Annotated in this window: 55 protein-coding genes (2 of these 55 running past the window's edge); 29 read left to right on the top strand and 26 right to left on the bottom strand. The window is 62.2% G+C overall.

The features are described from left to right. The 3 genes from otnK to P3T24_RS01300 form a co-directional block, all read right to left on the bottom strand. Positions 1–1,146, bottom strand: partial view of a 3-oxo-tetronate kinase gene (gene otnK / locus P3T24_RS01310; RefSeq protein ID WP_429431717.1) — the 5' portion only. Its footprint begins 180 nt before the window's first position; the window shows 1,146 of its 1,326 coding nt (coding positions 1–1,146); its start codon is at positions 1,144–1,146; the stop codon falls past the left edge of the window. Between the two features lie 13 nt (positions 1,147–1,159). Then, positions 1,160–2,053 carry an L-threonate dehydrogenase gene (ltnD, locus tag P3T24_RS01305; RefSeq protein WP_429431714.1) on the bottom strand — a complete coding sequence of 298 codons (894 nt, stop codon included), beginning with the start codon at positions 2,051–2,053 and terminating at the stop codon, positions 1,160–1,162. 94 nt (positions 2,054–2,147) lie between these two features. Next, positions 2,148–2,852: a FadR/GntR family transcriptional regulator gene (locus P3T24_RS01300; RefSeq protein ID WP_429408162.1), complete on the bottom strand. Its 705-nt coding sequence runs from the start codon at positions 2,850–2,852 to the stop codon at positions 2,148–2,150. A 309-nt stretch (positions 2,853–3,161) separates the two neighbouring features. Between P3T24_RS01300 and P3T24_RS01295 the strand changes: the two genes are divergently transcribed. After that, positions 3,162–3,995 carry an IclR family transcriptional regulator gene (locus tag P3T24_RS01295; protein WP_429408165.1) on the top strand — a complete coding sequence of 278 codons (834 nt, stop codon included), beginning with the start codon at positions 3,162–3,164 and terminating at the stop codon, positions 3,993–3,995. A gap of 110 nt (positions 3,996–4,105) precedes the next feature. Here P3T24_RS01295 and P3T24_RS01290 read toward each other — a convergent pair whose 3' ends face one another. The 4 genes from P3T24_RS01290 to phnF form a co-directional block, all read right to left on the bottom strand. Beyond that, positions 4,106–5,308, bottom strand: coding sequence for a M20 aminoacylase family protein (locus P3T24_RS01290; protein ID WP_429431712.1), 1,203 nt, complete (start codon positions 5,306–5,308; stop codon positions 4,106–4,108). Between the two features lie 77 nt (positions 5,309–5,385). Continuing rightward, positions 5,386–5,943 carry a phosphonate metabolism protein/1,5-bisphosphokinase (PRPP-forming) PhnN gene (gene phnN / locus P3T24_RS01285; protein ID WP_429285956.1) on the bottom strand — a complete coding sequence of 186 codons (558 nt, stop codon included), beginning with the start codon at positions 5,941–5,943 and terminating at the stop codon, positions 5,386–5,388. Further along, positions 5,940–6,692 (bottom strand): DUF1045 domain-containing protein, encoded by a 753-nt coding sequence (locus P3T24_RS01280; RefSeq protein ID WP_429431709.1) that lies wholly within the window; start codon positions 6,690–6,692, stop codon positions 5,940–5,942. Before P3T24_RS01280 ends, phnN begins: the two co-directional genes overlap by 4 nt. Beyond that, positions 6,689–7,447, bottom strand: coding sequence for a phosphonate metabolism transcriptional regulator PhnF (gene phnF / locus P3T24_RS01275; protein WP_074269076.1), 759 nt, complete (start codon positions 7,445–7,447; stop codon positions 6,689–6,691). The genes P3T24_RS01280 and phnF overlap by 4 nt, the downstream gene beginning before the upstream one ends. Positions 7,448–7,625: 178 nt before the next feature. Between phnF and phnG the strand changes: the two genes are divergently transcribed. The 7 genes from phnG to P3T24_RS01240 are packed head-to-tail and all read left to right on the top strand — an operon-like array spanning position 7,626 to position 13,668. Further along, complete coding sequence (gene phnG, locus P3T24_RS01270) at positions 7,626–8,108, top strand: phosphonate C-P lyase system protein PhnG (protein WP_429408171.1); 483 nt, start codon at positions 7,626–7,628, stop codon at positions 8,106–8,108. A gap of 23 nt (positions 8,109–8,131) precedes the next feature. Continuing rightward, on the top strand, positions 8,132–8,758 hold the full coding sequence (gene phnH, locus P3T24_RS01265) for a phosphonate C-P lyase system protein PhnH (RefSeq protein WP_074269515.1): 627 nt from the start codon (positions 8,132–8,134) through the stop codon (positions 8,756–8,758). Continuing rightward, complete coding sequence (locus P3T24_RS01260; RefSeq protein WP_429431706.1) at positions 8,758–9,999, top strand: carbon-phosphorus lyase complex subunit PhnI; 1,242 nt, start codon at positions 8,758–8,760, stop codon at positions 9,997–9,999. Before phnH ends, P3T24_RS01260 begins: the two co-directional genes overlap by 1 nt. Further along, positions 9,996–10,943 (top strand): alpha-D-ribose 1-methylphosphonate 5-phosphate C-P-lyase PhnJ, encoded by a 948-nt coding sequence (locus P3T24_RS01255; RefSeq protein WP_429431704.1) that lies wholly within the window; start codon positions 9,996–9,998, stop codon positions 10,941–10,943. Before P3T24_RS01260 ends, P3T24_RS01255 begins: the two co-directional genes overlap by 4 nt. Then, positions 10,940–11,722, top strand: coding sequence for a phosphonate C-P lyase system protein PhnK (gene phnK, locus P3T24_RS01250; RefSeq protein ID WP_074269079.1), 783 nt, complete (start codon positions 10,940–10,942; stop codon positions 11,720–11,722). Before P3T24_RS01255 ends, phnK begins: the two co-directional genes overlap by 4 nt. Positions 11,723–11,730: 8 nt before the next feature. Beyond that, positions 11,731–12,498: a phosphonate C-P lyase system protein PhnL gene (gene phnL, locus P3T24_RS01245; protein ID WP_429408175.1), complete on the top strand. Its 768-nt coding sequence runs from the start codon at positions 11,731–11,733 to the stop codon at positions 12,496–12,498. A gap of 36 nt (positions 12,499–12,534) precedes the next feature. Next, positions 12,535–13,668 carry an alpha-D-ribose 1-methylphosphonate 5-triphosphate diphosphatase gene (locus P3T24_RS01240; RefSeq protein WP_429431701.1) on the top strand — a complete coding sequence of 378 codons (1,134 nt, stop codon included), beginning with the start codon at positions 12,535–12,537 and terminating at the stop codon, positions 13,666–13,668. Between the two features lie 62 nt (positions 13,669–13,730). Here the strand turns inward: P3T24_RS01240 and P3T24_RS01235 are convergent, their stop codons facing one another. The 4 genes from P3T24_RS01235 to manD form a co-directional block, all read right to left on the bottom strand. Beyond that, positions 13,731–14,597, bottom strand: a complete 867-nt coding sequence (locus P3T24_RS01235; RefSeq protein ID WP_429431698.1) for a GntR family transcriptional regulator — start codon at positions 14,595–14,597, stop codon at positions 13,731–13,733. 75 nt (positions 14,598–14,672) lie between these two features. Then, a complete protein-coding gene (locus P3T24_RS01230) occupies positions 14,673–15,962 on the bottom strand; it encodes an MFS transporter (protein WP_429431695.1) in 1,290 nt (429 codons plus the stop codon). A 90-nt stretch (positions 15,963–16,052) separates the two neighbouring features. Next, positions 16,053–17,090: an L-idonate 5-dehydrogenase gene (locus P3T24_RS01225; RefSeq protein WP_429431692.1), complete on the bottom strand. Its 1,038-nt coding sequence runs from the start codon at positions 17,088–17,090 to the stop codon at positions 16,053–16,055. A 102-nt stretch (positions 17,091–17,192) separates the two neighbouring features. Then, the gene (manD, locus tag P3T24_RS01220; RefSeq protein ID WP_429431689.1) at positions 17,193–18,401 is read right to left on the bottom strand and encodes a D-mannonate dehydratase ManD; all 1,209 of its coding nucleotides are present in this window, start codon (positions 18,399–18,401) and stop codon (positions 17,193–17,195) included. A gap of 163 nt (positions 18,402–18,564) precedes the next feature. Between manD and P3T24_RS01215 the strand changes: the two genes are divergently transcribed. The 9 genes from P3T24_RS01215 to P3T24_RS01175 all read left to right on the top strand — a co-directional run bounded on the left by P3T24_RS01215 (position 18,565) and on the right by P3T24_RS01175 (position 27,809). Further along, positions 18,565–20,061 (top strand): mannitol dehydrogenase family protein, encoded by a 1,497-nt coding sequence (locus tag P3T24_RS01215; protein ID WP_429431687.1) that lies wholly within the window; start codon positions 18,565–18,567, stop codon positions 20,059–20,061. 535 nt (positions 20,062–20,596) lie between these two features. Continuing rightward, the gene (locus P3T24_RS01210) at positions 20,597–21,379 is read left to right on the top strand and encodes an ABC transporter substrate-binding protein (protein WP_074269082.1); all 783 of its coding nucleotides are present in this window, start codon (positions 20,597–20,599) and stop codon (positions 21,377–21,379) included. Positions 21,380–21,649: 270 nt separating this feature from the next. Beyond that, on the top strand, positions 21,650–22,765 hold the full coding sequence (locus tag P3T24_RS01205) for a succinylglutamate desuccinylase/aspartoacylase family protein (protein ID WP_429431684.1): 1,116 nt from the start codon (positions 21,650–21,652) through the stop codon (positions 22,763–22,765). A gap of 387 nt (positions 22,766–23,152) precedes the next feature. After that, positions 23,153–24,304, top strand: coding sequence for a porin (locus tag P3T24_RS01200; protein ID WP_074269084.1), 1,152 nt, complete (start codon positions 23,153–23,155; stop codon positions 24,302–24,304). 199 nt (positions 24,305–24,503) lie between these two features. Then, positions 24,504–24,899 (top strand): DUF6232 family protein, encoded by a 396-nt coding sequence (locus P3T24_RS01195; RefSeq protein WP_074269085.1) that lies wholly within the window; start codon positions 24,504–24,506, stop codon positions 24,897–24,899. A 197-nt stretch (positions 24,900–25,096) separates the two neighbouring features. Beyond that, a complete protein-coding gene (locus P3T24_RS01190) occupies positions 25,097–25,453 on the top strand; it encodes a hypothetical protein (protein WP_429408193.1) in 357 nt (118 codons plus the stop codon). Positions 25,454–25,673: 220 nt separating this feature from the next. Continuing rightward, on the top strand, positions 25,674–26,759 hold the full coding sequence (locus P3T24_RS01185) for a hypothetical protein (RefSeq protein ID WP_429431681.1): 1,086 nt from the start codon (positions 25,674–25,676) through the stop codon (positions 26,757–26,759). Positions 26,760–26,874: 115 nt separating this feature from the next. Further along, a complete protein-coding gene (locus P3T24_RS01180) occupies positions 26,875–27,366 on the top strand; it encodes a helix-turn-helix domain-containing protein (RefSeq protein ID WP_429408198.1) in 492 nt (163 codons plus the stop codon). Further along, on the top strand, positions 27,366–27,809 hold the full coding sequence (locus P3T24_RS01175; protein ID WP_429285967.1) for a hypothetical protein: 444 nt from the start codon (positions 27,366–27,368) through the stop codon (positions 27,807–27,809). The genes P3T24_RS01180 and P3T24_RS01175 overlap by 1 nt, the downstream gene beginning before the upstream one ends. A gap of 88 nt (positions 27,810–27,897) precedes the next feature. On the opposite strand, the gene P3T24_RS01170 is transcribed toward P3T24_RS01175, so the two are convergent. After that, complete coding sequence (locus tag P3T24_RS01170; RefSeq protein ID WP_429285968.1) at positions 27,898–30,351, bottom strand: glycogen/starch/alpha-glucan phosphorylase; 2,454 nt, start codon at positions 30,349–30,351, stop codon at positions 27,898–27,900. 335 nt (positions 30,352–30,686) lie between these two features. On the opposite strand from P3T24_RS01170, the gene P3T24_RS01165 reads away from it, so the two are divergent. Then, on the top strand, positions 30,687–30,914 hold the full coding sequence (locus P3T24_RS01165; protein ID WP_074269091.1) for a hypothetical protein: 228 nt from the start codon (positions 30,687–30,689) through the stop codon (positions 30,912–30,914). Between the two features lie 65 nt (positions 30,915–30,979). Here P3T24_RS01165 and P3T24_RS01160 read toward each other — a convergent pair whose 3' ends face one another. Next, positions 30,980–31,156 carry a hypothetical protein gene (locus P3T24_RS01160; RefSeq protein WP_429431678.1) on the bottom strand — a complete coding sequence of 59 codons (177 nt, stop codon included), beginning with the start codon at positions 31,154–31,156 and terminating at the stop codon, positions 30,980–30,982. A 95-nt stretch (positions 31,157–31,251) separates the two neighbouring features. Between P3T24_RS01160 and P3T24_RS01155 the strand changes: the two genes are divergently transcribed. Beyond that, a complete protein-coding gene (locus P3T24_RS01155) occupies positions 31,252–32,619 on the top strand; it encodes an MFS transporter (protein WP_429431675.1) in 1,368 nt (455 codons plus the stop codon). 72 nt (positions 32,620–32,691) lie between these two features. Here P3T24_RS01155 and ltaE read toward each other — a convergent pair whose 3' ends face one another. From ltaE to P3T24_RS01140, 3 genes are all read right to left on the bottom strand, one after another. Continuing rightward, positions 32,692–33,699: a low-specificity L-threonine aldolase gene (ltaE, locus tag P3T24_RS01150; RefSeq protein ID WP_429431672.1), complete on the bottom strand. Its 1,008-nt coding sequence runs from the start codon at positions 33,697–33,699 to the stop codon at positions 32,692–32,694. A gap of 233 nt (positions 33,700–33,932) precedes the next feature. Next, positions 33,933–34,658, bottom strand: coding sequence for a peptidoglycan DD-metalloendopeptidase family protein (locus P3T24_RS01145; protein WP_074269094.1), 726 nt, complete (start codon positions 34,656–34,658; stop codon positions 33,933–33,935). Positions 34,659–34,728: 70 nt separating this feature from the next. After that, positions 34,729–35,040 carry a cupin domain-containing protein gene (locus P3T24_RS01140; RefSeq protein ID WP_429431669.1) on the bottom strand — a complete coding sequence of 104 codons (312 nt, stop codon included), beginning with the start codon at positions 35,038–35,040 and terminating at the stop codon, positions 34,729–34,731. Between the two features lie 266 nt (positions 35,041–35,306). Between P3T24_RS01140 and P3T24_RS01135 the strand changes: the two genes are divergently transcribed. Then, positions 35,307–35,627: a hypothetical protein gene (locus P3T24_RS01135; protein WP_074269095.1), complete on the top strand. Its 321-nt coding sequence runs from the start codon at positions 35,307–35,309 to the stop codon at positions 35,625–35,627. Between the two features lie 139 nt (positions 35,628–35,766). Next, positions 35,767–36,504, top strand: coding sequence for a DUF2968 domain-containing protein (locus tag P3T24_RS01130; RefSeq protein ID WP_429431666.1), 738 nt, complete (start codon positions 35,767–35,769; stop codon positions 36,502–36,504). 98 nt (positions 36,505–36,602) lie between these two features. Here the strand turns inward: P3T24_RS01130 and gndA are convergent, their stop codons facing one another. The 7 genes from gndA to P3T24_RS01095 form a co-directional block, all read right to left on the bottom strand. Then, positions 36,603–38,012, bottom strand: a complete 1,410-nt coding sequence (gene gndA, locus P3T24_RS01125) for an NADP-dependent phosphogluconate dehydrogenase (RefSeq protein ID WP_074269097.1) — start codon at positions 38,010–38,012, stop codon at positions 36,603–36,605. Positions 38,013–38,130: 118 nt separating this feature from the next. Further along, on the bottom strand, positions 38,131–38,766 hold the full coding sequence (locus tag P3T24_RS01120; RefSeq protein ID WP_429285973.1) for a DUF938 domain-containing protein: 636 nt from the start codon (positions 38,764–38,766) through the stop codon (positions 38,131–38,133). A 13-nt stretch (positions 38,767–38,779) separates the two neighbouring features. Further along, positions 38,780–39,385, bottom strand: a complete 606-nt coding sequence (locus tag P3T24_RS01115; protein WP_429408206.1) for a pyridoxamine 5'-phosphate oxidase family protein — start codon at positions 39,383–39,385, stop codon at positions 38,780–38,782. A 271-nt stretch (positions 39,386–39,656) separates the two neighbouring features. Continuing rightward, positions 39,657–40,514, bottom strand: a complete 858-nt coding sequence (locus P3T24_RS01110) for an NAD-dependent protein deacetylase (protein ID WP_429431664.1) — start codon at positions 40,512–40,514, stop codon at positions 39,657–39,659. After that, positions 40,511–40,744: an oxidoreductase-like domain-containing protein gene (locus P3T24_RS01105; protein ID WP_429431662.1), complete on the bottom strand. Its 234-nt coding sequence runs from the start codon at positions 40,742–40,744 to the stop codon at positions 40,511–40,513. The genes P3T24_RS01110 and P3T24_RS01105 overlap by 4 nt, the downstream gene beginning before the upstream one ends. A gap of 92 nt (positions 40,745–40,836) precedes the next feature. Beyond that, on the bottom strand, positions 40,837–41,595 hold the full coding sequence (locus P3T24_RS01100; RefSeq protein WP_429431659.1) for an SDR family oxidoreductase: 759 nt from the start codon (positions 41,593–41,595) through the stop codon (positions 40,837–40,839). A 118-nt stretch (positions 41,596–41,713) separates the two neighbouring features. After that, positions 41,714–43,687, bottom strand: a complete 1,974-nt coding sequence (locus P3T24_RS01095) for an APC family permease (protein ID WP_074269102.1) — start codon at positions 43,685–43,687, stop codon at positions 41,714–41,716. A 374-nt stretch (positions 43,688–44,061) separates the two neighbouring features. On the opposite strand from P3T24_RS01095, the gene P3T24_RS01090 reads away from it, so the two are divergent. From P3T24_RS01090 to P3T24_RS01075, 4 genes are read left to right on the top strand one after another with little or no spacing between them, the layout of a single operon-like run. Further along, positions 44,062–46,413, top strand: a complete 2,352-nt coding sequence (locus tag P3T24_RS01090) for a TonB-dependent receptor (protein WP_429408209.1) — start codon at positions 44,062–44,064, stop codon at positions 46,411–46,413. A 52-nt stretch (positions 46,414–46,465) separates the two neighbouring features. Then, positions 46,466–47,071, top strand: a complete 606-nt coding sequence (locus tag P3T24_RS01085) for a MotA/TolQ/ExbB proton channel family protein (protein ID WP_429431656.1) — start codon at positions 46,466–46,468, stop codon at positions 47,069–47,071. Further along, positions 47,068–47,466: an ExbD/TolR family protein gene (locus tag P3T24_RS01080; protein WP_074269105.1), complete on the top strand. Its 399-nt coding sequence runs from the start codon at positions 47,068–47,070 to the stop codon at positions 47,464–47,466. The genes P3T24_RS01085 and P3T24_RS01080 overlap by 4 nt, the downstream gene beginning before the upstream one ends. A gap of 4 nt (positions 47,467–47,470) precedes the next feature. After that, positions 47,471–48,241, top strand: a complete 771-nt coding sequence (locus P3T24_RS01075) for an energy transducer TonB (RefSeq protein WP_429431653.1) — start codon at positions 47,471–47,473, stop codon at positions 48,239–48,241. A 34-nt stretch (positions 48,242–48,275) separates the two neighbouring features. Here P3T24_RS01075 and P3T24_RS01070 read toward each other — a convergent pair whose 3' ends face one another. Both P3T24_RS01070 and P3T24_RS01065 read right to left on the bottom strand, forming a co-directional pair. Beyond that, positions 48,276–49,685, bottom strand: a complete 1,410-nt coding sequence (locus tag P3T24_RS01070; RefSeq protein ID WP_429431650.1) for a DUF2252 domain-containing protein — start codon at positions 49,683–49,685, stop codon at positions 48,276–48,278. Positions 49,686–50,061: 376 nt separating this feature from the next. Beyond that, positions 50,062–51,390, bottom strand: a complete 1,329-nt coding sequence (locus P3T24_RS01065) for a M23 family metallopeptidase (RefSeq protein ID WP_429431647.1) — start codon at positions 51,388–51,390, stop codon at positions 50,062–50,064. 624 nt (positions 51,391–52,014) lie between these two features. On the opposite strand from P3T24_RS01065, the gene P3T24_RS01060 reads away from it, so the two are divergent. The 4 genes from P3T24_RS01060 (at position 52,015) to P3T24_RS01045 (ending at position 55,899) form a co-directional block, all read left to right on the top strand. After that, the gene (locus P3T24_RS01060; protein WP_429431644.1) at positions 52,015–52,557 is read left to right on the top strand and encodes an outer membrane protein; all 543 of its coding nucleotides are present in this window, start codon (positions 52,015–52,017) and stop codon (positions 52,555–52,557) included. A gap of 338 nt (positions 52,558–52,895) precedes the next feature. Further along, positions 52,896–53,474 carry a phosphatase PAP2 family protein gene (locus tag P3T24_RS01055; RefSeq protein ID WP_429285976.1) on the top strand — a complete coding sequence of 193 codons (579 nt, stop codon included), beginning with the start codon at positions 52,896–52,898 and terminating at the stop codon, positions 53,472–53,474. Between the two features lie 44 nt (positions 53,475–53,518). Next, entirely contained in the window at positions 53,519–54,736 is a 1,218-nt protein-coding gene (locus tag P3T24_RS01050; RefSeq protein ID WP_429431642.1) for a hypothetical protein, read from the top strand. Further along, on the top strand, positions 54,733–55,899 hold the full coding sequence (locus tag P3T24_RS01045) for a sialidase family protein (protein ID WP_429431639.1): 1,167 nt from the start codon (positions 54,733–54,735) through the stop codon (positions 55,897–55,899). Before P3T24_RS01050 ends, P3T24_RS01045 begins: the two co-directional genes overlap by 4 nt. Positions 55,900–55,960: 61 nt before the next feature. Here the strand turns inward: P3T24_RS01045 and kdsA are convergent, their stop codons facing one another. Then, on the bottom strand, positions 55,961–56,519 hold the 3' portion of the coding sequence (gene kdsA / locus P3T24_RS01040) for a 3-deoxy-8-phosphooctulonate synthase (protein WP_429431636.1). It continues 287 nt past the right edge of the window; 559 of the gene's 846 nt are visible here — the last part of the coding sequence; the start codon falls outside the window, past its right edge — the gene reads right to left on this strand; its stop codon occupies positions 55,961–55,963.

Genomic DNA, 56,519 nt, shown 5'->3' with positions numbered 1-56,519 from the left:
CCCCGAAGTTTCGCCCCCCGCCACCACAAACTTGCGCACGCCTAGTTCACGCAAACCGCGCGCGATCGACGCCAAGGTACTTTCAACCAGGTGTCCGGCCTGCTCGACACCGAGTTCGCGCTGCACAGCCTTCACTTCATCGGGCGTCGCAGTCGCGTAGATCAGTACCGGTTGCTTTTCGGCGAAATGCTGGCGCGCAAACGCAAGCGCCTGTTCGACCACCGGCTCGCCGCGCGCGGCCGCCAGCGGATCGATCCGAAAGGCCGGACGGCTTTCGCGCCAGGCCGCTACTTGCGCGTTGGTCGCCTTCGAAGCGCTACCCGCCAGCACGACCGAGAGGCCCTCGATTGAAGGCAACTGTCCTGCGTCTGCGGTCTTTGAAAGCAAACCAGCGCGGCGGAAATTTGCCGGCAACCCGATTGCAATGCCAGAACCGCCCGTGATCAGCTTGAGATCGGCGCACGCTTCGCCGAGTGTATGCAGATCTGCATCGGAGAGCGCATCGGTAATCGCCATGCGCACGCCGTCCCGCTTTAATGCGTTAAACGATTCGCGTACCGCCGCAACACCCTGCGCCACACTGTCGTAGCGAACGAGGCCAACTTTCGACTCCGTCTGCCGCTGCAGGACTCGCACCAGATTCGCATCGGTCATGGGCGTGAGCGGGTGGTTCTCCATGCCGGATTCGTTGAGCAATACGTCGCCGACGAAGAGATGGCCGCGGAAAATCGTGCGACCGTTCTCCGGAAACGCCGGGCAGGCGATCGTGAAAGCGTCAGCGCCGCCGTGCGATTGCCCGGCAGGGCCGGATAAGGCATCAAGTAACGCGTCGGCAACCGGACCGATATTGCCCGCATCGGTCGAATCGAATGTCGAGCAGTACTTAAAGAAAAATTGCCGGCAACCTTGCGCGCGCAACCACTCGAGCGCGGCGAGCGATTGCGCGACCGCGTCGGCGGCTGGGATCGTGCGGGACTTTAGCGCCACCACCAATGCATCGGCTTCCACCGGTTCATCGGAGTTTGGCACGCCGATGCTCTGAACCGTGCGCATGCCGCCGCGCACCAGCATGTTGGCGAGATCTGTGGCGCCGGTGAAATCGTCGGCGATGCAGCCGAGTAGCGGCTGCGAAGATGAAGTCGTCATGACAGCGCTCCTGCTACGACTTCGCCGCCGGCACCTCGATGCCGGGGAAAATCTTGATCACCGCCGAGTCGTCCTCGCCGCCGTGCCCCGCCGACGAAGCCATCATGAACATCTGATGTGCCGCAGCCGAGAGCGGCAGCGGAAATTTCGAACGGCGCGCGGTATCCAGCACAAGCCCGAGGTCCTTGACGAAAATATCGACTGCGGAGAGCGGCGTGTAATCGCCCTTGAGGATGTGCGGCACGCGGTTTTCGAACATCCACGAATTGCCGGCGCTATGCGTAATCACGTCGTACAGCGAGTCGGCGTCGACGCCTTCGCGCAAGCCAAGCGCCATCGCTTCCGCGGCGGCGGCAATATGCACCCCCGCGAGCAACTGGTTGATGATCTTCACTTTCGAGCCAAGCCCATGCACGGAACCCAGCCGGTAAACCTTGCCGGCCATCCCTGTTAGCACGTCTTCGCAGGCGGCGTAGGCCGCAGCAGGTCCCGAAGTCATCATCGTCATCTCGCCGGACGCGGCTCGCGCTGCGCCGCCCGAGACGGGCGCGTCGAGCATCTGCAGACCGGCGGCCTCGACACGCTTGCCGAGGTCAAGGGCGAAGTCAGGGGAAACCGTTGCGCTCGCAATCACTACGCTGCCAGGCTTCATGCTGGCCACCGCGCCGTGCTCACCGAACAACACCGCTTCGGTTTGCGCCGCGTTGACCACCAGCGTAATCACCACCTCGCACTGCCCCCCCAGTTCAGCAGGGTTTGCACAGGCGACGCCGCCATCCGCAGCGAAACTCTCCAGCACGGCACTGCGCAGATCGCACGCGTGCACCCGAAAACCTGCCCGCAGCAACGAGCGGGCAACGCCCAATCCCATTGCACCGAGGCCGATGACTCCAACGTTTCTGGACATGCTCTACTCCGAGTGAAATTCGTATGGTTCGACGTGGCCGCGCCAACGGCATGTACCGCTGCGCGCTCGCGTCTCGAGCATCAATGCTCAAGGCTCAGCAAATGCCAGCCTCCGCGAGACGGCGGGCTGCGTTGTACATATGCGTGCGGGCAGCGTTGCGCGCTTCCATCGGATCGCCTGCGCGAATCGCGGCGACAATCGCCGCGTGTTCATCGCGCACCTGGCGCGAAAAGTCTTCGCGCAACGACTCGTTGCGGCGCGTGACGACGGTCCCAGCTTCCAGGTATTGATTCAGAAACGCGAGCGTCTTGAGGAAATAGGGATTTCCGGTGGCCACGGCGATTGCGCGATGAAAGGCCACGTCCTCGGCAACGCCGTCCTGGCCCTCGGCCGCCGCCTCATCGATCTTCGCCAGCGCGGCGTCAATCGACATCATGTCGGCGTCGCTGCGTCGCATCGCGGCTTCGGAGGCGACCTCGGCTTCGATCGCCCGGCGCAACGCGAGAATCTGCAACACCGAGCCAGCCTCGACCGCTTCCGCGTAGTCGATGCGCAGCGGCCGGATCGCGCCGTGTGCCGCGATGAAGACCCCGCTGCCCTGACGCGGCTCCACCACACCCTCGTTCTTCAGGCGCGAGATCGCTTCGCGAATCACCGTGCGGCTCACACCGAACTGCCCGGCCAGCACGGCTTCCGTTGGAAGCTTGCCGCCGCGCGCGAAGGTGCCTTTATCGATCTGCTTGAGCAGTTGCTGCGCGACCGTGTCGCTGAGGGCACGGGCGGGAATCTTCTCGAACATGCGAGTCCCGATTGATCATGTTATCGGGTCATCATACAAATTTATGCCATCGGCTGCATCCGCGAAAACCCTGGGCGGATCACCAGCCCCGCCCGATAATCCGCCTTGTGCAAATCGCCCGTCGATACGCCGCATTCGGCTCAGCTCCGCCAGGAAACAAAATCGGCGAGGTTGGCGAAACGCAGGGCATAAGCTATCTTCACGGCTTTCTGCGCCTGCGCGCGGCCGGGCAACGCACCGTTGGCCCAACTTCGCTGCGCAGGCCAGCGGCGTGCCCATCCGTTACCCCATGCATTCCTGAAGAGGCCCATGAGCAAAGCCCCCCAAGCGTCTCCTGCCGATCCGTCCAGCGCCCCCGACGCGGCGGACGCTCCGGACAGACCGGGCGATTCCTACGTGCAGTCGTTCGCACGCGGTCTCGCGGTGATTCGCGCCTTCAACGCGGAACGGCCGGAGCAGACGCTAACCGATGTTGCTGCCGCGGCCGGTCTCACCCGAGCAGGAGCACGACGCATTCTGCTGACGCTGCAGACGCTCGGCTATGTCGAAACCGAGGGGCGCCTGTTCCGCCTGACGCCGAAGATTCTCGACCTCGGCTTCGCCTATCTGACGTCGATGCCGTTCTGGAATCTGGCCGAACCGGTGATGGAAGAGCTTTCGGCGCAGGTCCACGAAAGCTGTTCGGCGGCGGTGCTCGATCGCACCGAGATCGTCTATGTGCTGCGCGTGCCCACCCACAAGATCATGACGATCAACCTGTCGATCGGCAGCCGCCTGCCGGCGTATTGCACGTCCATGGGCCGCGTGCTGCTGGCTGCGCTCGACGACGAAGCGCTCGACGCCACGCTCGGCTCCACGCCTTTGTACGCTCACACGGCGCGCACGGTCACCGACAAGGAAGAGTTGAAAAAGATCATCGCCCAGGTGCGCCGTCAGGGGTGGGCGATCGTAGATCAGGAACTGGAAGGCGGCTTGATTTCGTTGTCCGCACCGATCCGCAACCGGCAAGGGCGCGTGATCGCGGCGATGAACATCAGCGGCAATGCACAGCGTAATTCCGCCAAGCAGATGGTGAAGGCTTTTCTGGAGCCGCTGCAGCAGGCGGCGCAAAACGTGTCGGACCTGGTGGCGCGGCGCGGGTAGGTGGTCGCACCCGCTGTGTTCTCACCCGCGCTCGCCTCAGTCCACTACCCTATCCACCGCTTTATCTGCCGTGTCCCGCAGCGTTAAAGTCAGGGTATCCAACGACTCGCTCACTGGCCCAGATAGCGCTCGACGAGCCGCGTCCAGTACGCCGCACCCACTGTCAGGTTGCGGTCGTTGAAATCGTAGTGCGGGTTGTGCACCATGCAGCCGTCCTCGCCCACGCCGTTGCCAATGCGCAGAAACGTGCCCGGCCGCTTTTGCAGCATGAACGCAAAGTCTTCGCTGCCCATCAGCATGTCGGTCTGTGCGACCACCTTGTCGTCGCCCACCAGTTCGCGCGCCACTTCAATGGCGAAGTCCGTTTCGGTATCCGAATTTACTACCACCGGATAGCCTTCGATGTACTCCACCACCGCCTTCGCGCCATAACTTTCCGCCTGGCTCTCGGCCAGCTCGGTGATGCGCTTTTTCAATAGCGCGCGCACTTCCGGATTGAACGAACGCACGCTCAACTCCAGCCTGGCTGTACTGGAGATCACGTTATTTGCGGTGCCCGCATGCATCGAGCCAACCGTTACAACGGCGGCCTGCGACGGGTCGACGTTGCGCGCCACGATGGTCTGCAAGGCCATCACGATGCTGGCCGCTACGACCACGGGATCCACCGTCATGTGTGGACGCGCGGCATGCCCGCCAACGCCTTCAATGGTGATGATGGGCTTGTCGCCCGCAGACATGAACGGCCCCTTGCGAAACAGCAATACACCCGGTTCCGCGCCCGGATGGTTGTGCATGCCAAACACCGCATCGCAGGGAAAGCGTTCGAACAGACCGTCTTCGATCATCTTCTTCGCACCGCTGTCGATCCCGCTTTCTTCAGCCGGCTGGAAATATACGTGTACCGTGCCCGAGAACCGCCGCGTCTTCGCCAGATGCTCCGCGGCGCCGAGCAGCATGGTGGTGTGACCGTCATGGCCGCACGCATGCATCTTGCCGTGGTTACCGCTCGCGTATGCCAGGCCGGTCTCTTCGACGATCGGCAGCGCGTCCATATCAGCGCGAATGCCGATGCTGCGCTTGCCGCCGCCCGCCTTGAGCGTGCCGACCACACCCGTGCGCCCCACCCCACGCGTCACTTGCCAGCCCCATTGTTCGAGCTTGCCGGCCACCAGCTCAGCCGTCGCGACCTCTTCGTAGGCCAGCTCCGGATGATGATGAATGTGGTGGCGGATTTCCCGCAGGCTCTCGGCAACAGGCGCGAGATGTTCGACTTCAGTGAACTGGCCGGCGGGATGGGATGCTTCGCTCATCGTGGACTCCAAATGGTTTTAGCGCCGCAATCAATACGGCGAACTGACGACGACGATAGTATGCCCTTGCTGCGGAATCAAAGTCCGAAGGCGACAGCGCCGCGTACTACTTCGACGAAGGCGTGGCCGGCGTCTTCGAGCGCGCCGGAGTTGTCGATCGTGGTCATGTGCACGCCATCCGGCAAGGAAAATGGCGCCCGCCGCGCGAGACGTGCCGCGACCTGTTGCGCGCTTTCGCGTGCCCGTGCGCCGAGACGTGCTTCAAGCACGTGAGGCGCAGCGTCGATATGAACCACGTCGACCGATGGATAACGCTCGAGCGTTTGCTGCAAATGCTGGCGCGAACCATTGATGACCACGGTGCAACCCTGCTCGAGCCACGCGTCGAGCTCAATGCCGATGCCGTAACGCAGCCCATGGCTCGACCATTCGAGCGCAAAAAGGCCAAGGGCGGAGCGTACTTCGAACTCCTCCAGGGTCAGCTCGACGTGATCCTCGCCGTTGCCGCTGGCCCGCGTAATGTATCGATGTGCAAACAGGATGGGCTCCCCTACAACACGCTTGCGGGCGAAGCCCAGCAGCGAATCCTTGCCGGCGCCGGACGGGCCCATCACATAGATCAGACGGCCATTCACTGTTGCTCTACTCCCTCAGTCTGAAACGGCAGACGCTGCCATAGCACGAAGGGTTCGCCCGGCGCCGGTTCGACGAACAGCGCCGCACTGTCGACCATCAGCGGACCTAGCGCAGCAATCCTGTCATGCCACCACGCGACGAGCGCCGCGCGTTCGTGCGCGGCTTCGAGCGAACTGGACAACGTCATGTGAAAACGGAACTCGTCGAACACGTATGGATAGCCCCATTCGACGAGCAGATCGCGCTGGCGATCGGTCAGCGGCGTAGTGAGACGGCGCGCCAGATCCGCAGCGGAAGGCTTGGCGCGCAAACCGTCGAGCGTACGCAGAGCGCTCGAGGCCAACTCGCGCATGCTGGCTTCGCCGATGGGCTCAGCCGGCCGCAGCGCGACAAAATCGCCAAGCGTGGCGGCTTCCACCGGCAAGACAAAGCGCTTTTGCTGTTGCGCCCAACGACGCGCATCATCGAGTACCCCACGCGGCGTGACACCGTCAGCAAGTCGAAAGGGAGCGACCAGCGTGCCATGCCAGCCGTAGCGGCGTGGCGCTTTCGTCAGCTCGCTGACGCTGCGCGTGAGCGCCGCCGGTTGCGGCGGCGTGTAAGGAACACCGCTCTCCACATCGCCGCCGAGCCATTCGGAACCAGCCAACCACCACGCGGAATCGCGCGACGGCGCGTAATACACCGCGAAACGCGCCTGCCCAGACCATTCGAACGCTTCGTTCGCCTTCCACGCCGCGTCGCTCATACGTCGTTTTCCACCAGCAGTTGCACGCGGTCCGCCGCGAAATGCGTCACGCCATATTTGATCGGCGTACCTTCCACGTCGACGTCGACGTTCTCGACCCACAACACCGGCTGCTGCCGGTTGATATTCAGCCGTCGCGCGACTTCCGGCTCGGGCAGCACGCTGCCGATGCGGCTCCACTTACGCAAATAGTCGGTTACGCCGAACTCGGCCAGCGCCTTTGTGATACCTCCGGTGCGTTCAAGCACGTCGGGGAGATCCGCGAAACGCGCAGCCGGATACCAGCTGCGTGCGAAGGTCAGCGGCACGCCGTCCGACTCGTGCATCGACTCGATCCGGTAGACCGCCGCGCCGGCGCGCAAGCCGAGCGCCTTCGCGACGTTCGGTTCGGCCTTCGCCCGGGCCGCCGACAACATGGCGCCGGCCGCCGCGTGATGCTGCTGGCGCAGGTTCTCGGTGAAGCGTGTACGGCGGCCGATCGTATAGTCGATCGCGCCGGGCTGCACAAAGGTGCCGCGCCCCTGCTCCACGCTCACGAGGCCAAGTGCGGCCAGCCCGAGCATGGCGCGGCGCACCGTGTGACGGTTGACGTCAAAGCGTTTGGCAAGCTCGCCTTCGCTCGGCAGGCGCCCTTCCGCGCCGAAACCACTGGCCGCGATCTCGGCCGCGAGGATCTGCTCGATCTGCCGCCACACGGCAACGCCCGCGCCCCGTTCGAGCTGTTTGCCCGGCGTAGCGGTGTCGTTCGATGTCATGGTGCTGTCATTCCCTTCAGTTCAAATATTCATTGTGACGTGCATTGTAGTGCGCAAGCCGTGATGGAAATATGAAAACACGAGCGTCCTGCAAGCACAACTATCTTACCTCTAAACGTCTAGACGTTTAGACGAATAGATGGTCAAATGTCTACTCGCCGGACCAACAGGAACCTCGATGAGCGCCTCTTCCGCCACGCCCTCCTCCGCCATGCGGCGCGCATGGATGGCCGTGCTTGCCCATACGCCGCGCGCCGAACTTGAAGCCGCACTGAGCCACGCGCTGGACGGCGCGAGTCCGCCGGAATTCGACTGGCTACGGCCGCCCGAAACCGGTCTCGCCATGGTGCGCGGCCGCGTCGGCGGCAGCGGCGACGCCTTCAATCTCGGCGAAGCCACCGTCACCCGCGCCACGCTGCGCTTGCGCAGCCCGGCCGAGCAGGCGCCGGTGGGCGTGGCCTGTCATCTGGGCCGCGACCGGCGTCGCGCCGAACTCGCTGCGCTGGCCGATGCGCTACTGCAATTACCTGAGCAGCACGCGCGGCTGCATGGCCAACTGATCGAACCGCTCGCCGCGCAGCTCGCCGAAAAGCGCGCGGCACGGCGAGACGAAGCCGCGTCGACACGCGTCGAATTCTTCACCATGGTGCGGGGCGACTGATGGACAACCTGACAAAAAACGCGATGAACTCCTCACAGATTGCCCTCTCCACCCTTGCCCCTGGTTTTGTGGATCCGGTGCACGACACCCAGGCGGTGTTCCGCACGCTGCTCGATGCGCTATCGCGGCCGGGCACGGTGGGTGTCGTAGAGAACGTGCTGCCCGCATCACAGGCATCCGGCACACACCGCTCGCGCGCCGAACTGGCTGCTTTAGCAGCGCTTCTGACACTGTGCGATTACTCGACACCCGTATGGCTCGCGCAACCGGACGCCGCGCTGGCCTCGGCATTGCGCTTTCATACCGGCGCACCGCTCGTCGACGATGTGCACGACGCTGCGTTTGCGTATATCCATGACGCTGCGCTGTTGCCGGAACTCGAACACTTCTCGCTCGGTGCGGCGGAAACGCCGGAGCAATCGGTGACCTTGCTGATCCGCGTCGATGCGCTGACCGGTGGACCCAGCGTCGTGCTGAGCGGCCCTGGCATCGAACGCACGGCCACCATCGCGCCGCTCGGGCTGCCCGAACATTTCTGGCGCGAGCGCGCCAGCCTCGCGCCGCTGTTTCCGTGCGGCATCGATTGCTACCTCGTCTGCGGCAACACGCTGATCGGTCTGCCGCGCACAACTCATGCAAAGGTGAACTGATGTACGTTGCCGTCAAAGGTGGAGAACGCGCGATCGAAGCATCGTGGCGTCTGCTCGACAAGTCGCGCCGCGGCGATACGCGGCTCGCCGAATTGGGCGTCGGGCAGATCCGCGAACAGTTGCGGCTCTCGGTGGCCCGTGTGATGACCGAAGGTTCGGTGTACGACGAAGATCTCGCGGCACTCGCCATCAAGCAGGCCGCCGGCGATCTCGTGGAAGCGATCTTTCTGCTGCGAGCGTATCGCACGACGTTGCCGCGCTTCGGATATACGCAGCCGCTCGACAGCGAAGCGATGGTGGTCGAGCGTCGCATTTCGGCGACCTTCAAGGATCTGCCGGGTGGGCAGTTGCTCGGCGCTACTTACGATTACACGCAGCGTCTGCTCGATTTCTCGTTGATGGCTGACGAACAGGCAAACGGTGGAAATACTGATGACGCTTTACACAGCGCTGCTGCCACGGCCGCCGCTCAGCGTGCAGCGCTCGGCGACACCGGGCCCGAATCGATGCCCCGGGTCGTCTCCCTGCTCAACAAGGAAGGCCTGATCGAACAGGAAAAACCCGCACCCGGCTCAGCGGAGCCCGGCGATCTGACACGTGAGCCGCTCTCGTTTCCGGCAGACCGTGCAACACGTTTGCAGAATCTCGCGCGCGGCGACGAAGGCTTCCTGCTGGCTATGGGTTATGCGACGCAGCGCGGTTACGCAAACTCGCATCCGTTCGCGGGCGAAATCCGTTTCGGCTCGGTCAGCGTCGAGATGGAACTCGATGAACTGGGCGAAGCCGTCGAGATTGGCGAGATCGACATTACCGAATGTCAGATGATCAACCAGTTCGCCGGCAGCCTCGAGGTTCCGCCCACCTTCACGCAGGGCTACGGTCTCGCCTTCGGTCACTCGGAGCGCAAGGCGATGGCCATGGCGCTGGTGGACCGTGCGTTGCGTGCCGAAGAGCTGGGCGAAACGCTCGCATCGCCGACCCAGGATATCGAATTCATGCTGTCGCATAGCGATAACGTCGAAGCCTCTGGCTTCGTCCAGCATCTGAAGCTGCCTCACTACGTCGACTTCCAGGCCGAACTCGAACTCGTGCGCCGTTTGCGTGCGCAACATGCGGCACAAGTTGCGGAAGCGGAACCGGCTACAGAAGCGACGCAGGCGAAATCAGCAGCAGAACCTGCAGAAACGCCGCAGACGCTGCAACCCGCCAACGGCCACGATCATCAGGAGCAAGCCGCATGAACGCGCCCGATCCACAACTTACCGGCGGCGCGCCATACGACCGCGCGGCCGAAGGCTACAACTTCGCCTATCTCGACGAGCAGACCAAGCGGATGATCCGCCGTTCGCTCCTGAAGGCCGTCGCGGTACCTGGCTATCAGGTACCGTTCGCTTCGCGCGAAATGCCGTTGCCTTTTGGTTGGGGCACGGGCGGGATCCAGGTGACCGCTGCGATCATTGGCCGCGACGACACGCTCAAGGTGATCGACCAAGGTTCGGATGAGACCACCAACGCGGTCAATATCCGCCGCTTTTTTGCGCGCACTACCGGTGTAAAGACCACGCGCCGCACGTCGGAAGCGACGATTGTGCAGACCCGTCACCGCATTCCCGAAACACCGCTGACCGACAAGCAGATTCTCGTCTATCAGGTGCCGATGCCCGAGCCGTTGTACCGGCTTGAGCCGCGCACCGCCGAAACCAAGAAGCTGCATGCGCTGGCCGACTACGGTCTGATCAGCGTGAAGCTCTATGAAGACATCGTGCATCACGGTGGAATCGCTACGACCTACGACTATCCGGTGATCGTCAACGAGCGCTATCTGACGTCGCCCTCGCCGATCCCGAAGTTCGACAATCCGAAGATGCACATGAACGCCGCGCTGCAACTGTTCGGCGCGGGCCGCGAGCGGCGCATCCATGCCATTCCGCCGTACACGCGAGTGCGCAGTCTCGACTTCGATGACCATCCGTTCGAAATCCAGCACTGGGAGCATGCGTGCGCGCTGTGCGGATCGAGAGAAAGCTTTCTCGACGAGATGATCGTGGACGATCAGGGCACCCGCATGTTCGTGTGCTCGGATAGCGACTACTGCCACGACCGGCGCGAACAGCAGACCGGCGACGCGGGCGAAAGCGACGCGCCAGGCGCGCTCGTCAAGCACGCCGAAGGAGAATCCGCATGACCGCACGCCTCACACCGCTGATGAGCGCCCGCGCCATCACCAGGCAATACGGCGGCCGTAACGGCTGCAGGAACGTGAGCTTCGATCTGTATCCAGGCGAGGTGCTGTGTATTGTCGGCGAATCGGGTTCGGGCAAAACGACCTTGCTGAACACGCTGGCGCTGCGAACCGAGGCCGATAGCGGCACGCTGCACTATCACGCCACGCACGGCGAAAAGCTCGACTTGCTGGCCATGTCCGAGCCGCGCCGGCGTTTGCTGATGCGCACCGAATGGGGCTTCGTCCAGCAAAATCCGCGCGACGGCCTGCGCAGCGGCGTATCCGCGGGCGCCAATATAGGCGAGCCGCTGATGGCGGTCGGCGCGCGCCACTACGGGCAGATTCGCGCTACCGCGACGCAATGGATGGAGCGCGTGGAACTCGACGCAACGCGCATCGACGAATTTCCCGCCGCGTTTTCCGGCGGCATGCAGCAGCGTCTGCAGATCGCGCGCAATCTCGTCACCGGGCCGCGCCTCGTGTTCATGGACGAACCCACCGCCGGTCTCGACGTCTCCGTGCAGGCGCGTCTGCTCGACCTGTTGCGCACACTCACCAGCACGCTGCATCTGTCGGTGCTGATCGTCACGCACGATATCGGCGTGGCGCGTCTGCTCGCGCATCGTTTGATGGTCATGCAAGGTGGTGAAGTGGTCGAATCGGGTTTGACCGATCAGGTGCTCGACGATCCGCAACACCCATACACGCAAACGCTGGTTTCTTCCGTCCTGCCGGTTTGAGGTTCACGATGTCATCCATCGAATCACGCGCGTCTGAACGCGCTTTCATCGACAACCCAGCGCTGATGTTGCGCGCCGTCGATATCCGCAAGACCTTCACGCTGCATGCCCAGGGCGGTGTGCAGATCGATGCGCTCGCGGGCGTCTCGCTGGACGTCGAGCAGGGCGAATGCGTCGTGCTGGTCGGGCCGTCTGGCATCGGCAAGAGCACGCTGCTGCGCTGCCTGTATGGCAACTATCTGGCGAGTTCAGGCTCCATTGCGATCCGCTCGGATGCAGACGAGGCGCAGCACGTCGCCCTTACCGGCGCCGAACCGCATGACGTGTTGCGTTTGCGGCGCAACGTGGTCGGCTATGTGAGCCAGTTTCTGCGGGTCATTCCGCGCGTCACCACGCTCACGCTCGTTGCCGAACCGCTGGTGTCGCGAGGCGTGGCGGAAGAAGAAGCGCTCGAGCGAGCCGCCGCGCTGCTGACGCGTCTGAACGTGCCCGAACGGCTGTGGTCGCTCGCGCCCGCCACGTTTTCCGGCGGCGAGCAGCAACGCGTGAACATTGCGCGCGGCCTGATCGCCGGTCATCCGTTGCTGCTGCTCGACGAGCCCACGGCTTCGCTCGATGCCGGGAATCGCGACGTGGTCGCCGATCTGGTCATCGAAGCGCGCGAGCGCGGCGCGGCCATTGTCGGTATCTTTCACGATGAAGACACGCGCGCGAAGGTGGCGACACGCCGCCTCGAACTTCAGCCACCGCTGCGTCATCAAGCGGCGCTACACTGAGCAGTGAAACCAGCAGACTGACTACGGAGCATGTCGATGTTGATCAGGAACGCTCGCATCGTGACGCGAGACGAAGTATTCACCGGTGTGGTGCGCATCGAAGACGGCAAGATCCACGACGTCGAACGCGGCACCACCTCGGCACGCGAAGCAGAAGACTGGGACGGCGATTTCCTGCTGCCGGGTCTGATCGAACTGCATACGGACAATCTCGAGAAACATCTCGTGCCGCGTCCGGGCGTGGAATGGAATACAGATGCGGCCTTCGTGATCCACGATGCACAAGTAGCCGCCGCGGGCATCACCACCGTATTCGACGCGCTCGCCATCGGCACACGCGCGAATGCCGGCATCCGTGGCCGCGATCTGCAAACGAAATGCGCGCGGGCCCTCACGCGCTTCCATGAAAAGAATCTGCTGCGTGCCGAGCACTTTTTGCATCTGCGTTGCGAGATTGCCACCGCCGACGTGGTCGAAGTGTTCGATTCGTTGTGCAAGCATCCATTGCTGCGCCTTGCTTCCGTGATGGATCACACGCCGGGCCAGCGGCAGTGGCACGACCGCGAGCAATGGCGCCGCTTCCAGGAACGCAATGGCAAGCTCACCGACGAGCATGTGACAACCGCGTTGGCCGAACTGGCTGACGAGCAGGAGCGTTATGCGGATGCGCACCGCCGCGAGATCGTCGCGCGCTGCAAAACCCTCGGTGTGCCGGTAGCGAGCCATGACGACACGCTCGTCGAGCACGTCGCACAGGCCGCAGCCGAAGGCATCGTGCTGGCGGAATTCCCGACCACCCGCATCGCCGCCGAAACCGCACGGGAGTACCGTATCTCCACTATCATGGGCGCGCCGAACATCGTGCGTGGCGGTTCGCATTCGGGCAACGTGTCCGCGCTGGAACTCGCCAAGGCGGATCTGCTCGACATCCTGTCGTCCGATTACGTGCCGTCGAGCCTGCTCACTGCCGTCTTCGACCTGGTGGCCAAGGCCGGCTGGACGCTGCCGCGCGCCATGGCGACCGTGTCGGCCGAGCCTGCGCGCACGGCGGGGCTGCACGACCGCGGTGCGATCGCGCCGGGTCTACGGGCGGACTTCGTACGGGTGACGATGCTCGATACATTGCCGGTGCCCCGCGCCACCTATCGCGAGGGGGCGCGGATCGTGTAAGCGGGGTGTGGGCTCTGCAATCGCCGGTTGTGACGCTTCACAACAGGATTCCCGGGCCGGCATCATACCGATAGCGGCACACGCTCGGGCTCGTCTGCATCGAACCAGTCGGGATTGCGCGCGGCGATCGGACCGAGCGACACCAGAATCTCGCGCAGATGCCGGCGCATTGCATCCTCCGCCGCGCCGGCGTCGTGGGCCTTGAGCGCCGCGAGAATCTTCGCGTGCTGGCGGATCAGCAGATCGAGCGGCGAAACATCAGGAAGGCTCAGGTAACGCACGCGGTCCATCTGCGCCTTGATATCCTGGATCGCTTCCCATGCGGCCGTGCAGTCGATGGCCTGCGCGATGCCGTAGTGAAACGCTTCGTCGAGCACCAGAAACGCGGCCGTATCGTTCGATTTCGCCGCGAGTTTCTGGTCTCGCAGATTGTCGGCCAGCGCCTGCAACTGCTCGTCGGTAATCGCTACTGCGGCCTTGCGTACCACGGCGGTTTCGATCGCCTCGCGAATGAAGCGCCCTTCGCGCACCTTGCGCGGCGAAATCCTCTTCACCAGCGTACCGCGCTGTGGCAACACCTGCAGCACGCCCGTCTCCACCAGCTTGATAAAGGCCTCGCGCACCGGCTGGCGCGACACCTGGAACATTTCCGATACTTCCTTCTCCGATAGCGGCGTGCCAGGCACCATCTGACCCGCGAAGATCGCCTCGCGCAAAGCGCGGAAAATCTGCCTGCTGATCGGTTCGTGGGAATCGAACGAGACGTTTTCGGTGAGATCGGGCAACGCAGCACGCGGCTCAACCGCTGCACCGACGCGGCGGCGGCCACGGACAGATGTCAGCAAGCCGTCGACGGGCAGCGAAGGTGCGACAGCGCGGGAGTTCTTGATCGGCATCGGACAGGACGGCTGCAGGGAATGAGAGAACACTAAACAGCGCACCGGCAGAGCTGGCAGTGCGCAACAGCAGCGCCCCCGGATACTGACCGCAGGCGCCGCACCATACTACCATGCACGTTTAACCAATACCGAAGGCCGCGGCTCGCGGATCCACACCACTGAGCAGAGTGCGCCGAGAACGGCAATCGTGCCGGCAAGGACGAACGCGCTACCGTATGCGCCATGCGTCGCCTGCACGATGAAGCCCGTCACTGCCGGACCAATCACGCCGGCCAGATTTGCCAGCAGATGCACAAAGCCACCCACGCCGCCGACATGCTCGCGCGGCACCGTGTCCTGGATCACGGCCCAGTAGACCGAACCGGTCGCGTACAGGAAGAAGATCGATACCGACATCAGGGCAACCGCGCTCTGTGTGCTGGCAACACGTCCTGCGAGCGCCACGCACACCGCGGCCGCGCCAAGACACACGCCAAGCACGAGCTTGCGCGACAGCAGGGGCTTGCCGGTCAGCCGCAGAATGCCGTCCGAAATAAAACCGCCCGCCGCGAGGCCTACGCTGCCGAGCAGCCACGGAATGACGGTGGCGAAACTCATGTCGCGCAGGCTCAGATGGTGCGCCTCGATGAGATACGTCGGAAACCACGAAAGGAAGAAGAACAGCACGTAGTTGTAGGCGAAAAATGCGCAGGCAGTGGCCAGAATCACCGGCAGGCGCAGAAAATGTCCAAGGCCGACCCGCTCGCCGCCGGCATCGTGCGAAATAGCGTGTTCGTCGGCCTGCCCCGCCGCGATCAGTTCGACTTCCTCACGAGCGATACGGGGATGGTCCTGCGGATGCTCCGTCGTCGTGGTCACCCACAGCACCAACCACGCAAGGCCCAGCAGCATGATCGCCACGAACGCCCAGCGCCAGCCGAAGCGCACCGCCATATAGCCCACCACGGGGCCGGCCAGCGCGCCTCCAAGCGGCGTACCCGAGCTGATCACGCCGATCGCGCTCGCCACTTCCTTGCGCGGAAACCAGTTGTTCACCATCTTGCTGTTCGTCGAACTGAAAGGCCCTTCGCCCATGCCGAACAGCACACGCAATACGATCAGCGAAACGATTCCGCTCGCCAGAGCAGTCGCACCGCAGAAGATCGACCACACGCCCATCGCCGTGCCGAACACGAGTTTTGCACCCATGCGATCGGACAACAGGCCACCCACGAAATTGAACAACGCATAGCCAATAAAGAAGCTGCTGAATACGATGCCCATCTGCGCATGCGAAAAATTCAGGTCTTTCTGGATCAGCGGCGCGGCAATCGAGAGAGCCGCACGGTCGAGGTAGTTGATGACGCCCGCGAGGAAAAACAGTGCGACGACGAACCAGCGCTGGCTCTTGATCATGAAATGTCTCCTACGTGACGCCTCTTCGATGAGCGTTCTGGAACGGCATGCCGGAGCGCGACAGATTTCCTGTCGCCTGCGGGGCGAAAATCAGTCGAACTGCAAATGGACTTTCATCGACTGCGAACGGTCTTGCGCAACTTCGAACGCACGATTGGCTTCCTCCAGCGCGAATGCGTGGGTCATCAGCGGACGCAGATCCACCTTGCCCGAAGCGATTTCCGCGGCGGCCACCGCATATTCGTCGGTAAAGCGAAATGATCCCTGGTAGCGGATTTCCTTCGACATCACCAGATTAGCGGCCACCGGCGACTGTCCGGCCGGCAGATTGCCCACCTGGATTACCGTGCCGCCGGCACGTACCGAACGCAGTGCGGTATCGAGACCGGCGGGACTGCCCGAAGCTTCGATCACCACGTCGAAACGGCCGCGCTGTTCGGCCCACTTGTTGATTGTGGCGCCGTCAATCGCATTGACCGTTTCGTCCGCGCCAAGCGAAGCGGCGATCTGCAACGCCTTGTCCGAGAGATCCACGGCCGCGACACGATGCGCGCCGGCGCGCCGTGCCACCGTGAGCAGGATACAGCCGATAGGTCCGCAGCCGATCAGCAGCACCTGCGCGCCAACCAGCGAGCCCGCTTGCCGGACCGCGTGCAATGCGACCGCGAGCGGTTCGGCCATCGAGGCCTGCGCGAAATCGACGCCATCCGGCACCGGCACGCATTGGCGTGTGGCGACGACGATGTACTGGCGGAACATGCCTTGCGTATGCGGAAACGTCGAGGCGCTGCCCATGAAGCGCATGTTGAGACAGTGGTTCGCCATACCCTTCGCGCAGAATCGACAGGTGCCGCACGCCAGGCCCGGATTCACTGCAACGCGCTGACCGGCGGCAAGGCCCGTCACGCCTTCGCCGAGCGCATCCACTTCGCCGGCAACTTCATGCCCCAGCACGAACGGCTCGCGAACTGCGAAATCGCCGCTCTTGCCCTTGAAGTAGTACGACAGGTCTGAGCCGCAGATGCCGCCCGCGCGCACCCGCACGCGAACTTGCCCCGCAGCGGGCTCGGGCGCGTCGAGCTTGTCGATGCGAATCAGTTTCGGTTCGTGGAGGACGGCTGCCAGCATGAGGGACTCCGGTCGGTAAAGCCGCGCGTTCAGTGCTGCGCAGCGGGAAAGCTCGATACTCAGGGTGCAGCAAGACAAGACAAATCGCTGGGCAAACTCAGCTCACCAGTTCCACAACGTCCCGTCTTCAAGACGCGCAACCGGCAGATAGGCCGGATCGTACGGATAGCGCGCAGCAAGCGTCTCGTCGATATCGACGCCGTGCCCCGGCGCTTCTCCCGGATGCATCGTGCCGCGATCGAAACGCCATGCATGCGGGAACACTTCGAGCGCCTGCTCGGGAAAACCCATGTACTCCTGCACGCCGAAATTCGGCACCCACAGGTCGAAATGCAGCGCAGCGCCCATGCAAACCGGCGACAGATCCGATGGACCATGACACCCAGTGCGGACCTGATACAACGAGGCGAAGTCCGCAATGCGCCGCAGGTGCGTGATGCCACCGGCATGCGTGAGGGTGGCGCGGATATAGTCGATCAGTTGCTCTTCGATCAGTTGCTTGCAGTCCCAGATGCTGTTGAATATTTCACCGACGGCAATGGGCGTCACCGTATGTTCGCGGATCACGCGGAAGCCGGCCTGATTCTCAGCCGGCGTCGGATCTTCGAGCCAGAACAGGCGGTACGGTTCGACGGACTTGCCGAGGCGCGCCGCTTCGATCGGCGTGAGGCGGTGGTGCACGTCATGCAGCAGATGCGTATCGAAACCGAATTTCTCGCGCACCGCTTCGAACAGTTTCGGCACGAAGTCGAGATACTTTTCGGACGACCAGCTCTGCTCTTCGACCACGCCTTTGGTGGCCGGCTCATACATGCCGCCGCCTTTGGATACGCCATACACCGAGCGCATATTCGGCACGCCGCATTGAATCCGGATCGCCTGGTAACCGGCTTCGACGTGCTCCGCGTAGCGATCGAGCGCTTCGGGAATGTCGCGGCCCGTTGCGTGCCCATAGACCATCACGCCCTCGCGCGATGCGCCACCGAGCAAGCGGTAAAGCGGCATCCCGGTCACCTTGCCGAGGATGTCCCACAGAGCTACATCCACAGCTGCGATGGCGGTCATCGTTACCGGACCGCGGCGCCAGTACGCGCCTTTGTACAGGTACTGCCAGATGTCTTCGATGCGGCCCGGGTCGCGTCCGATCAGCATTGGACACACGTGGTCTTTCAGATACGACGCGACTGCGAGCTCGCGTCCATTGAGCGTTGCATCGCCGATGCCGTGGACGCCCTCATCCGTGACGATCTTCAGGGTAACGAAATTGCGCCCTGGGCAGGTGACGATGACGTCGGCACGAACGATCTTCATGAAGGCATCCTTGCGAACGAAGAACAGGTTGAAACGATGCTACCATACAAGTATAGCAATGCGCCAAACTGCGGGTTTTCCCTGTGTCTTTGCGTAGCGTGCCCACGGTACCGTTCGCTTTCGCCTGTTTTTGCTCCTTGTTTCGCATCAGGATTTAACGCTTATGAATTCGTCCGCCTTGCTCAATCCTGCCCACCTTAACGTTCTCACTCGGGAAGCGCTGCCTGCGCTCGGCGCACACGTGCTTTCCACGACGTGGTGCGAGCCGCGTGTGGGTATCGTGCATCTCGGGATCGGCAACTTTCATCGCGCGCATCAGGCGCTCTACACAGAAGAAGCGATGCTTGCCGCTGGCGGCGACTGGGGAATTTGCGGCGTGACGCTGCAGGGGGACGTGAGCAAACGCGATGCCCTGATGGCTCAGCAAGGTCTTTATAGCGTCGTCGAACGCGGACCGGATGGCGAAAAAGTGACCGTGGCACGTGCCCTGCTCGAAGTGCTGGCGATGCCGCACGATCATGCCGCGCTGTTCGCCAGATTGGCCGATCCGCTGGTGCGCATTGTGTCGCTAACGGTGACCGAAAAGGGTTACTGCCGCGATCCGAAGAGCGGCGAGGTCGCACTCGACGACCCGCTTGTGGCGCACGACCTTGCGAATCCGTCCACGCCACGCAGCGTGCCCGGCATTCTTGTCGCCGCACTGCGCAAGCGCCGCCACAACCCGTTCACTGTGCTGTCGTGCGACAACCTGGCTCACAACGGCGCGGCATTGCGACAGGTCGTGTGTTCGTTCGCGCGGCAGCTCGATCCGTCACTGGCTGACTGGATCGAGAGCGCGGTAGCGTTTCCGTCGACGATGGTCGACCGCATCGTCCCCGCCACCACGGATAGCGAGCGCGAATCCACGGCACGCGTACTCGCTTATCACGATGCCGCCCCGGTGCCGTGCGAGCCGTTCCGGCAGTGGGTGATCGAAGATCGCTTTCCCGCCGGACGTCCTGCGTGGGAAGCCGTGGGTGCGCAACTGGTGGACGATGTCACGCCGTTCGAACTCGCGAAACTGCGCATGCTGAACGGTACCCATTCGACGCTCGCATACCTCTCGATGCTGGCCGGGTTCGAGACCATCGATGCTGCCGTCGGCCAACCCGAGTTGCGCCATCTGATCCACGCGATGATGACCGATGAAATCGCGCCTACGTTGAGCGTGCCCGCGTCGTTCGATCTGCGGGCCTATCGCGACGCGCTGCTCGCACGATATGCAAACCCCGCGCTCAAACACCGCTGCGCGCAGATCGCGATGGATGGCAGCCAGAAAATTCCGCCGCGTCTGCTCGGCACGATCGCGGCGCGCATCGACGCTGGAGAACCGTTTGCCCGGCTCGCGCTGGCCGTTGCCGCATGGATGACATTCCTGCGCGGCCACGCGGACAGCGGCACGCACTTTGAAATCAAGGATCCGCTCGCAGCAAGACTGCAGGAGTTGGCGGCGTCCGCCCGCGGCAATCCCGAGGCCCTGCTCGATGCGCTGCTGCCGGTAAGGGAGATATTTCCCGCTAGCCTCGCCGACCCGCCGCTATTTCGAAGCGCTCTGCGCGAAGCCTTGCAGGCGCTGGGCAACGGCGCGCGCAGCGCGATCGTCGCGTACGCGGCCTGCTGAGTGCGCGCATGCAAACTTGCTCATTTGCGTCATGTATTTGCGTCTTTCCGCTGCACAGGTCAGACGCGCACATCCGGTCCACTCGCAGTAGTGCTGCCAGGCAGGCCGCGGCGGGGAAGCCTGCATGAGCGATATCGTCGCGTGCCAGACACCCGCTCAAGCAACCTGCTCTCAGCCCGAAGGTCCTTGATTTAATTGCAAAATTACTGGAATTCGGCATCTGCAAGCCGCATGCCCCATGCACCGCGCATGAGGCACGCTTCATTCGGGTATGTCTGGCGGCCAGTTGACGGCACCGCCATTGGACCGCTTGATTTAACCGCACACCACACGCAAACTCTTCTCGCTCTGTCAAGACGCCATCCGGTGTTTTACTGAGTACGTAAACTTTTTGACCTGATAAGCTTTGCCCGCGCTGCTGGCCGCCTGGGCCGCAGCCGGTCAACCTGCCCGGTCGTGAGTCGCGCCGGGCACTATCTCGCGGCGGCACAACCGTCCGCGGGAGTAACACGAACTACCACCGAGGAGTAAAACAGTGAAAAAACTGCTAGCGGCTTTGACGGTTGCTCTGCTTGCCACCGTCTCGATTGGCGCACATGCGAAAGACTGGACCACCATCCGTTTCGGTGTCGACGCCAGCTATCCCCCGTTTGAATCGAAGGGTTCGGACGGCAAGCTCGTCGGTTTCGACATCGACCTCGGCAATGAAATCTGCAAGCGTCTGAATGCAAAATGCGTATGGGTTGAAAACGACTTCGACGGCATGATCCCGGCACTGAAGGCGAAGAAGTTCGACGGCGTGCTGTCGTCCATGTCGATGACGCCGCAACGTGCGGAACAGATCGCCTTCTCGTCGAAGCTGTTCAACACGCCGACGCGCCTCGTGACCAAGAAGGGTTCGGGTCTGCAGCCGACGCCGGCATCGCTGGCGGGCAAGTCGGTTGGCGTCGAACAAGGCACGATCCAGGAAACGTACGCGAAGACCTACTGGGAGCCGAAGGGCGCCAAGGTGATCTCGTACCAGAACCAGGATCAGGTCTACACCGACCTGCTGTCGGGCCGTCTGGACGCATCGCTGCAAGACGCGGTTGAAGCGGACATCGGCTTCCTGAAGACCCCGCGTGGCGCAGGCTATGAGTTTGCCGGTAAAGACATCATCGACGAGAAGGTCCTCGGCAATGGTGCAGGCATCGGCATGCGCAAGGAAGACACCGACCTGAAGGCCAAGGTCGACAAGGCGATTGCCGACATCATCAAGGACGGCACGTACAAGAAGCTCGAGAACAAGTACTTCACGTTCGACGTGTACGGCAGCTGATCGCAGCTGGCGCGGCTTGCCGCGCCACCGCGAAGTGGCTCAACGGGCTCCGCTCCAGGCGGGGCCCGTTTCGTTTGGGGCAGCGTGCAATCACCGCTCGCGCTGGCGGGCTACTCCACATTGCGTTCGCTTATCGGCTAAGATCGAGCGATTACGCTTCGCGGCGCCGGCCATTCCCGACGCACTGCAAGCCGCTGCAAAATTCGATTTTCCAAACTGAAATCAACGACATAGCGCGACTCCCCGCGAGGTCGCCGCGCTTCAGAGACCATGCAAACGCTAACCCATCCGCTGATTTCCCCGACACTCGGCACCGCACGCAACCTGACGAGTTTTCACTACGGTCCCGGCGGCGGGCAAAAAATCTATATCCAGTCTTCGCTGCACGCCGACGAACTGCCCGGCATGCTAGTGTCCTGGGCCCTGCGCCGCAAGCTCGAAGCGCTCGAGGCCGCCGGCAAGATCAAAGGCGAGGTGGTTATCGTGCCGGTGGCAAACCCGATCGGCCTGAACCAGCACTTTCTCGGCCATCACATGGGCCGCTTCGAAGCCACCACCGCGCAGAACTTCAACCGCAACTTCCATGATCTGGCGGCCCTCGTCCTGCCGGTGATCGAAGCGCGCCTGACCGACGACGTCGAGCACAACCGCCAGGCGATCCGCACCGCGACGGGCGAGGCGCTCGACGCAATCAAGCCGGAAACAGAACTGCAATCGCATCGCCTCGCGCTGCAGAAGCTGTCGTACGACGCCGACGTCGTGCTCGACCTGCACTGCGACTGGGAAGCGGCCATGCACATCTACACCAATCCGGACCTATGGACGGAGGTCGAGCCGCTCGCGCGCTATCTGGAAGCCAAGGCGTCGTTGCTGGCGCTGAATTCCGTCGGCAATCCGTTCGACGAAATCCACAGCTTCTGCTGGTCCGATCTGCGCGGCCGTTACGGCGACCGTTTCCCGATTCCAAACGGCTCGGTATCGGTGACGATCGAACTGCGCGGCCAGCGCAACGTTTCGTATGAGTTCGCCGAGCACGACGCGCAGGCGATCATCGAGTATCTGACGCACCGCGGTGTGATCGACGGTACGGCGGCGCCGATGCCGGCGCTCGAGTTCGCGGCCACGCCGCTCGCCGGCGCTGAACCGATCGTCGCGCCGATCAGCGGCGTACTGGTGTACCGCACTGAAGTCGGCACCTGGGTCGACGCCGGCCATGAGATCGCCGATATTGTCGACCCGCTGACCGATCGCGTCGTGACGCTCAGGAGCAGCGTGGCCGGTGTGATGTACGCGCGGCACCTGTCGCGCTTTGCGACCGCCGGGCTGGAATTCGCCCGTATTGCAGGGGCCAAGGCGTTTCGTTCGGGATCGTTGTTGTCAAACTGACCGTGTCGAACTGGCCGGCGAGAGAGCGGTGGCGTTACCGATGCCACCGCTGCTTCATTGGCTAACTCAGCCGCCCTGCATAACTTAGTCACCCTAACTATTACTAATCGCGCAGACCGATAATAGAAGAGTCGCGCGGCTCTCAAGCCCTCCTCGCCGCCCTCCGCGAAGGCACTCAGGGTATACGCACAAACGACGCCCAAGCGCCGGACTATTTCAAGTTTTGAAATTGAATTGTTGCATTTGTACGACGATTTCAATTATTACATGTCTGTCACAGAGCCTTCACCCCCTTCCCTTACATTTCACGCCATCGCGTGACCGGCCAAAAGAGTCAGGCGCGCGTTCGCTTCTCGCGCGATTGCATCATTTAAACCGGAGAATCTCTTGAACAAGAAAGTCTTAGCCACCGCGATCCTCGCAGCGTTCGCTGGCGCCGCTCACGCACAAAGCAGCGTGACCCTGTACGGCTTGATCGACGCAGGTGTCACCTACGTGAACCATGCAGGCACTGGCGGCAAAAGTCTGTATCAATATGGTGACGGCGTCTCGCAAGGCAGCCGTTGGGGCCTGCGCGGCTCCGAAGATCTGGGCGGTGGTCTGAAGGCCATCTTCCTGTTGGAAAACGGCTTTAATTCGGGCACGGGCGCGCTGGGTCAAGGCGGCGCACTGTTCGGCCGCCAGGCCTACGTCGGCCTGACGAAGGACACCATCGGCTCGCTCACGTTCGGCCGTCAGTACTCGTTCTCCACCGACTATCTGGGCGGCGCGTATGCCAACGGCGGCGAGACCGTCGCAGGCAACTACGGCTACCACATCAACGATATCGATCAGCTCACGTCGAGCCGTATCAACAACTCGGTCAAGTTCACCAGCGCGAACTTCTACGGCCTGACGTTCGGTGCGATGTACGGCTTCTCGAACCAGGCTGGCGCGTTTGAAGGCTCGCCGGGTTCGAGCGGTTCGTCGTCGGCCTACAGCTTCGGCCTGAACTACAACAACGGCCCGTTCGGTATCGGCGCCGCGTACACCGATATCCGCTTCCCGGGTTCGGCAGCACCGTCGTTCTCGACGACGCTCGCCAATGCATCGTCGGTTACGGGTGCGGCAGGCGTTGCGAAGGACCTGGCTACGGCTGGCGTCGGCGCCAAGTACTCGATCGGACCGGCTACGCTGTGGGCATTGTGGACGCACACGAACATCGAGCAGATCGTCGGCCACATGACGACGTTCAATGCGTATGAAGCGGGCGCCAAGTACGCTATCACGCCGGCACTGACGGGCGCGTTGGGCTACACGTACATGCAGGCGAAAGATCTGACCAACGGTCACTGGAACCAGGTCGACGCCAGCGTCGACTATGCACTGAGCAAGCGCACCGACGTGTACCTGCTCGGCGTGTATCAGGACGCCAAGGGCAAGGCCGCAAACGGCGCCGCCCTGCAATCGCAGATCGGCGTGAGCACGAGCAGCTACCTGCCGGTTTCCGGTACGGACTCGCAGCTGGCAGTTCGCGCGGGCATCCGCGTCAAGTTCTAAGCGGAATCTGCGTCCCGGGCGGCAGCACGCCCCCGGGACGTGCCGTGAGAACAGCAAACGCCTGAACGAAGGCGCCTGTCATGGGCACTTCGTTCGGGCGTTTGTACGTTTAAGTAACCGTCTGCGTCACCCCGCCCCTTCCTGCTCGCGCCCCGCTTCTGGTACCCTGCGCCCTTTGCTACCGCTTGCATTCAACCTGATGGAAATCCCCTTCAACGACCGTGGCGTCTCGGTCACGCGCAATGCACTCTCCTCCGCCGGGCAGGTTTTCCCGCTGCGCGAGATCCAGAGCGTGCGCGTCGTTACCGTGCAAAAGAACAAGATCCTGCCCGTGGCGATCTCGGTGATCGGCCTGATCGGCGCGATTGCCGGCGGCGTGTTCCGCTCATCTGTCGGCATTGTCTGCGGGATCATGCTGGTGGTGGTGGGCTGGCTCACGTGGATCACCCAGGACGTCACGCATCGTCTGATGGTCCAGACCAGCAGCGGTGAGCGCGAGGCGCTTTCGAGCGTCGATCTCGAGTTTGTCGAACGGGTGGCGCAGACCGTTCGGGAAACGATGGCGGCAGCGCCGGCTCAGGCTCCGAAAGATTGACCTGGCGGCATCAGGTGATAAACGCGGCGGTAGAAGCAGCGGCAAAAAGCGCCGACACTCGCCGTTTGCACCGCCCCTCCCCCGTTAACACAAAATTAACCTGAACACGGCGAGCTTTTGCACTCGCTTGAGACTCGCGCGGCTAAAGTGGACTCGTCTCCACAACACGCCGCCGACCTCCGTGGCGGCGCCCTACGATGTTACAGTCCACCGCCACGCCTGCTACGGTCGTCCCGCGAGGTTTGCGCTCACCTGCTTCTTCCGCACCCTCCGCACCAGTCCGTGTACCTCTCGTCACCCTCGATGTGACGGTACCCGGCACCTCTTCGACAACCGGCAGGCGGGCGTTGCAAGCCGCGCTCGGCAAGAATCTGCGGCTCTATGTCGTGACCATCGACAAGCGCAACGAGCGCATCACCTTTCGCGTAGAAGTCATCTCACGCACCCTCGATGAAGTGATCGGCGCATTAGCCCGCGCGCTGGACCGGGCCATCCTCGGCCGCGCGGTGGAGAGCGTGATCCGCCAACCACGTGATTTTTCGCTGGGTCGTTGATCCCGATCAAGCTGTTACATTTTTCTTCATTTCGGTATAGGGAGGCGGGTAGAGTCTGCGGTTCTGTTGATCCCGCGTTCCCTCCCGCAGGCTCCGCAAGCGCCCCATTCCACCGCCCACAAGGCGACGGGCCTTCGCGACAGTTCGTCACTGCGGCTCGCCTCACCGTTTACGATGCACCGCCTCCGTCTGGGACACGCTCTTTTGCAAAGTGTGCCCCATGTCCCTGCTGTCCCGAAATTCCCTGAGCTTCATTCGCAGCCGTCTCCTGAGTGCTTTCACAGTCGCGGCGCTTGCTGGCGGCGTCGTTTCGCTGAGTAGTTGCAGCGTCACCTTTCCGGTTCCGACGCCTCCCGCCCCCGCAGCCACGCTGATTAACGGCGGCAATGACGGCGTGCTGATCCCGCTGCATGTGGAACGGGCCGATGAAGGTCACGCGCGGCTCGGCATGCCGGTTCAGCTCGACGGCAAAGCCGTCTACATGGCCTTCGACAGCGGCACCGAGGGCGTGCGCGTGCTCTCCAAGGTGTTGCCGGGAACGAACTATCCGGTCACGGGCGCCACGACGTCCATGACGTTCGCGAATGGCGCCCAGGTCTCCGGACCGTCTGTCAGGCTGCCTGTTAGCGTGATTGGCACCAAACCGGTTGAAGTGAGCGCACAAACTGTCAACGACGTGCGCTGTCAGCGCAACAACAAACACTGCCTCGCCATGGATGGCTACACGGGCGAGTTCGGCTTTGCGTTCTCAGGTGTCTTCGGCGCCGGCGCCGCACAACCGTTCGACGGTTGCTGCACGAATCCGCTGCGGGCATTGCCGGGCAATCTCGGTCAGCGCTATCTGGTGCATGCGAATTTCGACAAACCTTTTGTGATCCTGAGCCCGTCGCCGGGCCTCACGCACAATTTCACGATGGTTCCGATGACGGTGTCGCAAGCCGGTGCGCTGCAGTGGCCGGTCGGTTGCGTGCAGATTGCCGACAAGATGCGCTTCTGCGCGCCGGTGGTGTTCTCGACCGGCAGTACCGAGATGATTCGCGTAGAGACCGACAAGGCGCCCAACTGGACCGGCGACGGCGAGGAGAATGACGTGCTCGCGCAAGGTAACTACGACGTGGGGCTTGGCGTCGGTTCGTGGGGACATCGCTATGAGAGCGCGCAGATCACGATCGCCAAGACGAAGCCGGGTGCGAACCGGATCGTGGTGGGGCTGACGGCAATGCAGAACATTGACGTGCTGCTTGATTTCCAGCACGGGCAGTTGGGGTTGCATGCGGTGAAGACTTCGGAGACGTTGGCGCCGTGAGGGAACGTGAATCGCCAGTGTCGCAAGCGTTTTCTGTCTAGATTCTGTAGCGAATGAGTCGGCGACGACCAATTCCACAAATCTCACGAAGAGTTGCGCAGAAGCGCCTACAACTATGAGCCAGATCACCACATCACCCGCCGAATTTGCGACGAGTACGAGTTCATGGGACTCGTTATTCGTCACTAGCGATGCTCAAACGTGTCAGTCGTCCGCCTCGGCATTGGCACTTTGGATCGACGCCCGTGAGGCAGCAGCACGTCCGCGGCGACCCGGCGCAGTCTCTGCCGCGAACATCCTGTCAGCCCGCGAAAAAGCCAATCCCGAGTACGCCTCTCGCTTGTCTGCGGCACGAAAGCGACTGGCCAACGAGTTTTATGGAACACCAACATCGCTTTCGCAGATGCGCCTCAGCAAGGGACTTTCTCAGGTGGCACTCGCCGAGAAACTCGGCACGAGCCAACCCCACATCGCAAAAATTGAAGCAGGCAAGGTAAAAATACAGTTCGCCACCGCCGTGCAGTTGGCCGACGCGTTGGGCATCACACTGGATGAGCTTCGGCCTTTGATCGAGCAGGCAGTCGATGAATCACTCGCGGAGAAGTAATGACCCGCTATGCCTTTTGTCATTTCTGCGACGACGTACGAGTTGAAATAGGCTTCAAGACTTCAATCATGGGGCTCTACGGTGGGGATCTTTTAGTGCCCGCCAATCCGACGGTCCTACCCAAGCTTTGCATCGTAGCCTTTGCGATCACGGATACCGATCATCCCTTCCACTCTCTGACCGTCCAGATCAGCGAGGGCGACCGTGTCTTGATCGACAACCCGATTCCGTCCGAAACGCTTGCAGGAATTCAGCGCGACATCCAGGCACGAACTGACGCGGAAGACACGACGTCGCGAATTTCGATCGGGACGAATTTGTTCATCAGCCCGTTTGTGGTCGACAGAAACATGACCATCAAAACGATGGTCATCGCGGACGGCGAAGAGATGGTTGCTGGACGTTTGCACGTTAAGTTCGCATCAGCTACGCGCACACGTTGATCTGCCCTTAGAGACGCGCGGCGCGTCTTTTAACAACAGTTCAGTTCACGCTGTGCCGCACACATCCTCGCGGCACAGCGCTGACTCCTTACGACATATCCAGCGGCTTCACATGCCAGATCTCCCGTGCATACTCGCCGATCGTACGGTCAGACGAGAACTGCCCCATGCCGGCCACGTTCTCGATCGCGCTTTCGGTCCATGCGCGCGGGTTGCGGAAGCGTTCATCCACTTCCTTCTGGGCCTCGGCAAACGCCGCGAAGTCCGCCAGGACCATGTAGTGATCGCCCCAATCCACTAGCGTATGGAAGATGTCCGAGAAGCGCAGCGGATCGTCGGGCGAGAAAAAGCCCGTGCGAATCTGGTCGAGCGCCATGCGCAGCTCGGGGTTTTCCTCATATAGCTGACGCGGTCTGTAACCCGCTGCGCGCAGGTTGTCCACCTCGTCGGCCGTATGACCGAAGATGAAGATATTCTCCCGCCCAACCGCATCGCAAATCTCGATGTTGGCGCCATCCATCGTGCCGATCGTCAGCGCGCCGTTGAGCGCCAGCTTCATGTTGCCGGTGCCCGATGCCTCGGTACCCGCCATCGAAATCTGCTCAGAAAGATCCGCAGCCGGAATGATCAGTTCCGCGACACTCACGCCATAGTTCGGCACGAACACCACCTTCAGGCGATCGCCGATCAAAGGATCATGGTTGACCTTCTCGCTGACATCGCCGATCAGCTTGATGATGGTCTTCGCCATCCGGTAGGCCGAAGCCGCCTTGCCCGCAAACATCACCACGCGCGGCACCCAGTCAAGCTCAGGATTCGCGCGAATCTGGTTGTAACGCACGATCACATGCAGCACGTTCAGAAGCTGCCGCTTGTATTCATGGATACGCTTCACCTGCAAATCGAACAACGCATTCGGATCGAACGAGATTTTCGTATGGTGGGCCAGGTGATGCGCAAGGCGCAGCTTGTTCTGCCGCTTCGCTTCGCGAAACGCGTCGACAAACGCGCTGTCGTTGCGCAAATCGCGCAGCCTCTCGAGCTCGAACAGATCACGGCGCCAGTGGGTACCAATCTGCTCGTCGATCAGCGACGACAACGACGGGCTCGCCTGCGCCAGCCAGCGCCGCGGCGTGATGCCGTTGGTCACGTTGGTAAAGCGTTCCGGGTAGATGCGCGCGAAGTCGGCGAAGATATCGCGCGTCATCAGTTGCGAGTGCAGCTTCGAGACGCCGTTGACCTTCTGGCTCGCCACAATTGCGAGATAAGCCATCCGCACGCGCCGCTGGCCGTATTCGTCCACCAGTGAAATGCGCCGGATCATTTCGGCATCGTGGCCGGACTGTTCGCTCACATGCTTGAGGAACTGCGCATTGATCTCGAAGATAATTTCGAGATGGCGCGGCAACAGACGCGCCAGCGTCTCGACATCCCACGTCTCCAATGCTTCGGGCATCAGCGTGTGGTTGGTGTACGAGAACATCTGCTGGATCTGCCCCCACGCCTTGTCCCACGGCACGTGATGCACGTCGATCAGCAGGCGCATCAGCTCGGGAATCGCCAGCACCGGGTGGGTGTCGTTCAGATGCACCGCGACCTTTTCGGCGAAACGTCCGAAGGTGCTGTGCGTGCGCTGATAGCGGCGAATCAGATCCTGCATCGTCGCCGAGACGAAGAAATACTCCTGCCGCAAGCGCAGTTCGCGTCCCGCCGGTGTGGAGTCGTCCGGGTACAGCAGGCGCGAAACGTTCTCCGACATCGTCTTCGCGTCGACGGCGCTGCGGTAATCGCCACGGTTGAACGCTGACAGATCGAGCTCTTCCGACGCACGCGCGGACCACAAGCGTAGCGTGTTCGTCGCACTCGTTGCGTAGCCAGGGATGACCGTGTCATACGCCATCGCGTTGACATGCTGGGTATCGATCCATTCAACGTAGTCGCCGCGCTGCACCGTGCGGCCGCCGAAGTGAACCAGATACTGGATCTCGGAGCGCGGAAATTCCCACGGGTTACCCGCGCGCAGCCAGTAGTCCGGCGCTTCCACCTGCTCGCCGTTGACGATCTGCTGACGGAACATGCCGTACTCGTAGCGAATGCCGTAGCCGAAGCCGGGGATGCCGAGCGTCGCCATCGAATCAAGGAAACAGGCCGCCAGACGGCCAAGGCCGCCGTTGCCGAGCGCCGCGTCCGGCTCCATCTCGATAAGCGCTTCCATGTCGACGCCGAGGCCCGCGAGCGCTTCGCGCATCGGCTCGTAGATGCCGAGCGCAAGCAGCGCATTGGTGAACGTGCGGCCGATCAGGAATTCCATCGACAGGTAATACACGCGCTTCACATCCTGCTCGTACTGCAGGCGCGTGGTCTTCATCCAGCGGGCGACCAGCCGGTCGCGCACCGCAAGCGCAGCGGCGTGCAGCCAGTCGTGAGGACGCGCAGTGACGGCGTCCTTACCGACGCCGTACATCATGCGGTTTGAAATTGAGCGCCGTAGCGCATCGACAGTGCTGTTGAGCTGGTCGAACTCCAGATCCACGGCTGTCATTGAGGCCTCCGGTAAGTGCTGCGACACAGCACACGCAAACCGCACAGATGACGGACGGGAGGCGCGTGCCGGTCAGGCGGGTAAATATGCAGAGTAGGACATTTCCGTCATCCCGTCACCGGGACACCGGGCCACCGGTGCTGCACGCAACATGCCTGCTGCGACTGCTGAAGCCGCGCAAGAGCAAGTTAAGCACACATACGGTGCAAGCGCGCCTCAATCGACTGGCCTGCCTGCACTAGTATGGAGGAAGAAGAAGGCAGGCCCACGACGGCATGGCCAGCGCAGGCATGCACCGCGCCCGCTCTCTTCATCCTGCTACAACGGAGGTCGAGATGAACGCACAATCCATGCTCGGAATGTTCCACGCCCAGGAACTGCTGCTGGTCTCGCTGATTCGGGCACTTCCTCCGGAGACGCGGCGCCAGATCGCCGACGAATTCCAGCAGCAGGTTGAACTGGCCGAAGCGCCGCATTTGAGCTCGGGGCATGAGCGAGATACGACTGAGGCATTCAAGGCGCATATTCGCAAGCTGTCGATTTTGCTGGCTTCTTTCGCTTAAGGCTTACGGAAGTCATAAGCGCCAGTGCTTGTAGTCGCTGTGCCGGCTTGACCGTTAGTTGCGTTTCACTGCCAGGTTTGCCATTCCGTAAAGAGCGCCACCCTGCGTATCTGCCAGCAGGATTTTGCCGGCTCTGTAACAATCTGCTCATCCGCAGCGTGTCGGCGCATCGCATCAGTCAAGCGCCCGCGCGCCCCTTTGATCTGCGCGGTTGCATCGGTCCCGGAAGGCGAGCGCTTCATCGCCTCGCGCCTGCCCGCTCGCCACCCGAACAGCCTGTCCCTCGTCCGTGAACACACCGCTTTCCCCCGACTACGCCCCGCCCGGCGACGCGCCGATGTCCGCCAGCAACCGCCGCGCGATGGCGGCGCTCATGTTGGCCGTCGCGCTCGCCACGCTCGATACGGCGATCGCCAATACCGCGCTGCCGGCTATCGCCGCCGACCTGCACGCGGCGCCCGCGGCATCGGTCTGGATCATCAATGCCTATCAGCTCGCGGTAGTCGCGACCCTGCTGCCACTTGCGGCGCTCGGCGACATCATTGGCCATCGGCGGATCTATCTCAGTGGGATCGCCGTGTTCACCGTTGCGTCGCTCGCCTGCTCGCTGTCGGGCACGCTGCCGCTGCTCGCTGCGGCGCGGGTGCTGCAGGGCCTGGGCGCCAGCGCGATCATGAGCGTCAACGCCGCGCTGATTCGCGATCTATACCCGCCCCACCGGCTCGGGCGCGGGCTCGGATTGAACGCGCTAGTGGTCGGCGTGTCGTTCGCGGTGGGGCCGACGGTGGCCTCGCTGATCCTCTCGCTCGGCACGTGGCCGTGGCTGTTCGCCGTCAACATTCCGCTTGGGATCGGCGCGCTGGTGTTCGCGATGCCGGCCCTCCCCCATACCACGCGCGGCACTCACAATTTCGACCGGGTCGCCGCCGTCCTGAACGTGATCACGTTTGCCGCGTTGATCTTCGCTCTTGGCGAAGCCGCGCAGCGTGAGCCGCTGCAATATGTGCTGATTGCTGCGGCGGTTGCCGTCGTGTTCGGTTTGCTGTTGATGAAGCGTGAAGCCGGCCACCCGGCGCCGATGCTGCCCGTCGATCTGTTCAAGCTGCCGGTGTTCGCGCTATCGGCGGTGACCGCGATCTGTTCATTCGCCGCTCAAGGGCTGGCGTTCGTCTCTCTACCGTTCTATTTCGAAGACGTGCTGCATCGCACCCAGGTCGAGACCGGCTTCCTGATGACGCCCTGGCCTGTGGTCGTTGCGCTGGCTGCGCCGTTCGCCGGACGCCTGTCGGATCGTTATCCCCCCGGTCTGCTGGGCGCGATCGGGCTGGCGGTGCTGTCTGCGGGCATGGTCTCGCTTGCGCTTTTGCCGGCGCATCCGCAGGTGCTCGATATCGGCATCCGGATGGCGGTGTGCGGAGCGGGCTTCGGCTTTTTCCAGTCGCCGAACCTGAAGGCATTGATGGCGAGCGCCCCGCCCGAGCGCAGCGGCGGCGCGAGCGGCATCATCGCCACCGCGCGCCTGCTGGGTCAGACGACGGGTGCCGCGCTGGTGGCGCTGAGCTTTGGGATCGCCGGGCGCCATGGGCCGACGCTGGCATTGTCGGCGGGTGCGGTGTTTGCCGGCGCGGCGAGTATCGCCAGTGGCTTGCGGCTGTTCGCCCCGTCGCATCGTGCGTCGGGGCGTGCGCAGACGTCGGCGAAGTAACGGTGGCGATAGCCGTGCGGAGTATTGGATAAGCGGTCGCCGTGGAACGAGCGGCGGCCGCCGTTCGGCCTTTCAATGCGCCGCGAAATATCCCTTCACCGCGGCCAGGAAAGTATCGATATCCGCACGCGACACGTCCATATGCGTGACGAAACGCGACGCGTACAGCATCTGGGTCAGGATGCCGCGCTCCTTCAGCCACGCTTCGAGCGGCGCGCAATGCTGCTTTGGAAACTGCACGAACACCATGTTGGTGGCCTGCGACTGCACTTTGACCTGATCGATCTGCGCGAGACCCGCGGCCAGATGCGCGGCGTTCGCGTGATCCTCGGCGAGGCGCTCGACGTTGTGATCGAGCGCGTACAGGCAGGCCGCCGCCAGAATGCCCGCCTGGCGCATGCCGCCACCGAGCACCTTGCGCCAACGGTGAGCGCTCTCCAGCAGCGCCTTGCTGCCGACCAGCACCGACCCCAGCGGCGTCCCCAGTCCTTTTGAGAAGCAGATCGAAACCGAATCGAACGGCGCGCACAGCGCTGTCAGCGGCTTGCCCGACGCAACCGCCGCGTTGAAGACACGCGCGCCGTCGAGATGGGTCGCGAGCTTGTGCTCACGCGCGAGTTGCACCGCTTCGGCCACATAACCCGCCAGCAGCACCTTGCCGCCGATCGTGTTCTCCAGCGCCAGCAACCGCGTGCGCGCAAAGTGATCGTCGATGGGTTTGATGGCGGCCACGATCTTGTCGAGCGGCAGCGAGCCGTCCGCGGCATTTTCGATCGGCTGCGGCTGGATGCTGCCGAGCACCGCTGCGCCGCCGCCTTCGTATTTGTAGGTGTGGGCCGCCTGACCGACGATGTATTCATCGCCACGTCCGCAATGCGCCATCAACGCGGCCAGGTTGCTCTGTGTGCCGCTCGGAAAGAACAGGCCCGCTTCCTTGCCGGCGCGCTCGGCCACAGCGGCTTGCAGACGCAACACGGTCGGGTCGTCGCCCCATACGTCGTCTCCAACTTCGGCGGACATCATGGCCGCCAGCATCGCCTGACTCGGACGGGTGACGGTATCGCTGCGCAAATCGATCATGTGGAATTCCTGTGTGAGGGCGCCATGGCCCGCGCCAATTTCGGCTCGCGCCCGGCCTGGGCGACGACGTGATAATCGACCAGTGTATTCAATTATGGAGGCGCTGAAAACCGGTCGAAAACAGCGCATGGCTCACAGACAAATTGCAAACGGCGTTTAAGGCGCGATGGCAAGCGGACGAGCCACGCACGCTATGGTTGACGCCCGCTTCCTATGCCACTAACGACCGCGCACTAGCCGCCCGTCTTCGGCAACCAGTTCAGCGGATCGACTGGATGTCCGTCCTGACGCACCTCGAACTGGATCGAGCCGATGCCCCGGCTATCCGCCCCCACCTCACCGATGGTCTGCCCTTGCGTGACAGCATCGCCTTCCTTGACCAGCAACGTGCTGTTCTGGCCATACGCCGTAATCAGCGAGTCGCTGTGCTTGATGATGATCAACGGCCCATACGCTTCGATGCCGGTGCCCGCGTACACGACCCGTCCCGCGGCGGCCGCCTTGACCGGATCGCCGATCCTGCCGCCAATCACGATACCCTTGGTGCTACCCGGCATGAACGGTCTGAGCACGGGTCCACGCAGCGGCCACACCAGTTGCCCCTGCTGCGCCACTGCACCCGAGCCTGGCGCCGGGTTCCCCGGCACCGGCGGCGGCGGCGACACGCGCAGCACCTGACCCACCGTCACGCTGGCGTTGGGCTGAAGGCCGTTCCAGCGCGCCAGATCCTGTGGACGTTGTCCATAAGCGGCAGCAATGCCCGGCAGCGTGTCGCCAGGATTGACGCGATAGTAGCCGGCGGCCACCGCCCCGGTTGGCGCGCCGTTGGTCTGGTACCCCCCCGAAGTATTGTCGTAGGATGTTCCGCCCCACGGCATCGTCGTGCAACCACTGAGCGCGGCCGCGATGGAAACCGCAATCAGAACCTGTGTAGCTGCACGTTGCGACTTTTCTGTCATCTGATAATCCTCGGCACGTGAGTCAATCAATCTTCAAGCGTCGGCGTGACAAACATGAGGCCCGCCAACGTCAAACGCTACCCTCGGACTCGACCACGAGAATGCGCGCCTCGCCCACCGGATGCGCAACGTGTTCGGTCCCGACCGATGCGTAGAAGACATCGCCTGTCTCCAGCATCGCCGAGCGCTCCTCGCCCGCTTCGCGGTAACGCATCTCAACCCGGCCGTCCAGAACGGCGAAGACCTCCTCGCCGTCGTTGACGTGCCATTTGTACGGCTGATCCGTCCAGTGCAACCGCGTGGTGATGCCACGCATGTCGGCGATATCGAGTGCGCCCCATGGGCGCTCAGCCGTAAATGTCCTGCTGCGGATAATCTTCATGATGGATATGCCAACCGGATAGCCCACGCAGACCGTGTGCCACACGGCATGCTGCACTGCACATAAAACGGTCCTCAGGGGAGAATCCGCACGCACCATTATAGGGTGCGCAGCCTGCCGGCCACGCTGCAGAACGTTGTCCAGAGCGGGCGAGAATTCGTGTGAGCATTGAATCCCTCCCCGCCTCGCCTATACTGGGTCTTGCTGACGCAACGCACAGCAGGCGAACCGCTCGCCGCCATGTACAGTCCGTGAGGAGCTCGGGGATGAACAAAGCCACGTTTCTGGCCGTGCAGTTAAACGTCGAAGATGTTGCGACATCCCCGGGTCTGGTCGAGCTGCTCAATACTCACCTTGTGTTCGCAGCGGACGTCGCCGAAGCGGCGGATGCCTTGGTGCAACTGGCCAGCATCGCGCGTCTGTCGAGCGGCGTCGAGGCCAGCGTCGAGCTTCCTGCCGTCGCACTGGAGCGGCTGCGCGAAGCGCTCGACAACCTGAGCGGCTACGACGAGTCGTGGCTTCTCGCGCTCGAACCCAGCAGCGAGCTGTTCGGCGATCTCGCGCGCCGGCAGCGCACGCTGCACTGAGTCGCACTGCTGCGGGCTGGCGGCTTCTGGCCGCTGCGCCCCTCCGTTTTCGTTCACCGCACGCACCGCCTGGTAGCCCGGCATGCTGCACTGTCGGCGCCGCCTCGCGGTTTCGGGCGAGTCACTTTGAGGAACTGCCGTGAAAAGTCTCCTGAACCGACGCAGTGCACTGCTCGCCACTGGCCCATCCCACCTTGTGCAGGTGGCCCACGACAACACAGCCTCGTCAGACGACGAACCGGCGGCAAGCGTCAGCAGTTCGTCCAGCCCGTCCGCTTCGACACCTGCCGAGCCACCGCGGCCTGTCACGACCTTAAGGCCCGTTCCGGTCGTACCTTCCCAGACAAGCGGCCGGCCGGTACAAATGGCCGACAGCGCGGAGATCGAATGGCTAGCCGAGGAAGAAGCCTTAACGCCGTTCCGGGTGTTCCGAAGTTTCGACTACTCGGTGAGCCTGTTGTTCCATGCGCGCGAGCTGGCCTATTACGTGGCGCTGTATCAGAACGGCACCCTCTGGCGTGCGCTGAAAGCCGCGGACCTGGATGCCGCCGAGGCCGCTTTCCATCACTTCGAAGAACAGGCCACGCGTCTCTCGGAGGGCGAGACACGTCGTGCGCAACTGGCTGCGCAGAACGAACAGCTCGCACGGATGATCGCGGAATCTGAAGCCCAGGCTGAACGCCTGCGCTGCGATTTGCAGCGCAATAGCGTGCAGGAGCAGGCAGTGTCGGGGCGGATGCATCAGGTGCGCAAGGAGGTCGCGCAACTGGAGGCGCAGCGCGTCGCCGCGCAGGCGCAATTGAACAAGGCACACCGGCAGATTCATCAACTCAATCTGACCAGCAATGAAGGCGTGCCGCATCTGCCGGGTCGTTGATTGGCCAACAGCCCGGGCCGCCCCTTAACAGGGCGCCCGGGCTGTTGGGCGTAGCAGATGTCCTGGTCCGGCGGCGCCGGAGTCCTACATCGTAACGATCAGGACCAGTTGGCGTGGAAGCTGCCCGGCTTGTCGACGCGCTCAAAGGTATGCGCGCCGAAGAAGTCGCGTTGAGCCTGCACGAGGTTGGCCGGCAAACGCTCGGAGCGATAGGCATCGAAGTACGCCACCGCCGATGCAAACGTCGGCACTGGCACACCTGCCTTCACCGCAGCGATCACCACGTCACGCAACGCTCCCTGATAGTTCGAAGCGATGTCGTTGAAGTACGGGTCGAGCAGCAGGTTGGCGATCGCCTTGTCCTTCGAATACGCGTCCGTGATCTTCTGCAGGAAGCGGGCGCGGATGATACAGCCGGCGCGGAAGATCTTCGCGATCGTGCCGAAGTCCAGATCCCATTTGTACTCTTCCGAAGCCGCCCGCAATTGCGCGAAGCCCTGCGCGTACGAGATCACCTTGCTGAAGTAGAGCGCGCGGCGCACCGATTCGATGAAAGCGGCACGATCGCCGTCGAACGCCTTGGGTTCCGGTCCCTTGATGACCTTGCTCGCGGCGACACGCTCGGTCTTCAGCGACGACAGCACGCGCGCAAACACCGACTCGGTGATCAGCGGCAACGGCACGCCGAGATCGAGCGCGTTCTGGCTCGTCCACTTGCCGGTGCCCTTTTGCGCGGCGCGGTCGAGGATCACGTCCACCAGATCCTTGCCCGTCTCGTCGTCCTTCTTGTTGAAGATCTTCGAGGTGATTTCCATCAGGTAGCTGTCGAGCTCGCCCTTGTTCCACTCGGTGTAGACCTCGCCCAGTTCCTTGTTCGACAGTCCCACCACCTGCTTCAGCACCGAATAGCTTTCGGCGATCAGTTGCATGTCGCCGTATTCGATGCCGTTGTGCACCATTTTCACGAAGTGGCCCGCGCCGTCCGGGCCCATGTACGCCACGCACGGCTCGCCATCCGGCGCCTTGGCGGCGATTTCCGTGAGGATCGGTGCAACCAGGTCGTACGCGTCGCGCTGGCCACCCGGCATGATCGACGGACCTTTCAGCGCGCCTTCTTCACCGCCCGAGACGCCCGTGCCGATGAAATGCAGGCCGGCCTTGGCCAGTTCCTGATTGCGGCGGATCGTGTCGGTGAAATGCGTGTTGCCGCCATCGATCAGAATGTCGCCCTTGTCCAGCAGCGGTTTGAGCGAGGCGATCGTGTCGTCGGTGCCTGCGCCCGCCTTGACCATCATCAGAATGCGGCGCGGCTTTTCCAGCGACTCGACGAACTCTTCGAGCGTGTAAGTCGGCACCAGCTTGCGATCGGGATATTCTGCGATCAGTTCATCGGTTTTCTCACGGCTGCGGTTAAAGACGGACACCGCATGACCGCGGCTTTCGATGTTGAGTGCCAGATTGCGGCCCATGACCGCTAGCCCCACTACGCCGATTGCCTGTTTGCCCATTTGAATTCTCCAGATTCCGAATTGTCGAGACGCCGCGCCCAAAATGCCGCCGACGGGGCGTCGAGGATGAAAGCATAAAAGAAATGGCCGATTGCCGCTCGTTAGTGCGCTTCCCGGTTCAGATTCGAGTCGCGCCCTGGCGTTTCGTGAACACCAGACTGAAATTGTTGGCAGGCATCGCAATAGGCTCGCTACAGACGAACCCCTGCGCCTCGCCGAGCGCCACCACCGCCTCCATGTTGCGCACGCCGAACGCGGGATTGCGGTTGCGCAACTGCTGATCGAAAGCTTCGTTGCTGGGCGCGGTGTGCGCCCCGTGACGGCGGTACGGCCCGTATAGATACATTACACCGCCGCTGCCCAGCAAGCGGGCCGCCCCGTCGAATAACGCCTGGGTGGCAGTCCATGGCGAAATATGAATCATGTTGATGCAGATCAACGCTTGCGCCGAATCGATACCCCACGGGCCGTGCTCGACGTCCAATGCGAGCGGCGCCCGGATATTCGTCAGACCGGTATGAGCGGTCCACGCAGCAATCGACGCGCGCGAGCCGGCGTCGGGATCGCTCGGTTGCCAGACGAGGTCGGGAAGCGCCGCCGCGAAATGCGTTACGTGCTGGCCGCTGCCGCTGGCGATCTCAAGCACGAGGCCGCTCGCCGGCAACACCTGCCGCAGGACGGCGAGGATCGGATCGCGATTGCGTTCGGCGGCGGGGGCGTGCTGACGTGCGTCGGAAGTGGATGGGTTGCTCATTGGGTGCAGGATCTTAGTACAGGGTCGTACGCACTCTTTCGGCCAGTTCGAGATCGTAGGCGAGTGCGTCGAAAGTTTGGCCGTTGATACGCCGGTGAATCGCGCCGGCGCTCGGCAGACGCGAGCGCTCCACATGGCGCTCCGGATCCCACAGTCTGGAGCGAACGAGCGCCTTCGAACAATGGAAATACACGGCGTCGACGTCGACCAGCAGCACGGTGCGCGGAAGCTTCCCTTCGACTGCGAAGCTTTCGAGCAGCGCCGCGTCATCGGAAATACGCCCGCGGCCGTTGACCCGCAAGGTCTCGCCGACACCCGGCACGACGAACAGCAGCGCGAGGCGCGGCTCGACGATGATGTTACGCAGACTGTCGATGCGGTTGTTGCCGGGACGATCGGGAATCGCCAGCGTCCGTTCGTCGATGATGCGTACGAAACCGGCCGCGTCGCCGCGCGGCGAGCAGTCGAGCCCCTCCGGCCCGGCGGTGGCCAGCAAGACAAACGGCGCGAATTCGATAAATGCGCGGTAGTCCTCGTTGACGTAGGGAATCTCTTTGCGCACCGCGCGCTCGTGCGGCTGGCCGTAGATCGTCTCGAGTTGTTCGATGGTCGTCAGCATGGGCGTTCCTGTGTCGAACAGAGTGAGTGCTTTGGCTGTCGGGCAGAATTCTCGCTTTAGCGCGCTACTCTGGCCCATGCGAAGCTCTTCCTCTGGTTTCGTGCAAAGCGGGTTCGTCGCGGACGTTCGCACAGCGAGACACCTGCGGCGCGGCAAACGGCTTTCCATTATCGACGATCCGGGGGCGATTCGGGCATGCTTTGGGCCTGATCGAGGCGCAATCTGGGCCATATCCGGGCTCCATCCGGATAAAGGACCGCCGGTAGGCGCCTCAGTCGAGCGCGAGACGCGCAGCCAGCGCGGTCAGGGTCTCCGCGCACGGCGCTGCGACTTTCAGCGCCAGCAACGGATCGGCGCGCGTGCGGCCCAGATTGATCGCGGCAATCGGCTTGCCCATCTTTTGCGCCCAGACACAGAAGCGGTAACCCGAATAGACCATCAGCGAAGAACCCACCACCAGCATCGCGTCCGCCGCTTCGAGTGCGCGTGTGGCGTCGTCGACAATCGCGCGCGGCACGTTCTCGCCGAAGAACACCACCGAAGGCTTCAGTTGGCCCCCGCAATTCGGACATGCCGGAATGCGGAAGCCACCGAGGTCGTGCCATTCGAGGTGAGCGTCGCCGTCGGCGGCGGGTTCAGCGACCACATCGAGCAGCGCCGGGTTGTCGGCTTCGAGCGTCTGCTGGATCGTCGAGCGCGCATGCCGCGTGCCGCAATCGAGACACGTCACCGCGCCGATGCTGCCGTGCAGTTCGATCACGTCACTGCTGCCCGCACGCTGATGCAGCCCGTCGACGTTCTGCGTCACAAGCGTCGGCACGTGTCCGGCGGCTTCTAGCCTTGCAAGCGCGCGATGCGCGTCGTTCGGCCTGGCCTGCGCCACCACCGGCCAGCCGATCATGCTGCGGGCCCAGTAACGCTGCCGCGACGCCAGCGAGCCGAGAAATTCCTGCAAGGTGATCGGCGGCGAGCGCTTCCATTCGCCGTTTTCGTCGCGATAGCCGGGAATCCCGGAATCGGTGCTGATGCCCGCGCCCGACAGCACGAACAGACGCGGATGACGCTGCACGAAGTCATGCAGATCGTCGAGCGCGGGCGTTTCGATGAGGGCGGGCTGGAGATCGGTCATGAGCGGTTTTTCGGCTGACGGGGTTTGAGCGGCTGCCGAGCCTGCCATTCGGCAAGCGCCGCCTGATACCGGTCAAAGGCGTCGTCGTACAGATCGAAGACACAGGGGCTGCAGCCGCTATGACAGCAATCGTCGAGGTCGGGACGCACAGGCGGGACCGGGGGCGGATCGTCGAGCGGGTCGTTCTGCGGCCTGTCGCGCAGTTTGTCCTTCGGCGAAGCTTGAGGCACGGCTGAATCCGGGTGACATGGGATCAAACAGTATAAGTTGATCCGGCGCGTGGCGTGCTGCGGGCCGCGCGCCAGTCATGCTCCACGCTCCCTCACCCGCGCCCGACGAACGGCATCTTGCTCGCCATGATCGTCATGAACTGCACATTCGCCGACAACGGCAGGTTCGCCATATGCAATACGGCATCGGCAACCAGTTCGACATCCATCAACGGCTCGATCACGATCTCGCCGTTGGCCTGCGGCACGCCTGTCGCCATCCGCGCGGCCATCTCCGTGGCGGCATTGCCGATGTCGATCTGCCCACAGCAGATGTCGTACTTGCGGCCGTCGAGCGAAACGGATTTCGTCAGACCGGTGATGGCGTGCTTGGTCGACGTATAGGCGATGCTGTTCGGACGCGGAGCATGCGCCGAGATCGAACCGTTGTTGATAATGCGTCCGCCACGCGGGCTCTGCGCTTTCATCATGCCGAAAGCCGCGCGCGTACAAAAAAACACGCCGTTCAGATTGATGTCGACCACCGCGCGCCAGTCTTCGACGCTGAGCTCGTCAATCTCAACCGGTGGTCCACCGCGTCCCGCGTTGTTGAATAGCACGTCGAGGCGTCCATAGCGCTCGCGGATGGCGTCGAACAGCGCGGCGACACTCGCGGGGTCGCTCACGTCGCACGGGACAGTGAGCGCATCCTCGCCGCGTTGCCGCGCCTCGTCGGCTAGCGCATCGAGTGGCGCCTGCCGGCGTCCTGCCAGCACCACGCTGTAACCGTTCTGAAGAAGCCTGCGTGCCGTCGCGAGGCCAATGCCGCTGCCCGCGCCCGTGACCAGCGCGATCTTGTTTGTAGCCGTCACCACCCGTCTCCCTGGAAATAAGCTGTCCGCCAACGTACCACGTCTGCGCTTTCGGCGGCAGCGAGACGCACCTGTCCGCTTACGCTCATCCAACGCTCACCTGACGCTCACCTGACGCTCACCCGACATTCATCGGCAATAGCACCATCTGTCTGCCTTGCTGATGCAGGCGCGTCTGGATTTCGACGGGGGTCTGGTTATGCAGCCATGCGGTCAGGAAGTTGACCCGCTTGAAGATCAGCTTGCTGGCGAAGCACACGCTGTTCGGAAACTCGTCCATGGTGCTATCGGCCAGCTTCATGAATTCGATCACCGGATGCGTGCCGAAGGCGACGCGGTAATCGGCAGCGATGCCATGCTGACGACAAAAACCAACGTAGTACGCCAGCGATGCGGTGATGGTTTGCTGCAAGCGCTGCAGGTTTTCTTCGCCTTCGTAGCTCTTCGCGTCCACCTCGCCCACCGCGAGAAACACGATGTTTTTGAAGTGGCCAGGAAACAGGCGGTTGACCCACAGCAGCGCATGCATACTCGCGCCGCGATGCTTGCCGACCAGCAGGATAGCGGTAGGCAGCGAGGGATCGGGCTCGAGTGGCGCGGCGGCGTCGGAGAGCGCCGGCGGCGCGCCGGAGAACAACGCATCCTCCTTGGCGAGTTGCGCGCGCGTATCGCTGTAGTGGCGTCTGATGAGGAAGCACAGCGCCACCACGGCGCTTGTCACCAGCACGGTCAGCCAACCTCCTGCGGTGAATTTCTCGATCAGCGTGATCACCAGCACCGTGCTCGTCACAGCCAGTCCAAGCGCCGAGAGAGCGAAGTGCCGCACCCAACTCCGGCTTTCGCGACGATGCTTCCACCAGTAAGTGCACAGGCCCAGCAGCGACAAGCTGAAAGTCAGGAACACATTGATGCTGTACAGCACCACGAGGATGTCCACGTTGCCGTGCGTCCACATCAGGATCGCCAGACTCGCAACGCCCATTACGACAATGCCGTTCTGCCGCACGAGGCGCGTCGACAGATCGCGAAAGTGGCGCGGCACCCATGAATCCGCAGCCATGTTCGACAGCACCGCGGGACCATCGAGAAAGCCGGTTTGCGCGCCCACGAGCAACAGACCCGCTTCGAAAGCGAGCACGGCGGCCAGCAAGGCATGACGAGCGAACGCCGAGCCCAGGCCGAGGTGATCGATCACGCTGCCGAACACCACGGCGTTGAGCGTTTGCCCTTCCACTGGCGTTGCGTGCCACAGCATGTATAGCAGGATGATGCCGCCCGCCGTAAATGCCAACGAGGTGGCCATGTAGAACATCGTGACCTTGCCCGCCGGCACGCGCGGTTCGGCCAGCATGTTGACGTTGTTGGATACAGCTTCAAGACCGGTGTAGGTGCCGCCGCCCAACGAGAACGCACGCATCAGCAACGCCACGACTACCAGCGGTCCGAGCCCATGCGACATGCTATGCGCTTCGGCCACCGCGTCCGGCACGACCGCGGCCAGATGATTGCCGTGTACGGCGACGCCGTAGACGATCAACCCCAGGTGCAACACTACAAAGCCCATGAAGATCGGCAGCAGGACCATGATGGATTCCCGCATACCGCGAAAGTTGAGACCTGTCATTAGCACGATCAGGATCAGTTCGGTAGCGAGCTTGAACTCCTGTGCACTGACCGGCAGCAGACTGAAAAAAGCATCCACACCGCTTGCCAGCGAGGTCGCTACCGTCAGCACGTAATCGACCAGCAGCGCGGCGCCTGACACGAGTCCTGGGCGCGGTCCCAGCAGCGCCGTGGCGACCCTGTAGCCGCCTCCGCCGGTCGGGAACAGTTCGATGACCTGGTTATAGCCGAGCGCGATGATGAACACCGTCGCCGCAGTGGCGAAGGCCAGCAACAACGCAAGCTGGGTATGCTGGCCAAGTGCGAGAAACGCCTCTTCCGGCCCGTAACACGACGAAGACAAACCGTCGGCACCTAGCCCAACCCAGGCCAGGATCGGCGTAACGGCGATCGCATGACGGGTGCGGGGATCCAGGGGATCGAGCGGTTTGCCGAAGAGCAGTTGCCAGATCCTGTTGACTGCTGTCATGGCGTCTCCCGGCGAGAGTGTCGTCGACCTGCGTTGCATGGAAATGTAGAGCAGTTACGGGTTATCTGCCAGACGGCCTTACCCGTGATGCGACAACGCGTGAGCCGCTCTCGCTGATCGGGTCAAGTCTCGTCGTTGCACGAGATGGCCCTTCCTTTCAACCTGGCTTCGATTTGCTGTCGGATCGCGCAGCAGGTATTTCGATGTGTGCGTTCTTCCCCGCCACAGATTCGAATCCGCGATTGCACAAATAATTTGTTATGTTATAACATCACGAAATTCGCAGACCGGACCCACGCCTGAAACATGGCGCTTACCGCTAAGTACGGCCGGTCCGGCGCGACAAGAGGATCATCCACTCGCACAACAAGAACATGAAACATCACATACTCATCTCGCGTGCCGTGTTGCTGCTGTTTGCGCAGACGGTTTCGCTGCACGCGCTCGCCGCCTCCGCAGGCGCCCCATTGACCGGTACCGTCACCGATACGCAGGGACACGCGGTCGACAACGCCGCGGTGTCGATTCAGGATGCCGACGGCCACACGCTCGCGCAAACGCACACCGGCCACGACGGCCGTTTCGCGCTGTCCGACGTCCAGCCCGGCACCTACGCGGTCACCGTCAACGCGAAAGGCTTCGGGTCGAATACCAGTATCGCCACCGTCGACGGCAACACGCCTCCCGCGCTGAAAGTCGCGCTCGAAAAAGGCAGCGCGATCGACGTCAACGTTCAGGCGCAGCGCCTCAACGAGGCCCGCAACGGCCTGCAGCCGGATGTCGGCGCGAGCGTCTACCGCTTCACGCAGGCGGACATCCAGGCGCTGCCGCAAGGGGACAACACGCCTATCAACCAGGTGTTGCTGCAGGCGCCGGGCGTCGCCAACGATTCGTATGGCCAGCTCCACGTACGCGGCGATCACGCGGACCTGCAATACCGGATCAACGGCATCATCATCCCCGAACCGATCAGCGGCTTTGGGCAGTCGCTCGATACGCACATCGTCGATCAGGTCAACCTCATCACCGGTGCGCTGCCGGCGCAGTACGGCTACAAGACGGCCGGCATCGTCGACATTACGACGAAGTCGGGCGATCTCGGCAACGGCGGCTCGGTCGACGTCTATGGCGGCAGCCATCAGACACTGCAGAGCAGCGCCGACGTCTACGGATCGGAAGGTGCGCTCAGCTATTTCTTCACCGGCTCGCTCGGCGAAAACAACCTCGGCATCGAGGCGCCGACTGCGGACGGCAGTCCGATACACGATCACACGCGCCAGGGCAACGGTTTCGGCTACCTGTCGTACATCATCAATCCGCTCACTCGCGTGACGTTGATGGCGGGCACGGCCGCCAATCAGTTCCAGCTGCCGAACACGCCAGGCCTGCCGACCAATTTCGCGCTCGCCGGCCACGCAACCTTCAACTCCGCCGATCTGAACGAAACGCAGTCGGAGCTGAACAACTTCGGAGTACTAGCGTTGCAGGGCACCAATGGCGGCGCACTCGACTATCAGGTGTCGCTGTTCACGCGCTATACGCGGACCCAGTTCAATCCGGACCCCATCGGCGATCTGATGTTCAACGGGGTGGCCTCGACCGACTTCCGCAGCAACCAGGCCGAGGGCGTGCAGGCCGATACGACGTTCCGGCTCAACGACGCACACACGTTACGTGGCGGCGTGTGGGTCGAGCAGGAGCACGCCGTCTTCAGCGACAATGTTTCCGTGTTCCCCACCGACGCCAACGGCAATCAGAGCTCGGACGTCCCGTTCAACATCAACGACGCGGGTGCCAACACGGGCTATCTGTATAGCGCGTACCTGCAGGACGAATGGAAGCTCAATAGCAAGCTGACGTTGAACTACGGTCTGCGTTACGACGGCATGGACGAGTTTGTGCACGCCAGCCAGTTGAGTCCGCGTATCGGCCTCGTATTCGAGCCAACCAACGCCACCACGCTGCATGCCGGTTATTCGCGCTACTTCACACCACCTGATTTCGAACTGGTCTCTGCGACTACGGTCTCCCGTTTCGTCGGCACGACCAATCAGAGCGAGGTGTCCGCGGACAGCCCGGTGCAGCCCGAGCGCAGCGACTATTTCGACATCGGCGTGACGCAGCGCATCACGCCCGCGTTGACTATCGGCCTCGACGCTTACTACAAGATCGCAAGAAACCTGCTCGACGAAGGACAGTTTGGCACTGCGCTGATCAATACGCCGTTCAACTACCAGTACGGCCGCGTGTATGGGCTCGAATTCACCACCAACTACAAGCAGGGCAACGTCTCCGCGTATCTGAATCTCGCGTATAGCAAGGCCCAGGGCAAGGACGTCGATTCGGCGCAGTTCAACTTCTCCGCGGCCGAACTCGCGTATATCGCGAATAACTGGGTGTTCCTCGACCACGATCAGCGCGTGACCGTGTCGCTCGGTGGTGCCTATGAACTGGGGAGGACCACGTTCACTGCCGACGCGATCGTGGGCAGCGGCTTGCGCAGCGGCTTTGCGAACACCGACAAGCTGCCGTGGTACGGACAGCTCAATCTGGCCGTGATCCAGCATTTCAACGAACCGATCGTCGGCAAGTTCGATGTCCGCCTCGTGGTGATCAATGCAATCAACAGCGTGTATGAGCTGCGCGACGGCTCGGGCATCGGTGTCGAAGCTCCGCAATACGGTCCGCAGCGCGCGATTTACGCCGGCATCACCAAGCTGTTCTGAGAGCGGTGCCGATAGCGCTGACGCCAGTAAAGAAACACGAAGGAGCCTGACCATGAACGACTGGACCAATCTCGCCGACGCGGCACGCCTCGGTGGCTGGGTAATCTATCCGCTGACGGTGCTGGCGATCGTCGCGCTCGCCATCACGCTCGACCGGGCGTATGCGTTCTGGCGGTTCGCACGCATGCCGGGGTTAGCCGACCTTAGGCAGCTTCCCGGTAGCCTGCCAAAACAGCACGCGTTTAGCCGGATTGGCCAGTTGCTGCGCGACCCGCGGACCCCGTTATGGCGCATCGAAACGCGGGTCGAGGCTGCCGCCGCGCAGATCGAGCGTGATATGAGCCGCGGCTTGTGGCTGCTCGAGACCATCGTGACGGCGGCGCCGCTGCTAGGCCTGCTCGGCACGATCGTCGGCATGATGCATTCGTTCAAACTGATCGGCGGCGATGGCCTGGTGAATCCGTCGGGCGTCACCGGCGGCGTCGCGCAGGCGCTGATCGCCACCGCGATTGGCCTTGTGATCGCTCTCGTCGCGCTGTTTGCGTTTAACTTCTTTTCGCGCCGTATCGATCGTCTGATGGACGAACTCGAATCGTTCGCCAACGAGTCGCTCAGCGACCTGCGCCTCGCTAGCGAAAGCGCGGGCCTTCCGTCATGAAACTGCGGCGTTCACGCCGCTCGAAGCGCGGCCGCATCGAAATCATTCCGATGATCGATGTGATGTTCTTTCTGCTGGCAACCTTCATGCTGACCTCGCTGGCCATGCAGCGTCTGGACGCCGTGCGGATCAACCTGCCGCAAGGACGCGCGCAGCAGATGACCCAGGACAAGCCGCTGACGCTGTCGGTGAACGAGGCCAATCAGGTTTTTATCAATCAGCAGGCCGTGCGGCTCGATCAGGTCACGCCGACGATCGCGCGCCTGTTGCGTCCCGATGCCAACGTGGTGGTCGCCGCCGACGATCACGCGTCACACGGTGTCGTCGTGCAGGCCATGCTGGCCGCACGCCAGGCTGGAGCCGAGCACTTTCTCGTCGCCGTGCATCGTGAGTAGCGGCTTGCAACGGCTATTGGCGCTTGCTGATCGCGAGGGCGCGCGCTTTGCGGTGGCGTTTGTGCTGGCTGGGGTGCTGTGTCTGACGCTACTGGCGCGCTCCGTGGGCTGGCTGACCACCCATGAATCTTCACCGCACACGCATGTGCCGACGACGATCGACATGCGTCTTGTCGAACTTGCGCCACCTCCGGTGCCTGCGCCGCTCACGTCTGTGCAACGAGCCGCGCCTGCACAGGCGGCGCCCTCTCCGCCCGTCGCGAAGCGCACCCAGACCACCCCGGCGCCGATAACGCACGCGGTCCAGCCGCCGCGTAGTAGTCCGACACAACCAAGGCAACCACCGCAGCTGCACGAAGAGGCGCATTCCCCGATTGAGCCGGTAACGCCAGAGCAATCCGCAACGTCAACCACATCCGCGCAGGCAGCACCCGCAGCGGCCACGGCAAGCAACGCTGCCGTGCCGTCGAACAGCACAGCAGCCGCCACGCCCGCGCCGCCATCTGGCAGCACGCAAGCACGCCTGCTATCCCAACCGATGCCGGTACTGCCGGACGACCTGCGGGAGCAGGGTTATCAGGTCACGGCGCTCGCTCACTTCAAGGTACATGCCGATGGCACGTTCGAGGTCGAACTGGTGAAGCCTACGCAAAATCCGCGGCTCAATCAGATCCTGCTGGAAACCTTGCACCGCTGGCGCTTTTTCCCGGCAATGGAAAACGGCCACCCCGTCGAAAGCGATCAGGATGTGCGGGTGCACTTTTCGGTCAGTTGAGCGGTGTCGCGCCGCTCAACCGAACTGCCAGGGACTACATACGGAAATCCGCCGCCATGTCCTCGTCGCTACGCGCTTCAAGCTCGCCGTTGCGGCAGGCTTTCATGAAGACGTCGTAGTCTTTCTCGACCTGGTCTGCGTATGCGAGTGCGTAGTCGGTCAGCGCTTCTCCAAACTGATCGCCGCGGCCGATATAGGCGCTGATTTCAATGGCCTTGCCGCTCGCCTTCGCATGAGCGCGCGCCATTACCCAGCCGCACAACTTCGCGTACCCCAGCAGGAGGTCGTTATCGAACAGCTCGATATTCGCCGAGAGCTTCATATCGCGCAGTTGCCGGAAATAGAAATGCCGGCTCGACGGGCCGGTAGCCCAGCCGAGGAAGATGTCGCTCGCTGCCTGCAGCACCCGCTGCCCACGCACGACGCGCTCGCCATCGTGCTGCAAGGTTTGTCCCTTGAAGTATTGGGCGACCACCGACTGGCGCGCTTCCTTGATCTGGAGGAAGAGCGGCTTGCCCATATGATCGGTGCTCAGCAGAACCAGACAGCGCGTGCCCACGCTGCCGACGCCCACCACCTTGAAAACCAGATCCTGCGCCGTAAAGTGGCTCAGCAGTTCGCGCCGGTCATGCGTCAGCGTCTTCAGGTACTCGCCGTACATAGGCCCGATGAGCTTGCGCCAGTCGCCCAGAGTGAACCAGTCGTCTTCAGCCTCGAACATCGTATTGGCGCCGTGCACATGAAATAGCCCGGGCGGCGCGTCACGGATGACCAGATGGTCGCCCACGTGCTCGCACATCTTTTCTAGCATGCTCTCCTGAGTGCGTCCAGCCGCCTTCTCCATGCCGCGCCTGACGGTGCGGCGGCGCTCCGGCGTCAGCGCGGTTTCGGCCATGTGTTCGAACGTAATGCGCTCGTACCACAGTTCGAGCGCCCCGCATTGCGCATACTGCATCATGCGATCGCGGTATTCGCTGACCGCCGTCATCACCAGCTCGGCGGAGAAGCCGCGGCTCAGGCGCATATGCCGCGCGGCCACCACGAGACTGGCAGTCAGGCGTTTGAGATCCCATTCGAACGGGCCGAGCGCCACCTCATCGAAGTCGTTCAGATCGAAGACGAGCTGCCGTTCCGGTGTCGCGAAACCGCCGAAGTTCATCAGATGGCCATCGCCGCAGATCGGCATCACGATGCCCGTGTCGGAAGTCCGGCTCAGGTCGTGAGCCTGGATGATCGCACTGCCGCGAAAGAACGTGAAAGGCGAAACGGCCATGCGACCGTAGCGCAATGGCACCAGCTTCTGCACCCGTCCTTCGCTGCTTTGCTTGAGAAGATCGACCGGGTTGCGGTGGACATCGCCAGTCGCGCGATGACTCGAGCGCTTCGAATGTTCGCGCGCTGCCCGGCCGCTGGCCTCCCGTTCCGCGATGGTGCTGGCTTTCATGCTCCGCTCCGGTTATGGTGACTCGCCGCAACCGGCGTGGCTCTCAGTCCACACAGGCTGCCGTGCCGACGCGCCTTAACTGCGAACGCGCCGGATTGCACTATTCATTGTGTTCTTCGAAGATCGCCCCACTGCCACGCCGGCAAGCGCCATTGCGTTGCCGTATTAAATCCTGTGGGCAACGCGGGCGCAAGTGCATTCGCGCCGGATAGCAGAAGGGGCTGCTGCTTTGCCGCGAGAAAACAGCGGATCGGCAAAGCCGGTGCTGTCATGGTTGTGTCATCGGACCGTGTCGTTAAACGAAACAGTTGCGGCCGCCCCGGAAACCTCCAAGGCCGTCAACACAGCGATGCTCAGTTCAGGTGGCTGGGGAAACTCATCGCACAGGAAACGGCGTATTCGCGGCGGTGCGCACATCGCCCGGCATTGCGGGAAGCCCGGCAAGTGCGACACTCGCCAATTGATCGAACGCGGCACGCTGGCGACCCGCCAGCGGCACCGCGCTCGAACGGCTCGTCAGCTTGAGCGGATCGGTAGGCTGGTTGTTCAGGCGAACCTCAAAGTGCAGATGCGGACCAGTCGCGACTCCCGTCTCTCCGACTGCGCCCAACGACTGTCCCTGGGTGACCTGCATGCCTGCCCTCAGTCCCTTGGCAAACGCCGATAGATGCGCGTAGTACGAGGTATAGCCCTGCGTGTGACGCAGCACGACATGATTGCCATAACCGCTGTCGTAACCAACGAACTGCACCGTGCCTGCGGAGGCAGCAACGACCGGCGTACCGGGCGCCGCTGTGAGGTCCACGCCCGTATGCAGCAGACGCTGCCCGGTCACCGGATGAATGCGGTAACCGAATGGCGAACTCACGCGCACGAAGTTCAATGGCATGGCGAACGGTTCGGCGGTCAGACGCTGGCCGTCGAACGAATAGTAGTCGCCAGCTACCCTTCCTGGCGCAACAAACCAGACCGCGCGATGAGTCTGACCCGCGAGTCGCAACTCGACCGCCGTGATGCGTACGCCGGCCGCGCTGGCCGGCTTGCCGTCGACCCGTTCATAGGCGATACGGTAGTAGTCGCCCGCTTGAGCCGGTTGAGTGGCGTCCAGACGTCCCGCAAAGATACGGCTGAGTTGCACGACCAGATCCGCCGGAAGGCCCACCGGCGTCCACGCAGCGTGCAAGCCACCTTTGATCTCCCCCGCGTAGGTGTTCGTTTGCGCAGGCGGCATCTCCAACGGGGCGACGCCTGAGAGGGTGGTGGGATGAGCAACATCGGCGGCACGCGACCCGGAGGTGTCGGCGAGGCTGCCCGTCTTGCCAGTACCGACGGCTACCCGCCCGGTCCATTCGTGGGCACCCGCAGAGGGAGCCAGCGGGACGCACACGGAAGGGCTGAGCCGGCACATCTTCATCAGCACCGGCTCGTCGAGCGACAGGACAAGCGTTGGGCGCGAATGCAGATCGTCGCGAAGGAACGACAGGTTATGCAAGCCATCGAATGCCATTTGCATCACGGATGTGACTGGCCCATCGGAGGCCGGCAGACGGTTTGTGCCGTCCGGCGCCGGGGATTGCGTGCCCGGCAGCGGTCGTTGCACTGCAGACTGGTTTGGGCCCGGCACTGACGCCTGACCGGGTAGCTTTGAAACCGCACGCGACTCGACAGGCGCGCCCAGCGCAGCAGCCAACGCGCTGCTCAGCATGAACACTCTGGCTGCGGACCCCATTGGAGAAGTGCGTTTGAGATCGGGCGACGGGTCCGTATTGGTGGAATGAACCGGCTCGCGGACAAGGATGTTACGTAGATACAGCCACATGATGGAGAACTCTCGCAGTCGAAAAGAAGGCTGCGGGGCATGGGCGACGGTGTGACGACACTTGGTAGCCGCGCGGAAAAGATGGCAGATCCCGTGTAGGGCATCTCTGACATCGGACTACACAGCCCGGCAACAGGAATCGAAAGTCTACTGACAGAGGAAGATCAGAAAAATAGGAATAGTCTCGACTTGTCCTATCTGTTCGGCGTCCGCGCCCCGATACGCCGAGCGATTGCATCGATCGTAGACACCCACCGTTCATCCACGCGCCTCGACAAATATCACGTCAAGCGATTCGTCCCGGCGCTTTAATGCAGATCAATATTTACACTTGATTAACACAAATTCCATTTCGGATTACTCTTATTTGACGCTCGGGATCATGCAATTAGCCTCTCACACGCCCGTGAATTCCACAGGCAAACCGTGAATCCTGATTTTGAAAAAATATTACATTTATAAAATGAAACGGGATTCACGTAAATTGACATTTACATTTCCGTTTCACTAATGAAGACAAAGAAGATTTTTTACACCGTTTGCACCACCACGCTCGCGATTATTCTGACCGGCCTCACGCAGGCTCATGCCGGTACCGCCCCCGAGGCAGTCCAACCCCAAGGCAGCGAATTCTCCGGAGGGTACGTCGGCTTCAAACTTGGCGAGAACCGCTCCAATGCCTCGGGCGTCGCACCCAGAGCCAGGCACGACACAACGTTTCCCGGGCTAGTCGCAGGCTACGCGTTCGATGCCGGCCCCCTGGTGCTCGGCGCCGAAGCGTTCACCGATTTCCACCATGGCTCGGCCACCGGAAAGGATGGCGGTCTCGACGCCAAAGTGGGTGTTCCCGTCGGCAAACTGATGCCGTATGCGCGGCTCGGCTTTACGGGCTCATGGCCGGACACGCGACTGCATGGTGGATTGGGAGTGGAATATAAGCTATCCAGTCAATTCGGACTTGCCGGCGAATGGACCGCCGACACTTCCCGTTCGAGCGGCACGAAACGCAGAAATGACAGTTTTACTGTTGGATTGAATTATCATTTTCAATAATCCGAATATAGGATCGCAAGGTCAATTTGCTAAAATTATGGATTCGATTTCAGGGAAAGAAGAAATCTCTCCGTAAAACGCTTGTCTCAAAACGCGCAAAAACAGCGCTCTTGTAGAGATGGGCGAGCAAGCATTAAAGCTCAGGTGAGAAGTAGACGACCATTCAAAGCAGCGGTTGCCGGGCAGGCAGCCTCTGCTTTCCGCAGGAGGATCACGGCATTTCAGACACGTCCCATTCCAACCAAATTGTTTCTGCCGCAAAATCTCGCTCTTTCCCGTACAGCGTCGTTACCGGTCACACGCAGGCCAATACGCCTTCTCAAATTCGAGGAACTGAAATGTGGTCTGCCATTAGCGATCTCGGCGACGCAGCCATGACGCTACCCCTTGCTGTTGCCTGCTGCGCATGGCTAGCCATGTCCTTGTCTGGCTGGCGCGCCGCGCTCGCGTGGCTGGCGCCGCTTTGCGCCGGCATGTTGATGGTCGGATTGACCAAGATTCTCTATGCCGGATGCGGCGTGCAAATCCCCGCGATTGGTTTTCGCGTCATAAGCGGCCACACCATGCTTGCCTCGGCAGTCTGGCCAATGGCGTTCCTGCTTGCCTCGCGCAGCGGAACGAGCACGGGCACGCGCGCCGCATTGATGTTGGGATTCCTGCTGGCTGCATTGATCGGCACGGCCCGCGTTTTCGATCAGGCACACACGACTTCGGAAGTTATCGCGGGTTGGGCTCTGGGCGCGGTGGTGACCGTGATCTTTGTACGCTGGAAGGACACACCCGTACTCCCCTCGCGCCTGCGGCCATTCGCGATCGGCTCGATGCTGTTAGTGTCGGCGGCTGCGTATGGACACCATGCACCGATTCAAACGGCCATCGAGTCTTATTCGCCAGTTCTTTGTGAACGGCTGTTTTAGGTAACGCCCCGCCATCAGGACGGGCAACGAAGCAGGGTATCTCTATGCGGCGCGCTAGCGTGTCTACATTTCTATTTGCCGCGAGCATCGCTTTCTTTTCGCTTAGCGCGTTCAGTGTTCGAGCAGCAGCATGTGCATACGTCTTGATAGGCGCTTTGGCGTTTCTGAAGATGCCAACCTTGCTGGCGCGGCAGATCGGCCTGGCGCCGGTTCTCGCATACTGGGCGACCATTCTTTGCCTGTCGTTTATCCAGTCTGCGTTTGGCGACTTCTATCTGAACTATTTCATCAAGTTCATTTTTATCCAGACCTATATCGCATTGATGTTCTGGATGTTCCGCAGCAAGATCCTCACACTTGGGTCGCTGACGCGCGCATGCGAAATCCTGATCTACGTTCATGCTGCATTTTTTATTTTCCAGCTTACGTACTATCTGCTCACCGGCCATTTCATTGACTTCGACAGTTACGTTCGTGAAGGCAGTGCCGAAGCGCTCTATGAAACCAAGACGCTAAGTGACAGCCTGATACCCATCCGCGCGCTGGGATTGTTCTCGGAGCCATCGTTTTATGCCATGACGGTTGTCCCGGCAGGTATCGTCCTGTTGCTGGCGAAACGCCAGTTGACCTTCGCCACATGCCTCGCCTTTTTTACTGCATTGCTGAGCTTCTCGGTTGCCGCGATCATCGTATGCGCGATGCTTTGTATCGTGCATTTATTCCTCGGGCGTGTCTCGGTTCGATTAAAAATTGCGACGATTCTAGTCGCCGTTTTATGTACCCCTCCGCTCTACACGGTCTACGACAGGCGTGTCAATCAATCGGAAGATTACAACGCAGTCGCCAGCCGAACGCTCGTCTTCAACGAACTGGCCGTGCGCGATTCCGTTTCGGGCATGTTCGGCAACGGTCTGTTCTGGGACGAACGCAACAACGTCGGGAAAACCCATTTGCGCGGTTACGAAGTTCGCGATAGCTCCTTCTATGTGTACATGATCTTCAGTGCGGGAGCAGTGGGCGCCACTGTGTTCTTTGGCTCGCTTTTAGCCCTGTTCAATGGCCACGGACGAAGACGATACCTGCTCTATTTACTCCCGATCCTGCTATTCAAATACCACTTCCTCCACGGAATGCTGTGGCTCACACTTTTGCTGTTCCTCGTTGTGTCACGCGAAATTCCGATGGGAAGGCATCCTGGGAGACGCAAACGCTTCTACCTCGGTTCGCTCGGTTCGTTGGCACAGATTCGGTGTCGGCAATGACACGGTGGATCCTGGTTCTCCTTCTGGGCGCATTGACCGTCGACGTCTCGGTCGCTCAGGTCGCGCCCGAATCGCCGCCTGGCCGGATCATTGCCCACAGCGCCGCCTCGACACAGATCTTTCTTGGATCGCCCTCTCTCGCGGTACTCCCGGACGGCACCTACATCGTGTCTCACGACACGTTCGGCGCCGGTTCAAAAGAAGATCAAGTTTCGCTCTTTGCTTCCCGTGACAAAGGTGTCACCTGGAAGAGCCTGGGACAAGTATCGGGGCAGTACTGGTCTTCGATATTCGTTGCACGTGGCGCGCTCTATCTGTTTGGCACCGACCGTTCCATGGGCACACCCGTGATTCGACGCTCGGACAATGGAGGGGCGACATGGACGACGCCACTCGACGCATCGACGGGTCGCTTCCCCATGCCGGGCCGTTACGTTACGGCGCCAGTACCGGTGCTGGTTGATCATGGGCGCATCTGGAGAAGTTTCGAAATCGCCGAAGGTGGCGACCTGCGGGAAGTCGTCCTGTCAGCCCCCGTCGACGCCGATCTGCTCGATACGACCGCCTGGAGCAGTACGACGCATCTCCGATCGGACAAGAGGTGGCTGAATGGTGACTTCCTTTCGTGGGAAGAGGGCAATATGGTGTCGACGGGGCAAGCTCTACCGTCCGTCGTGATGCGCGTAAACAGCAGGCGGGGGCAAGAAAAAGCCGCGCTGGTTTCTCTGAACGCTGGAGCAGACGCGCTCTCCTTCGATCCAGCCCGTGATTTTGTCGACATGCCCGGCGGCGGCAAGAAATTCACGATCCGGTTCGATGCGCGAACAAAGCTCTATTGGTCGCTCACCAACGCCGTGCTGCAAAACAACGGACACGAAAACCTCGAACGGGTCCGCAACACGCTGGCGTTGATATCGTCACCCGACCTGCGCCACTGGACTATCCGGCGCGTGCTGATGGAACACCCGGATCGCCAAAAGCACGGCTTCCAGTACGTCGACTGGCAAATCGAAGGAAACGACATGATTGCCGTAATCCGTATGGCGTTTGACGACGCTCAAGGCGGCGCACAGAGCCAGCACAACTCGAATTACATTAGCTTTATGAGATTTCCGGATTTCAGACAAACGCTTATGCAACGCCCGGCACCAGCCCCCGGCTGAAAGCAAGGCACCCGAAATAAGTGCCCAGCCTTCGCGCTTGCCAATGACTACTCGCGTCCGCTCAGCGGATGTCCAACACGGGCATGCCCTTCACCAGATCGTCAATCGCCTTGATTTGCGTGAGGAACGCCTCAAGCAAATGGAGCGGCAGCGCGCTAGGCCCATCGCAACGCGCGTTGTCCGGATCAGGATGCGCCTCCAGGAACAGGCCACCCAGACCCACTGCCATACCGGCTCTCGCCAGATCCAGCACCTGACGCCGACGGCCTCCCGATGCCTCGCCTAGCGGATCGCGATTCTGCAGGCTGTGAGTTACGTCGAAGATCACAGGACATCCACCGGTCGCTTCCGCCATCTGGCGAAAACCCAGCATGTCCACCACGAGATTGTCGTAGCCAAACGAACTGCCACGCTCGCAAAGAATCACTTGGTCGTTACCCACCTCGCGGCACTTCGTCACCACATGTTTCAGCTGCGTGGGGCTCATGAACTGCGGTTTTTTGACGTTGATCGGCTTACCGGTCTTTGCGATCGCCACGACGAGATCCGTTTGGCGCGCCAGAAATGCCGGAACCTGTAAAACATCCGCAACCTGGCCGACCGCTGCCGCCTGCTCGACC

Origin of the sequence: Paraburkholderia sp. GAS33, assembly GCF_050436645.1 — a bacterium.
GTDB classification, from domain to species: Bacteria; Pseudomonadota; Gammaproteobacteria; order Burkholderiales; family Burkholderiaceae; genus Paraburkholderia; species Paraburkholderia phenazinium_B.
Note: the sequence above shows the minus strand (reverse complement) of the source record. Positions and strands in the feature narration are given on the sequence as shown.

Coding starts and splice junctions, on each gene's coding strand:
- P3T24_RS01060 (WP_429431644.1), top strand. CDS start 52,015: ATGAAGACAAAGAAGATTTTTTACACCGTTTGCACCACCACGCTCGCG.
- P3T24_RS01145 (WP_074269094.1), bottom strand. CDS start 34,658: ATGACAGAAAAGTCGCAACGTGCAGCTACACAGGTTCTGATTGCGGTT.
- phnG (WP_429408171.1), top strand. CDS start 7,626: ATGAGCGCCTCTTCCGCCACGCCCTCCTCCGCCATGCGGCGCGCATGG.
- P3T24_RS01295 (WP_429408165.1), top strand. CDS start 3,162: ATGAGCAAAGCCCCCCAAGCGTCTCCTGCCGATCCGTCCAGCGCCCCC.
- P3T24_RS01045 (WP_429431639.1), top strand. CDS start 54,733: ATGACACGGTGGATCCTGGTTCTCCTTCTGGGCGCATTGACCGTCGAC.
- P3T24_RS01190 (WP_429408193.1), top strand. CDS start 25,097: ATGTTACAGTCCACCGCCACGCCTGCTACGGTCGTCCCGCGAGGTTTG.
- ltnD (WP_429431714.1), bottom strand. CDS start 2,053: ATGTCCAGAAACGTTGGAGTCATCGGCCTCGGTGCAATGGGATTGGGC.
- P3T24_RS01240 (WP_429431701.1), top strand. CDS start 12,535: ATGTTGATCAGGAACGCTCGCATCGTGACGCGAGACGAAGTATTCACC.
- P3T24_RS01300 (WP_429408162.1), bottom strand. CDS start 2,852: ATGTTCGAGAAGATTCCCGCCCGTGCCCTCAGCGACACGGTCGCGCAG.
- P3T24_RS01135 (WP_074269095.1), top strand. CDS start 35,307: ATGAACAAAGCCACGTTTCTGGCCGTGCAGTTAAACGTCGAAGATGTT.
- phnF (WP_074269076.1), bottom strand. CDS start 7,447: ATGACATCGAACGACACCGCTACGCCGGGCAAACAGCTCGAACGGGGC.
- P3T24_RS01215 (WP_429431687.1), top strand. CDS start 18,565: ATGAATTCGTCCGCCTTGCTCAATCCTGCCCACCTTAACGTTCTCACT.
- phnK (WP_074269079.1), top strand. CDS start 10,940: ATGACCGCACGCCTCACACCGCTGATGAGCGCCCGCGCCATCACCAGG.
- P3T24_RS01050 (WP_429431642.1), top strand. CDS start 53,519: ATGCGGCGCGCTAGCGTGTCTACATTTCTATTTGCCGCGAGCATCGCT.
- P3T24_RS01280 (WP_429431709.1), bottom strand. CDS start 6,692: ATGAGCGACGCGGCGTGGAAGGCGAACGAAGCGTTCGAATGGTCTGGG.
- P3T24_RS01160 (WP_429431678.1), bottom strand. CDS start 31,156: ATGAAGCGCTCGCCTTCCGGGACCGATGCAACCGCGCAGATCAAAGGG.
- P3T24_RS01110 (WP_429431664.1), bottom strand. CDS start 40,514: ATGACCGATCTCCAGCCCGCCCTCATCGAAACGCCCGCGCTCGACGAT.
- gndA (WP_074269097.1), bottom strand. CDS start 38,012: ATGGGCAAACAGGCAATCGGCGTAGTGGGGCTAGCGGTCATGGGCCGC.
- phnL (WP_429408175.1), top strand. CDS start 11,731: ATGTCATCCATCGAATCACGCGCGTCTGAACGCGCTTTCATCGACAAC.
- P3T24_RS01095 (WP_074269102.1), bottom strand. CDS start 43,687: ATGACAGCAGTCAACAGGATCTGGCAACTGCTCTTCGGCAAACCGCTC.
- P3T24_RS01155 (WP_429431675.1), top strand. CDS start 31,252: ATGTCCGCCAGCAACCGCCGCGCGATGGCGGCGCTCATGTTGGCCGTC.
- P3T24_RS01195 (WP_074269085.1), top strand. CDS start 24,504: ATGGAAATCCCCTTCAACGACCGTGGCGTCTCGGTCACGCGCAATGCA.
- P3T24_RS01260 (WP_429431706.1), top strand. CDS start 8,758: ATGTACGTTGCCGTCAAAGGTGGAGAACGCGCGATCGAAGCATCGTGG.
- P3T24_RS01170 (WP_429285968.1), bottom strand. CDS start 30,351: ATGACAGCCGTGGATCTGGAGTTCGACCAGCTCAACAGCACTGTCGAT.
- phnH (WP_074269515.1), top strand. CDS start 8,132: ATGAACTCCTCACAGATTGCCCTCTCCACCCTTGCCCCTGGTTTTGTG.
- manD (WP_429431689.1), bottom strand. CDS start 18,401: ATGAAGATCGTTCGTGCCGACGTCATCGTCACCTGCCCAGGGCGCAAT.
- P3T24_RS01120 (WP_429285973.1), bottom strand. CDS start 38,766: ATGAGCAACCCATCCACTTCCGACGCACGTCAGCACGCCCCCGCCGCC.
- P3T24_RS01115 (WP_429408206.1), bottom strand. CDS start 39,385: ATGCTGACGACCATCGAACAACTCGAGACGATCTACGGCCAGCCGCAC.
- P3T24_RS01230 (WP_429431695.1), bottom strand. CDS start 15,962: ATGATCAAGAGCCAGCGCTGGTTCGTCGTCGCACTGTTTTTCCTCGCG.
- ltaE (WP_429431672.1), bottom strand. CDS start 33,699: ATGATCGATTTGCGCAGCGATACCGTCACCCGTCCGAGTCAGGCGATG.
- P3T24_RS01185 (WP_429431681.1), top strand. CDS start 25,674: ATGTCCCTGCTGTCCCGAAATTCCCTGAGCTTCATTCGCAGCCGTCTC.
- P3T24_RS01085 (WP_429431656.1), top strand. CDS start 46,466: ATGAACGACTGGACCAATCTCGCCGACGCGGCACGCCTCGGTGGCTGG.
- P3T24_RS01080 (WP_074269105.1), top strand. CDS start 47,068: ATGAAACTGCGGCGTTCACGCCGCTCGAAGCGCGGCCGCATCGAAATC.
- P3T24_RS01290 (WP_429431712.1), bottom strand. CDS start 5,308: ATGAGCGAAGCATCCCATCCCGCCGGCCAGTTCACTGAAGTCGAACAT.
- P3T24_RS01255 (WP_429431704.1), top strand. CDS start 9,996: ATGAACGCGCCCGATCCACAACTTACCGGCGGCGCGCCATACGACCGC.
- P3T24_RS01180 (WP_429408198.1), top strand. CDS start 26,875: ATGAGCCAGATCACCACATCACCCGCCGAATTTGCGACGAGTACGAGT.
- P3T24_RS01175 (WP_429285967.1), top strand. CDS start 27,366: ATGACCCGCTATGCCTTTTGTCATTTCTGCGACGACGTACGAGTTGAA.
- P3T24_RS01070 (WP_429431650.1), bottom strand. CDS start 49,685: ATGAAAGCCAGCACCATCGCGGAACGGGAGGCCAGCGGCCGGGCAGCG.
- P3T24_RS01055 (WP_429285976.1), top strand. CDS start 52,896: ATGTGGTCTGCCATTAGCGATCTCGGCGACGCAGCCATGACGCTACCC.
- P3T24_RS01165 (WP_074269091.1), top strand. CDS start 30,687: ATGAACGCACAATCCATGCTCGGAATGTTCCACGCCCAGGAACTGCTG.
- P3T24_RS01090 (WP_429408209.1), top strand. CDS start 44,062: ATGAAACATCACATACTCATCTCGCGTGCCGTGTTGCTGCTGTTTGCG.
- P3T24_RS01225 (WP_429431692.1), bottom strand. CDS start 17,090: ATGCTGGCAGCCGTCCTCCACGAACCGAAACTGATTCGCATCGACAAG.
- P3T24_RS01205 (WP_429431684.1), top strand. CDS start 21,650: ATGCAAACGCTAACCCATCCGCTGATTTCCCCGACACTCGGCACCGCA.
- P3T24_RS01140 (WP_429431669.1), bottom strand. CDS start 35,040: ATGAAGATTATCCGCAGCAGGACATTTACGGCTGAGCGCCCATGGGGC.
- P3T24_RS01065 (WP_429431647.1), bottom strand. CDS start 51,390: ATGCTGAGCAGCGCGTTGGCTGCTGCGCTGGGCGCGCCTGTCGAGTCG.